The sequence below is a fragment of the Actinocatenispora rupis genome, from assembly GCF_016861975.1.
GTDB classification, from domain to species: Bacteria; Actinomycetota; Actinomycetes; order Mycobacteriales; family Micromonosporaceae; genus Actinocatenispora; species Actinocatenispora rupis.
This window is the reverse complement of record NZ_BOMB01000009.1, coordinates 57,303-101,418: the sequence shown is the minus strand read 5'-3', so window position 1 is coordinate 101,418 and position 44,116 is coordinate 57,303. Positions and strand designations below refer to the sequence as shown.

The following is a 44,116-nucleotide window of genomic DNA, read 5'->3' as shown; positions in this document are numbered from 1 at the left end:
AACGGAGCGAACATGTCCGACAGATTCGTCCACCTCGGCTCGTACACGCCGGACTCCAGCGCGCCGGGGCGCGGCGCCGGGGTCACGGCGTACCGGCAGGATCCGGGGTCGGGGGCGCTCACCCCGGTCGGCGACGTGACGCCCGTCAGCGGGCCGTCCTTCCTCGCGTGGCACCCCACCGGCCGCTTCCTGTACGCGGTGACCGAGCGGCAGGACGGCTCCGTCAACGGGTACGCGGTGGACGGCGCGGCGCTGCGCCCGCTCGGCTCGCGGCCGACCGGCGGCAGCGACCCCTGCCACCTGTCCGTCGACCCGACCGGCCGGTACCTGGTGACCGCGAACTACGGCAGCGGTTCGGTGTCGGTGCACCCGATCGCCACCGACGGGTCGCTCGGCGAGCGGGTGGATCTGGTGCAGCGCAAGGGATCCGGCCCGGTGACCGACCGCCAGGAGGGGCCGCACGCGCACCAGGCGCGCTTCGACCCCGCCGGACGGTACGTGCTCGTCAACGACCTCGGCACGGACACGGTCACCGCGTACCGGCTGGAGGGCGGGAAGCTGGTGGAGTCCGCGCGCACCGCGCTGCCGGCCGGGACCGGGCCGCGGCACCTGGCCTTCGGTGCCGGCGACCGGGTGTACCTGGCGGGCGAGCTGGACTCCAGCGTCACCGCGCTGGAGTACGACGCGGGGTCGGGCGCGCTGACGGCCGTCGGTTCGGTCCGGTCCACCGGGTACGACGGGGTCAGCTTTCCCAGCGAGATCGCCGCCTCCGCCGACGGCCGGTACGTTTACGTCGCGAACCGCGGCCCGAACACGGTCTGCGTACTCGCGGCCGAACCGGCCGGCGTACGGCTGGTCGCGGAGGTCGGCACCGGCGGCGACTGGCCGCGGCACCTGCTGCTGCTCGGCGACTTCCTCTACGTGGCCAACCAGAACTCCGACACCGTCGGCATCTTCCGCGTCGACGGCGACACCGGCGTACCGGAGCCGGCCGGCAGCCTGGCCGTACCGAGTCCGGCGTGTCTGATCGCCAGCCTGTCGTGACCGCGGGCCGGTAGATTCGGCCGGTGGACTCGCTGCAGATCGGCGCGCTCGGCGCCGCGCGCATCACCCCGCAGGCGCTGATCAGACCGGCCCGTTCGGTACCGGAGGCGGCCGTGGTGGCGGTCGCCGCCCGGGACCGGGCGCGGGCGGACGCGTTCGCGACCCGGCACGGCGTGCCCGTCGTACACGCCGACTATGCGGCGCTGGTGGACGATCCGGCGCTCGACGCGGTGTACGTGCCGCTGCCGAACTCGCTGCACGCCGAGTGGACGGTCCGCGCGATCGAGGCCGGCAAGCACGTGCTGTGCGAGAAGCCGTTCACGGCCAACGCCGAGGAGGCGCAACGGGTCGCCGACGCGGCGGCGGCCAGCGACCGGGTGGTGATGGAGGCGTTCCACTACCGGTACCACCCGGTCGTGGACCGCGCGCTCGACCTGCTCGCCGCCGGCACGATCGGCACCGTACGGCGGGTCGAGGCGCGCATGTGCTTCCCGCTGCCGCGCCGCGGCGACATCCGGTTCCGCGCCGACCTGGCCGGCGGCGCCACCATGGACGCCGGCTGCTACGCCCTGCACTGCCTGCGTACGCTCGGGCCCGGTGAACCGACCGTCGTCGCCGCCCGCGCCCGGCTCCGCGCCAGCGACGTGGACCGCGCGATGACCGCGCTGCTGCGGTACCCGAACGGCGCGACCGGCCGGATGACCTGCTCGCTCTGGTCGTCCGACGTGCTCGGGGTGTCCTGCGTGGTGCACGGCGACGCGGGCCGGCTGCGCATCACCAACTACGTCGCCCCCCAGTACTGGCACCGGCTCAGCGTGCGGACCGCGACGCGGCGCTGGCACGAGCGGGTCGCCGGCGAGGCGTCGTACACCCACCAGCTGCGCGCGTTCACCACCGCCGCGCTGCACGGCGGCCCGGTCCTCACGCCCGCCTCCGACGCGGTACGGACCATGCGCCTCATCGACGACGTGTACCGGCACGCCGGCCTGCACCCGCGCTGAGCGAGCCGGGCCGGCGGTCAGCGGAGGTACGCGCGCATCGCGGTGTCGAGCGAGCGGGCGATGCGCTGCCGGAACGCGGCGGACGACAGGTCCTTCGCGTCGCCGGCGTTGCGCATGTTCCCGCACTCCAGGAGGACCTTCGGCACCGTGGACAGGTTCAGCCCGGCCATGTCGGACCGGGGGTCGATGCCCTCGGTGCCGATGTAGTTGGCGGGCGGCATCCCCGTGCCCGACTCGTACGCGTCGCGCACGGCGAGCGCGAGCCGGCGCGAGCGGGCGAGGACGGCGCTGCCGCCGCTCATCCGTACCGGCTGCATGACGTGGAAGCCGTGGCCGGACAGCAGGTTGCCGTCGGCGTGTACGGAGATCGCGGCGTCGGCGTGCGCCCGGTTGCCGACCGCGGCCCGGACGTCGACGCACGGGCCGACGCTGTGGTCGTCCTTGCGGGTCAGGACGACGCGCGCGCCGTCGGCCCGGAGCAGCGCGGTCAGCCGCTTCGTCACGTCCCAGGTGAACGCCGCCTCGTGGTAGCCGGCGTTCGTCTCGGTACCGGTCGTGTCGCACGGCTTGCGGAACCCGCCGGCGTCGACGAGCTGGTCGATCACCGAGGTGTGCCCGAAGTTGCCGTCGTTGTGCCCGGCGTCGAGCACGATCACCTTGCCCTGCAAGGGTTTCCGCCGCCCGGTCGGGGAGGACGACCCCGCCGACGAGGGCGGTGCGGCGCTCGGCGACGGTGCCGCCGACCCCGCCGTACGGGAGGGTGTCGGGGAGGCCGAGTCCGCCCGCGACCCGCTGGCCGTGGCGCGCGGTCCGCACCCGGCCAGCGTCAGTACGGCGGCCAGTAGCGCCACCCACGTCCACCTACGCATCCGCCGTACCGTACCGGATGGACGGTCGGTCATCGTGGATACACGGTGCGTGGGCCGATCACGTCGGCGCCGAGCCGGCGTACCCGGTCGCGGAGTTCGCGGTCGGCCGTCACGACCAGGCACGGCGGGGACGGCATCGCGGACAGCTCGTCGGCGACCAGGTCGACGATCGCGTCGTCCCCGGACCGCGGCGCAGCCAGCACCGTCACCCCCTCCACCCCCGGTACGCCACGCGCCGCGCCCTCCACCACCAGCACGATCCGTACCGGCCCGGTCGCCCAGTCCGGCGTGCCGCCACCCGGCGGCAACCCGTCCACCAGCGGTACGAGCGCGTCGCGCAGCCGGGTCGCCGCGCCCGCCCGGTCCCGCCACCAGCCGTCGGGCACCGAGCCGACCACGTTCGCCGCGTCCACCACGACCAGCGGGCTCTCCGTCACCCGGCCAGCCTCGCACAGCCCCGCCCGGAGGTACCCCGGTGCCGCGCCGCGGTCCGGGACGCGGTGAGATCGGAGCATGAACGGCAACGCGATCCCGCTCGGCCCCACCCTGGCCGCGGTACTCGTGGCGCTGGCCCTGCTGGCCGCGACGGTCGCCGCGCTCGGCCGGCTCGGCGTCGGCCGCCGCGTCCTGACCGCCTCGGTACGCGCCGCGCTCCAGCTCACCGCCGTCTCCCTGGTGATCGCCGCGGTACTCCGGTCGCTCGCGCTGACCGCCCTGTTCGTCGCCCTGATGTACTCGGTCGCCTCGGTGACCTCGGCGCGCCGCATCACCCGGTCCCGTACCGGGCTGTGGGCGGCCGTACCGATCGCGGCGGGGCTGGTGCCGGCGCTCGCGCTGATCCTCGGCTCCGGCCTGGTACCGCTGACCGGCATCGCGATCGTGCCGATCGCCGGCATCCTCATCGGCGGCGCGATGACCGCCACCTCGCTGTCCGGCCGCCGCGCCCTCGACGAACTCGCCACCCGGCACGGCGAGTACGAGGCGGCGCTGGCGCTGGGGTTCTCCCGCCGCGCCGCCGTACTGGAGGTGTGCCGGCCGTCGGCGGCGCAGGCACTCGTACCGGCGCTGGACCAGACCCGTACGGTCGGGCTCGTGACGCTGCCCGGCGCGTTCGTCGGCGTACTCCTCGGTGGTGCCTCACCGCTCGCCGCCGGCGCCGCCCAGCTCCTGGTCCTGATCGCCCTGCTCGCCGTCGAGTCCGTCGCCGTACTCGTCGCGGTCGAGCTGGTGGCCGCCGGCCGGCTCACCAGACGCGCCGACGGCCGGTGAGCCTCGCCCACCGGCCGTCGGGTCGTTGCATCAGTGACTGTGCGCCACGGGTGCCTCGGAGTGCATCCGGCCGCTCAACATCGGCGACCCGACCTTCAGCACGGTACGACCCGCCGTGCCGTTGAGGACCCCCGCGAACGACGTGTACCAGGCGACGGCAGCGGTCACCACGCCCACGTACCCGCCGATCTTGGTGATCGTGGCATTGCTGCTGAAGGCACCGATGAACAGCAGTACCTCGGTGGCTTGCAGGGTCAGGAAGACCCCGAACACCGCCTCGTTCACCTGCGTGCTCGCCACCAGCATGTACACGTTGAAGATCGCGAACGCCAGCAGGATCCAGCCCAGGTCGTTGTTGAGCTGCGCGGGCGTCGCATGCGGCGCGGCGAGCAGAACGTACAGCCCGAGGCCGATCCAGAACCCGCCGTACGAGCTGAACGCGGTCGCCCCGAACACGTTGCGCCGACGGAACTCCCACATCCCGGCCAGCAACTGGGCCAGGCCGCCGTACGCGAACGCGTAGCCCAGCCATGCGTCCGTGCCGTGGGTCCAGCCGGCGTTCTTCGCCGACAACAGGAAGGTGGTCAGCGCGAACGCGGCCAGCCCGAGCGGGGCGGGATCCGCGACGGAATGGGTCGGCGCTGTTGCGCCGGCGGAGTCCTTCTCGACGTCTGTCATGACGGCTCCCCTCGACGAGCGGAGTTGGGTGGGAACACCCCTCCTCGGCGATCGTAACGCCACGTGTGAGGGTCATCACCACTCCGCGAGCCCTTAATTTCCGGTACTCCGGGTTTGGTGACGAAACGACCGATACGGACAGCCGAACGGCCGCCGCCCGGTCACCCGGACGACGGCCGTCAGACGTCGAAACGGTTACTTCAGGGCCGAACCCTGCACCCACTTGTCCCAGCTCAGGTTCCAGTCGCCGTACCCACGGTCGACGGTCACCTTGTCCGGCGTGCCACTCATGATCACCACGTCGCCCGGCCGCAGGTTGTCGTACGCCCACTTGGCGTCCTGGTCGCTCAGGTTGAAGCAGCCGTGCGAGTCGTTCTGCTTGCCGTGCAGCCCCACGTTCCACGGGGCGGCGTGCAGGTAGATGCCGTCACCGGTCAGCCGGGTGCCCCAGTTGACGTACACGTCGTACGCCTGGGGGTTGTTCTTCGCGATGCCCCAGGACGACGAGGTCATGTGCACCCGCTTCTCCTGGTCCATGACGACCATCGTGCCGCTCGGCGTCCACAGCGAGACGTTGTTGCCGTACTTGTCCTGGATGTAGCCGCCCTTGCCGCCGCTGAACGGCATGTCGCGGATCTGCTTGCCGTCCTTGTAGACCTTCATGTGCAGCGACTTGTTGTCGGCGATCGCGACGATCGAGCTGCCGATCGTGAACGACGCGGCCCGGTCCTCCTGGCCCCACAGCCCCTTGCCCATGTTCACGCCGTACACGTCGGCGGAGACGGTGACCTTCGTGCCGGGCGTCCAGTACTTGCCGGCGTCGGTCTTCGGCCGCCAGTGCACGTCCTGCGCGCTGATCCAGTGCCAGGACCCCTCGACCGACGGGCTCGTGGTGACCTTCAGCGACTTCTCCGCCGCGGCCTTGTCCGGGATCGGCTCGTCGAAGTGCACCATCACGGGCTCACCCACGCCGTACGTCTTGCCGTTGGCGTTCTGGATGTACGGCAGGGTGTAGTTGCCCGGCGTGACCGTACTGAACGAGCTGGCGGCGTTGACCTTCTTGCCGTCCGGGTTCGCCGCGGTCGCCGCCACCTTGTACGTCTTGCCGTAGCCCAGCTTCTCGGCCGACGTCCACGTCGTCTTGTCGCTCGACAGGGTGCCCTTGACCTCCTTGCCGGCGGCGTTCGTCAGGGCGACCGACGAGAGCGTGCCGTGCGCGGCGGTGACCACCACGTGGTCGCCGGGCGAGACCTTCTTCGTCCCGGTGGCCGGGGTGATGGACAGCGTGGCGGCCGGCACCGGCTTGCCGCCACCGCCCCCGTCACTGCCGCTGCCGCTCTTGCCGGCGGCCTTGTCGGAACCGCCGTTGCAGCCGGCCAGCAGCATCGCGGTGACGCCGGTGGCGAGCACGACGACCGCCAGCCGACCACGACCGCGCCACGGACGACGTGGCATGGAAGCCTCCCCTGTATCCGACCGGCGGGGGGTGCCGGTCGCCTCAACCAGAGTGTCCGTCCGCCGGCGGGACCGCAGGCGGTACAGACCTGACAATCCCCGCCCGCCCGGCGTCCGCGATGGGTGGTTCGCGGTGGATGTCGGGAAAGCGGGGTTGCGTGGGCGGCCCGTCCCCCGGGGCCTCCCGGTGTATCAACGCATCGGCGCGGCCCGAGGGTTGCAGCCGCGATCCACATCGTAACGACGAAGTGCCACGGGTGGCATCTCCCGGGAACCCCGTTGAGAGCCGCGGCACGCACCGATGTGCGGCTGACTCCCCTATTCGTGCCAACGCCTTCCCGGGCAGTTCCCGGATTCGTGCCACCTGGCTGTCGCGGCGCTCCGTGACGGCCTCCGCCCCGGTGGAATCTCTTCCATCGGGTCGAGGCGCGAGCAGCGTAACGGCCCGGGCCAAGGCGGACAGGAGCGCGGACCACGCGCCAGGCACGGGAGGCGGGAGACGGTGGCCCTTCCACTGAGCGAGGAGTACGTGACGACCCGGGTGCAGTCCGACGACCGGGCCGGCTCGGCGGACCTGGTGCGTACGTACCTGAACGCGATCGGGCGGGTGCGGCTGCTGACCGCCGCCGACGAGGTCACCCTGGCCCGGCGGGTCGAGGCGGGGCTGTACGCCGCGGAGATCCTCGCCGGCCGGTGCACCGAGGGCGCCACCGCCGAGGCGTACGCCGCGGATCCGGACGCGCTGCGGGCCACGCTGGTCCGCGTGGTGACCGAGGGCGACGCGGCCCGCAACCGGCTGCTGGAGGCCAACCTGCGGCTGGTCGTCTCCATCGCCAAGCGGTACACGAACCGCGGGATCCCGTTCCTGGACCTGATCCAGGAGGGCAACCTGGGTCTGATCCGCGCGGTCGAGAAGTTCGACTACGCCAAGGGGTACAAGTTCTCCACGTACGCGACGTGGTGGATCCGGCAGGCGGTGACCCGCGCGATGGCCGAGCAGTCCCGGACGATCCGGCTGCCCGTGCACATGGTCGAGCAGGTCAACAAGATGGTCCGGGCCCGGCGCGAGCTGGCGATGCAGCTCGGTCGCGAGCCGGGGCACGTCGAGATCGCCGAGGCGCTGGGCGTACCGCCGACCGAGGTGCTGGAGCTGATCAGCTACGACCGGGATCCGGTGAGCCTGGACCAGGGTGTCGGTGAGGACGGCGAGAGTTCGCTGGGCGACTTCGTCCGGCCGCAGGAGGGCGACGACGACAACGTCTCGTACGGCTTCCTCAAGCACGCGCTGGAGGGTGTGCTGTCCACGCTGACCGAGCGGGAGCAGGCCGTCATCCGCCTGCGGTACGGGCTGGACGACGACCGGCAGCGGACGCTCGACGAGGTCGGCCGCGAGTTCGGGCTCTCGCGCGAGCGGATCCGGCAGATCGAGAAGATGACGCTGCTGAAGCTGCGCCGCCCGGACAACGTGAGCCGGCTGCGCGACTACGTGGGCTGAGCCGGTAGGCCCGGGGGCGGGCGGTCGGCGACGTACGAGGGGCACCGCCGCGGTGGGTCGCGGCGGTGCCCGCTGCCGTCGGGGACGCGGATTCCGTTGGTGGCGCGGCGTTCTGGCGGCGCCGCGTTTTGGTGGCGCGGCGTTCTGGTGGCGCGGCGTTCTGGTGGCGCGGCGTTCTGGTGGCGCCCGGACGCGGGGTCAGGGGCGGGACGGGCGCAGGGCGCGGTCGAGGAAGTCCAGCTCCACCAGCGGCAGGTGCGCGGTCGCCGTACCGGACATGTGGGTGACGCCGGTGAGCGGCAGTACGGCGTGCGGGCGGCCGGCGGCGAGCAGCGCGCCGGACAGCCGCAGCGTGTGCGCGACCACCACGTTGTCGTCGACCATGCCGTGCACCAGCAGCAGCGGCCGGGTCAGCTTCGGCGCGTCCGGGATCAGCGAGCTCCGCCGGTACGCCTCGGGATCCTCGGCCGGGTCGCCGAGGTAGCGCTCCTGCCAGTGCGTGTCGTACAGGAGGGGGTCGGTGACGGGGGCGCCGGCGACGGCGACGTGGAAGACGTCCGGGCGGCGCAGGACGGCGGCGGCCGACAGGTAGCCGCCGTACGACCAGCCGCGGATGCCGACCCGGCCGAGGTCCAGCTCCGGGTACTCGGCGGCCGCGGCGTGCAGCGCGTCGACCTGGTCGGCCAGCGCGTACGTGAGCTTGTCGCCGCGGATCGAGTGTTCCCAGCGGGGCCCGCGCCCCGGCGTACCGCGGCCGTCGGCGACGAGCACCGCGTACCCCTGCTCGGCGAACCACTGGGACAGCAGGTACGGGGCGGTGGCGTGCACGGCGACCTGACCGTGCGGCCCGCCGTACGGGTCGAGCAGGACGGGGAGCGGGCCGCCCGACGCGCGGTCGTACCAGGAGGGGAGCAGGACGGCGGTGCGCAGCTCCCGCTCGCCGAGGGAGTGGATCCGCACCCGGGGTGTCAGGGACGGAACGGCGGCGGTCGAGGCGATCGCGGTGTCGGTGCCGGCGACCGTGACCCGGACCCCCTGGTACGCCAGCGACCGGGAGAGCAGGACGGTGGTGCCACCGCCGACCGCCGCCGCGTGTACGCCGGGCCCGGTGGACACCCGGACCGCGCCGGTGTCCGGCCGCCAGCGCCACACGTGCTGTTCGGTGGGTTCGTCGCTGGCGAGGAACACGACCGCGTCGCCGTCCACCGCGGTCACCTCGCGCAGTTGCAGGCCGGGCGGGGTGACCGGCTCGCCGGCCACGACCAGCCGCCGGGTGTCGGTCGCGGCGTCGTCGGTCGACCACACCAGCTCGCCGGACGCGGTCGTCGCGGGCAGCCCGGGGACCAGCTCCCACCACGCGTCGTCGTGGTCGGCGTGCACCGTGCTCGTGGCGCCGGTCGCGGTGTCGACCGCCAGCACCCGTACGTCGCGCTGGGAACGGTTCTGCACCAGCAGCAGGAGCGCCGAGTCCGACCAGTGCACCTCCGCCAGGTACTCGTACCCGCGGTCCCACACCACCTCGGTACGGGAACCGTCGGCCACGTCGTACAGCCAGAGGGTGGTGACGGCGTTGGGGGTGCCGGCGGCGGGGTAGCGGACGGCACGCGGCTCGGCGGTCGGATCGGCCGGATCCGCCAGGTACCACCGGGTGACGGGGGACTCGTCGACCCGGGCGACGAGCAGCCGGGTGCCGTCCGGCGACCACCAGTGGCCGCGGTGCCGGTGCATCGACTCGCCCGCCACGTGGTCGGGCAGTCCGTACGTCACGGCGTCGTCCTCGGCCACCGCCAGGGCGCGGTCGTGCCCGCCGTCCACGTCGACGAGCCGGACCGCGCGGTCCGCCACGTACGCCACGGTGCGGCCGGCCGGGTCGAGCCGCGGGTCGAGGACGGATCCGGTGGCGGGCAAGGAAACCGGCGCACCGTCCGCGACCGTCCACAGTCGACCGTCCACGGTGAACACGACGCGCCGCGCATCGGCGTCCGTGGCGTACGAGACGATGCCGGCGGCGGACTCGCGGGTCCGTTCCCGCAGCGCGCGTTCGGCCGCGGACAGCTCGCCGCCGGACAGCGCGCCGCCGTCCGCGACGAGCGTCTCCACGCCCGTCGCCACGTCCAGCCGCCACAGCGACGTCGTCCGGTCGGTACCGCCGGCCGCGCGCAGGAACAGCACCCGGGTGCCGTCCGGCGCGACCGTGACGTTCCTCGGCTGCCCGTACCGGAACCGGCCGGTCGCGGCGTACTCGGGCAGGAAGTCCGGCAGTGCGGCCGCCGGCCGCGGCGCGTCGTCAGTCATGGGTTCACCCTGCCAGGGATCACCGCCCGGTCAACGTGTGCCACGGCACGTGCACCACGACCCGTTCGCGGAGCTGTTCGTTGACGAGCCACAGCGCGCCGGTGTCCGGCCAGTACGCGAGGTTCTGGGTGTTGACGGGCGCCTCGGTGAGGCTCGACGTGGAGACGCCGCCGACGCCGCCGTGCAGGCAGCTCGGATGGTCGCCGGCCTGCCCCGCGAACTCCGGGCAGGTGCCCGCGATGACGAAGTACCCGCCGTACGCGGTGGCGCCCTGCATCGCCCAGACGGGCGAGGAGAACGCCTCGGTGGCGTGCACGTCGCCGACGCCGTCGGTGGCGAGCAGCCCGGTGGAGGCGTCGACCGGCCACCGTACGACGCGGCCGCCGGACTGGCCGGCCACGTACTCGACGGACACCAGCGAACCGTCCGAGTGGTCGAGCGCGACGCTGGAGAAGCACGGCTTCACACCGGTCTGCACGGCGCAGCCGCCGCCGGCGTACCAGTAGGAGCCGACCATCGGCAGCGCCCACGCGTGGTAACGCGCGTGGTACCTGCCGTCGGTGCCGAGGCCGACGGTGGCGGAGCTGGCGTCCATGGCCCAGAAGTGGTTCAGGTCGAAGACCCGGATCACCGTGCTGGACACCAGGAACAGCCGGTGCCCGCTCCACACCAGGCCGTCGCCGTGGCTGGCGACCGCGGCGAAGTCGTCGTCCGACGTGGGCTCCACGAGCAGCGCGTGCCGGTACGTGCCGTTCGAGGTGTCCACGAACGACACCCGCACGTACTTGTTCGCGTCCACGTCGGTGCCGTTGGGCGGGGTGCCGTAGTGCCAGTCGACGGCGACGACGCGGCGACCGCCGACGCCGGGCGCGGTCGAGTCGTCGGATCCGGTGAGCCCCTGCGGGATCCACGTGTTGTCGGTGTCGTCGGCGCCGGACTGCCAGCAGAAGCCGGCCGGGCTCAGCGACGCGTTCAGGTACGTGTCGTGGCAGAGCGCGCGGGTCGGGTAGTTGACGCTCGCGAGTACGTCGGTGAGCGGGTGCGCGGCGAGTTGCGGGTGGCCGGACTCCAGGTGCGCCACCCGGTCGCCGTACGTGGCGAAGGTGGTGCCCTGGACGAGTTGGAAGCCGGACGCGTCGATCCGGGGAAACGCCGCGGCGGCCGACGCGGGACCGGGTACGGCGAGCGAGAGTGCGGTGACGAGCAGGACCAGGGAGAGCACACGCGAACCGGGCATCGACCCACCTCCTGGGACAGGAAGGATATTGTCGATGCCCGGCGAAAATCAGTCAATCAGGGCCGCAACAGATCCCGCACGTACCGGAGCTGCTCGGCGCGCTGGAAGCCCGCGCCACCCTCGTGCTCGTTGTACGCCCACACCCGGATGTCCTTCTCCCCCGCGTAGTGGTTGTACGCCGCGTACACCGTCGACGGCGGGCAGATCGGGTCCATCAGGCCCACCGAGAACAGCGCCGGCGCCGTCGCGTGCGCCGCGAAGTTCACGCCGTCGAAGTACGCCAGCGACGCGAACACCTGCTCCACCTCGTCCCGGTGGGTCCGGCAGTACTGCGTGATCTCGTGGTACGGGTTCTCGTCCGTGATCTCCGTGGCGCGCCGGTACTGGCACAGGAACGGCACGTCCGGCATGACCCCGTACAGGTCGTCGGCGAGGCCGGACACCGCGAGCGTGATGCCGCCGCCCTGGCTGCCACCCGTCACGATCACCCGGGCCGGGTCGACCCGCGGATGCTCGCGCGCCACGTCGACCGCGCGTACCGCGTCGGTGAAGACCCGGCGGTAGTAGTAGTGCTCCGGGTCGGTGATGCCGCGGGTCATGAAGCCCGGCGTGTTCGGCAGGCCGGTCGCGTCCGGATCGGGCGTGGCGCCGACGGTCGAGCCGTTCGAGCCCTGGCCGCGGGTGTCCATCACCAGGTGCGCGTACCCGGCGGCGGACCACGCCAGCCACTCGTGCGGCAGCCCCCGCCCGCCGTTGTACCCGATGTACTCGACGACGCACGGCAACGGGCCCTCGGTGTGCCTCGGCAGCAGGAACCAGCCACGCACCGGCTGCCCGTCGAACCCGGAGAACGTCACGTCGAACACGTCGACCGTGGCGAGGGCCGCGTCGTACGGCTCGAAGACGGCCGGGGTGGCCTTCGCGCGGGCCTGCTTCAGCGTGCCGCTCCAGAACTCGGCGAAGTCCGCCGGCTCGGTCCGCTCCGGCCGGTACTCCCGGAGCCTGTCCAGTGGCCAGTCGACCAGCATGTGCCACAACCTTTCGGTGCCGGGGACGGACGTCATCCCCCTGTGGAGAGGCGGGCCCGCCGCCGCACCGCGCTGTGCACCGGGCGTGTCCCGCGCGGGGTCGCCGATCGGCCGGCCCACGCGGATGTCACTAAATCAGAGCCCGTCGCCGTCGTGCCAGTGCCGCTGCCACCGCCAGTCGATCGGCTCGTCCGCGCGCTGGTACCGAATGTCGGTGGACAGCCGCATCCGGCCCGCGGTGTCCACGTTGTCCAGCGACGCGTGGATGACGTGCGCCGAGTGCACCACCATGTCGCCCGCCGCGTAGTCCGCCACCAACCACCTCCCCCGGTACTCGTCGGCCAGCGCCGGCAGGTCGGCGGTGATGCCCGCGGCCGGCCGGCGCCCGCCACGCCGCAGGGTGAACGGCGCGGACAGCGTGCCGGCCGCCTCCTCGGCGAGTACCCGGAGGTGGCTGCGTTCCAGGTACACGAGGCCGCCGAGGGACACCGGGCAGTCGCCGAGCGGGATCCACGAGCTGAGCACCCGGTCCGTGCCCTCCCGCAGGTACACGAGGTCGTAGTGGGCCTGGGTGGTCGTGCCGACGCCGCGCTCGCCGGGGCGGGTGTGCCGCAGGATCTTCCGCCGGTGCAGGAACGTCTCCCCGCCGAGGAACCACGCGTACCAGTCCCGGACCGCCGGCTGCGTGCAGAACCGTTGGTACGCCAGGCTCGGCACCACGTACCGGAAGAGTCGGTGGCGCAGCGCCGCCGCGTCGACCGGCCCGTCCGCGGCCGTACCGTCGGAGCCCGGGACGACGAGCCCGGTGCCGGCGAGCGCGTCGAAGTACCAGCGGCGGAAGGCCCGGACGTCGTCGGCGTCGAGCGCGCCCGGCAGGTACAGGTGGCCCTCGGCGCGCAGCCGCGCCCACAGCGCGTCCCGGTCGTGCCGTTCGCGGTCGGGTACGGGGGCCAGCTCGCCGAGCCGGTCCGGCGCGGCGGACAGCACGTACCCGTTCGAGGTCAGCATGCCTCCAGCGTCGGCACCCGGCCGGGTGGCCGCCATGGACTCCACGCCCCGGTACTGGGACGATCGGCAGCCGTGGAGGGGTGGGCGCGCTACCTGACGCCCGGGCCGGCGCACCGGCGGCTCGGGCTGGTGTGCCTGGGCGCGGGTGCGCAGCGCGGCACCGGGCCGCCCTGCCGGGACCGCGTCCTCAGCTGCCACGCCGCCGTACTGCTCGCCGCCGGTCGCGGCGAACTGGTCCAGGACGCCCGGCACGCGCTCGTCGCACCGGTCGTCTTCTGGCTCCGCCCCGGCGTACGGCACAGCTACCGGCCGGACGCCGGCGGCTGGTCGGAGTACTGGCTGCTGTTCGAGGGACCGGCGGCCGGGGCGTACGAGGAGCTGGGGTGGCTGCCGGCGGAACCGGTGACGCCGCTGCCCGACCCGGCCCCGGTACGGCGCGCGTTCGGTCGCCTCGCCGAGGCGGTACGCGCCGACGAGCCGGACGTGCCGGCCGCCGCCGCGGTCCACGACCTGCTGGTCACCGTGCGCCGCTCCACCGGTGCCACCCGCTCCCCGGTACTGGCCGCGCTGCGCCGGGACGCCACCCGCCGCTGGCCGGTCGCCGAACACGCCCGCCGGCTCGGGCTGTCCGAGACGGCGCTGCGCCGGGCGGTCCGCGCCGCGGCCGGCACCGGGCCCGGCGAGTACCTGCTGGGGGTGCGGTTGACGCTGGCGAAGGAGCTGCTCGCCGGCACCGACCGGACGGTCGCCGCGGTGGCCCGGCACGTCGGCTACGACGACCCCGGGTACTTCACCCGGCTGTTCACGCGTCGGGTGGGCGTGGCGCCCAGCGCGTTCCGGGAACAGCAGCAGCGCTGAGCGCGGGGGTTCCCCGCCACGCGGATCACCTCGCGGCGCGGAGTCCGTTGCCGCGCGGGATCCGTTGCCGCGCGGGGTCCGTTGCGGCGCGGGATCCGTTGGGGCGCGGGCGTTCCGGACTGGCCGCTGGCCGTCCGGCGGGGCATTCGGGAAGTACGTCGCACGGGGGAAATGACGGGAAAGCCGGTCTAGACCTCGACCTGAGGTCTAGCGTCGGGACGTACGCGGGGGCCGGAGCCCCCATCTACCCCTCCGGTGCGGTTCGCGCCGGACGAACTCCCGGGGAGGCCACGTGTCCCGGACCCTTCGCGCCCTCGTACCGCTGCTCGCCGCCGGTGTCGCGGCGACCGCGCTGTCCACGCCCGCCCTCGCCGGGCCGGTCGCCGCAACGGATCCCGGTGTCAGCCGGTCCACCGAAGACGTCGCGCACTGGAAGGCCGCGCACGACACCGACCCGCACGTACCGCTGAGCGCGGCGGCGCGCGCCGACCTCGACCGGCGTACCGAGGCGGCGCGGCGGCACCTCGCCGCCCGGCCCGAGGCCACGTCCCGCACGCTGACCGGTACCCAGCAGGCGCAACGCACCTCGTACTGGTGCGGGCCGGCGGCGGTCAGCGGCGCGCTCGCGGTACGGCACGTGTCGCTGAGCCAGACCGGTACGGCGAACCTGCTGCGCACCACCACCGACGGCACCGACTGGTCCGGCACCAACGCCAACGTGCCGAAGCAGTACCAGACCGGGTACCCGGTGGCGGACGTGCTGACGTACAAGCTGCACTCGGCCGGCGCGACGTACCACCCGGTCGGGCTGTCGTACGACCCGACGGCGAAGGAGAAGTCGGCGTACCGGACGCGGTTGGTGACCGACATCGACAACGGCTGGGACATGGTCGGCGACGCGTGGGAGGCGCCCGGCGGGCCGCACCTGGTCGGGCACCCCGGCAACCAGGAGATCTTCCACTGGTTCACGATCCGCGGGTACTCGTCGTCCGGCGCGTACACGCAGTACCAGGACTCGGTGCACGGCGCGTCCAGCATCTCCTGGTCGTCCGGCGTGCCCGCGTACTCGACGATGTCGTCCGACACGATCACGACGATCAACGGTGGCCGTGGGTACGTCTGGTAGGCGTGCCGGCGTGACCGCGCTGGCGGCGGCGCTGCTGCTCGCCGCCGGCTGCGGTCCCGTCGTCGGCCGCCAGCAGAGCGAAGGACGGCAGACACCCGAGGTCTCACCCTCGCGTACGCCGTCGCCGAGCGCGTCCGCGGCACCGTCCGCGACCGCCACGCCGGGAGTACCGGGGCCGGACTTCTGCGCCGTGTCCCTGCCGGCCGCGTGGCGGCAGCACCTCACCGCCGGCCGCATCCCGGTACGCCCCGGCGAGTCGCTGACCGTGCACGCGGTCGGCGACGACGGCAGTACGGCGGTCGCCGACTCCCGGCTCGGCGACACCCGCACAGTACTGTTCCTGCGCGGTGGCAGCCGGCAGGACGTGCTGCGGATGGCCGGCCAGGACCAGCTGTACGGCGCCGGCTTCGACGGCCGGTACCTGGTCTTCTCGGTCAGCCACGACCCCGCCGACCTCGCCGCCTGGACCCTGTACGCCTGGGACTCCACGACCGCCGCCCCGCCCCGGATGCTGGCCCGCAACGCGGTCGACGACGCCGGCCACCCGGCACCCGGCCCGATGCTGTACCCGGTGATCTCGGACGGTGTCGCCGCCTGGACCGCCGGCCGCCCCGACGGCACCACCGAACTGCACCGGTACACCCTGCTCACCGGCGACGACCAGGTCGTACGCGCCGGGCATCCTGGCACGCCGTTCCTCTTCGGCGGTGACCTGGTGTGGCCGGAGTCGCCGAAGCCGGACGCGCTGACCGCGCTGCACGCCGTGGCCATGGAGACCGGTACGCCGGCCGCGCTGCCCGGCGCGCTCGCCGCCGTCCGCGGTCCCGCCTTCATCGCCGGTACCGGCGACGCCGCCGCCTGGGTCGACGCCGACGTGCACAGCCTGTGGGTGTGGCGCCCGACCTGGCCCCGGCCGGTCCGCGCGCTGCGGGTCGCCGAGGGCCGCAACCTCCAGTGGGTACGCGTCGCCGGCGACCTCGTCACCTGGGACGACGGCACGGCGCAGTTCGGCGCCGACCTGCGCACCGGCTCGTACGCGCAGCTCACCCCGCGCTACGGGTACACGGTGGCGGACGGTGACGCGCTGGCCGTCGGGTACGCACCGGCGTCGAAGACCGACGACGGCGCCCCGCCGACCCTCGTACGGGTCAGCGACCTGCCCCCGCTCCCCGGCTGCGCCTGACCACCGTCAGCCACCGAGCCGCCCCGGAACCCACCCGTATGATCGGATGAATTTCGCGGTGGGAGGGCGACGATGACGACGTTCGCACAGCAGGGACGGTTGCGCTTCGGCGTCAACTACACGCCGTCCAAGCACTGGTTCCACTCCTGGTACGCGATGGACCTCGACGCCACCCGCCGCGACCTGGCGCAGATCGCCGCGCTCGGCGTCGACCACATCCGCGCGTTCTGCCTGTGGCCGGTGTTCCAGCCGAACGCCACGTTCGTCAACCCGCGCGCCGTCGACGACCTGCGCGCCCTCGTCGACGCCGCCGCCGACGCCGGCCTCGACGTCACCGTCGACGCCATCCAGGGCCACCTCTCCAGCTTCGACTTCTACCCGTCCTGGACGCTGACCTGGCACGAATCGAACCTGTTCACCGACCCCCGGGTACGCGCCGCCAAGGTCCGGTACCTGCGCGCGCTCGGCGCCGCCCTCGCCGACCGCCCCAACGTCGTCGGCTACCAGCTCGGCAACGAACTCAACAACCTCGTCCAGCACAACCCCGCCAGCCCCGGCCAGATCGACGAGTACCTCGACGAACTGCTCGCCGCCGCCACCGAGGCGCTCCCCGACCGGCTCGTCACGCACTCCGCGTACGACGCCGCCTTCTACACCGACGGGCACCCCTTCACCCCGCAGCAGTCCGCCCGCAAGGGTGGGATGACCACCATCCACCCCTGGGTCTTCTCGTACGACTGCGCCCGCCGGTACGGCCCGCTCTCCGTCGCCGCCACCCACCTCGGCGAATACCTCGTCGAACTCGCCAAGGCGTACGCCACCGACCCGCACCGGCCCGTCTGGGTACAGGAAGCCGGCGCCCCACAACCCCACGTACCCGCCGGCGACGCCGCCGCGTTCACCGAAGCCACCATCCGCAACATCGCCACCTGCACCGACGTACCCGCCGTCACCTGGTGGTGCTCGCACGACGTCGACCGCAGCCTCGCCGACTTCCCCGAACTCGAATACACCCTCGGCCTCATCGACACCGACGGCACCACCAAACCCGCCGGCCAGGCGTACGCCGACCTGATCCGCGAGTACCGGGCCGAGCCGCCCACACCCGCCCCACGCACCACCGCCCTCGTGTACGACGGCGACCTCGACACCCGCTCCGCCACCGCCCCCGGCGGCACCTTCTTCGACGCCTGGATGGCCCACGCCGCCGCCGGCCACCGCCTCGCCATCGTCCACACCGACGACACCCACCGCCCCGACCACCTCGCCGCCCGCGGCATCACCACCCTCACCACCCCCTGACCCCCATGCGCTACCATCGACCCCGCACGCGGACGTAGCGCAGCTGGTAGCGCATCACCTTGCCAAGGTGAGGGTCGCGGGTTCGAATCCCGTCGTCCGCTCGGGGTTGCAGGGGTCATGTCCGCGGAAAGCGCGGACATGACCCCTTCGCCATTTCTTCCGGGGGCGCGGCCCCCGGACCCCGCGCCGGAGGGGCTTCGCCCCCCCCCCCCCCCCCCCCCCCCCCCCGGCACCCCCGCACCACCCGGCACGTCACGGTGTCCTGTGCTGGGCGCGGAGGCGCCAACATCACGCCGGCGAACATCGGGTGGGGCAACGGGCATCACCGGGGGCGGTGGTGACCGGGGCTGGGCAGGAGGTCGCCTACTTCTCGGGGTAGCAGCACGCCGGTGGATCGAGCCAAATCCGGTTGGCGCGCAGCGACTTGGGTCGGTGTCGAGAGGCGAACGCGAAAGCATCGGCCTACTTCAGGGGTTTCCAAAGGAGGCTCCGCCCCCTGTGGCAGGAGAGAGCGCGAGAGAGGACGGAGTCTTCTCTCGCACCCCCATGCCTCGGCAGGGGCGATCAGCACCGGGGAAGGACCATCACGGGGGCGGCGCACACGCGCAGCACCCGTACCCCCCGCGCAGGGCAAAACCGGGAGTGCCGAGCACGTAACGGATCGGCGCTCCGAAGCAGGTAACGACGCAAAGCGCGCCGGCGCAGGAAAGCGCGTCCCATCCACCGCACGTGGCGTACCGGTGGGGGGTACCAGACTCGCGTCGGTAGGGCACGATGGTCGGAACCATGAACCGGCGGAACGGACTAAACAGACACAGCGGGCGCGTCCTCCATGCGAGGCACGTCCGCTTGGCCTGGGGCCGGCAACTCCTGCTGGCGTTGGCGCTCGCACTCGCCGTACCGGTGCCGTCCGCCGTGGTCGCCCTGTTCACGCCGGGCGCCGCGCAGGCCGCCCTGCCGATGACCGCCACCGAACGCGAATGGCTGCACGCCCGCGTCGACGGCCGCACCCTCCCCGACCCGCGTACGGCGTCGCCGGCCGAGGTCGCCGCGTTCTTCGCGGGCCTGCCGGTGACCGAGTCCGCCCGCCTCGTCGAGCGGTTCCCGGCCGTGGTCGGCAACCTCGACGGCGTCCCCATCGCCCTCCGGTACGCGGCGAACGACCGCACCATGCGTACGTCGGAGGCCCGGTTCTCGGCGTGGGCGGGCGAGGGCCGGCAGATGCTCGCGTTCGACCTGCGGTCCGGCGGCCGGCTCGCCGAGGTGTTCGGCGACCTGGCCAGCGCGGACCGGGTCGCCGTGGTCGTCCCCGGCGTCGGCACCACCGCCTACAACTTCGACCGCGCCGGGCCGGCCCACCCGTACCGGCCGGTGCGGGTCGCCGGGCAGGAGCTGTACGAGCAGATGCGCGCCGAGTCGCCGCAGGAGCACGTGGCGGTCGTCGCGTGGCTGGGCTACCGGCCACCGCCCGACCTGGGGCGCGGTGCGGCGCGGGAGGAGCTGGCCCGGGCGGGCGCGACGGCGCTGGACCGCTTCGTCGCCGGCCTGACCGCGGTACGCCCCGGCGTCCGGGTCGCCGTCGTCGGCCACAGCTACGGCAGCGTCGTGGCGGGCCTGTCGGCGCACGGCCTGCCGTCGGCGGTGACCGACGTCGCCGTGGTCGGCAGTCCGGGCATGGGCGCCGACACGGTCCGCGGCCTGCGTACGTGGGCGCGGGTGTGGGCGGGTTGCGCGCCGGGCGACTGGATCCAGGACGTACCGGACGTGCAGGTGTTGGGTGTCGGTCACGGGACGGCGCCGGTGGATCCGGAGTTCGGGGCGCGGGTGTTCTCGACCGCCGGCGTGCACGCCCACGACGAGTACTTCCGGCCGGGCACCACGTCGCTGCGGAACCTTGCGGCGATCGCGCTCGGCCGCCCGGATTCCGTTGCGCTGACCAGGTGAATTCCCGGGTTACGGCTGCGTGAACGGGCCCCGCGACAACACCATGTAGTTACACAGATACTCTTCGGATTTACCTGCCGCGCGTGCGCAACCTTCGCACGTACCCGGCAGGGATCCGGCGCGCCCGTCCGGCGCGCTCGGCACTCACCGCACCAAGGGGGTCCTGGCATGGTCACGCACTTCGGCGCCTCCGCTCCGACCGTACCGACGGGGCACGTCGCACCGGCGTTGACACCCACTCCGACCGACTCCGCGCTCGCCGAGGCGTTCGCGCCGCTGGTCGAGTCGGACGCCGGTCGCTGGCCGGTGGTCGAGGACCCGGACCGCTGGCGGAGCTTCGTCATGCAGGTCATCGACCAGCACCACCGGGTCACCGTGCCCGGTGTGGGCGCGGAACAGTGCTCCTGCGGCCGTCCGTTCATGTTGTGCCCGATCGGGCCGCTCGCGCACCAGCTGCTCGGCTGACCCCACCCCCTCGTACGCCCGGCGCAGGCATCCGCCTCGCCGGGCGTTGTCGTACCCGGAGACCGGAACCCGACTACTATTCGGTCGGTAGTCGACCACGAAGAGTAGAGGCTTCGGGACTGTCGCCGGTGGGCTAGGTTTCGCATCGGACGTCGCCCACCGCACCGGGAGGAGCACGATGCAGGTCTGGCCTGGGACCGCCTATCCGCTGGGCGCCAGCTACGACGGGGTCGGCACCAACTTCGCCCTGTTCTCCGAGGTCGCCGACGCCGTCGAGGTGTGCCTGTTCGAAGGCGACGGCAGCGAGACCCGGGTACGCCTGCCGGAGAGCGACGGGTTCGTCTGGCACGGGTACCTGCCCGGCGTGTCGCCCGGCCAGCGGTACGGGTTCCGCGTGCACGGGCCGTACGACCCGAAGAAGGGGCTGCGCTGCAACGCGAACAAGCTGCTCCTCGACCCGTACGCGAAGGCCGTCGAGGGCGAGATCGACTGGGACGAGTCGCTGTTCGCGTACCGGATGGGCGACCCGAACTCGCGGTCGGACGCCGACTCGGCGCCGCACATGCCGAAGTCCGTCGTCGTCAACCCGTACTTCGACTGGGCGGACGACCGGGCGCCGCGCCGGCCGTACCACGAGACGGTGATCTACGAGGCGCACGTGCGCGGCATGACGATGCGCCACCCGGACGTGCCGGAGGAGCTGCGCGGGACGTACGCGGGGCTGGGGCATCCGGCGGTGATCGAGCACCTGACGAAGCTCGGCGTCACGGCCATCGAGCTGATGCCGGTGCACCAGTTCGTGCACGACGACGCGCTGGTACGGCGCGGCCTGCGCAACTACTGGGGCTACAACACGATCAGCTTCCTCGCCCCGCACAACGGGTACGCGTCGCGTGGCGCGCGCGGGCAGCAGGTCAGCGAGTTCAAGGCGATGGTACGGGAGCTGCACGTCGCGGGCATCGAGGTGATCCTCGACGTGGTGTACAACCACACCGCCGAGGGCAACCAGATGGGCCCGACGCTGTGCTTCCGCGGCATCGACAACCCCGCGTACTACCGGCTCCTCGACGACCGCCCCGAGTACTACATGGACTACACGGGCACCGGGAACAGCCTCAACGTGCGCAGCCCGCAGTCACTGCAGCTCATCATGGACTCCCTGCGGTACTGGGTGACCGAGATGCACGTGGACGGGTTCCGGTTCGACCTGGCGGCCACGCTCGCCCGGGAGTTCTACGACGTGGACCGGCTGTCCACGTTCTTCGAGGTGGTGCAGCAGGACCCGGTGGTGAGCCAGGTCAAGCTGATCGCCGAACCGTGGGACGTCGGCCCCGGCGGGTACCAGGTGGGCAACTTCCCTCCACTGTGGACGGAGTGGAACGGCCGGTACCGGGACACGCTGCGGGACTTCTGGCGCGGCGAGCCGGGCACGCTCGGCGAGTTCGCGTCGCGCATCTCCGGCTCCTCCGACCTGTACCAGGACGACGGGCGGCGGCCGGTCGCCAGCATCAACTTCGTCACCTGCCACGACGGGTTCACGCTGCACGACCTGGTGTCGTACAACGACAAACACAACGAGGCGAACGGCGAGAACAACCGCGACGGCGAGAGCCACAACCGGTCCTGGAACTGCGGCACCGAGGGCGAGACCGACGACGAGACGGTACTCGCGCTGCGCGCCCGGCAGCGGCGCAACTTCCTCGCCACGCTGATGCTGTCGCAGGGCACACCGATGCTCGGGCACGGCGACGAGCTCGGGCGCACCCAGCACGGCAACAACAACGCGTACTGCCAGGACTCGGAACTGTCCTGGGTGGACTGGCAGAGCGCCGACCGTCCGCTGATCGCTTTCACCGCAAGGCTTTCCGCGTTGCGCGCCGAGCACCCGATCTTCCGCCGCCGGCGGTTCTTCGACGGCCGGCCGGTGCGCCGCGCCGCCGGCCAGCCCGTACCGGACGTGGAGTGGTTCACGCCGGACGCGCGGGAGATGACCGAGGACGACTGGGAGTCCGGGCTGGGGCGGGCGGTCGCGCTGTTCCTCAACGGCGACGGCATCCGGGAGCGCGGCCCGCGCGGGGAGAAGATCACCGACGACTCGTTCATCCTGTGCTTCAACTCGTACTGGGAGCCGGTGACGTTCACGACGCCGGCCAGCGAGTACGGGGAGAAGTGGCGGGTGCTGCTGGACACCGCGGAACCGACCGGGGACGGCTGGGACGAGGACCAGGTCGCCGAGGCGGGCGGCCGGATCCGGGTCGAGGAGCGGTCGCTGGTCGTGCTCATCCGGGCGGTGTGAGGTGACGCCGCGCGCGACGTACCGGGTGCAGGTGCGGCCGGACTTCGACTTCGACGCGACCGCCGGACTCGCCGACTACCTCGCCGCGCTCGGCGTCTCCCACCTGTACTCGGCGCCCGAGTTGCAGGCCACGCCCGGCTCGGCGCACGGGTACGACGTGGTGGACCACTCGCACCCGAACGACGAGCTGGGCGGCGAGGACGGCCGGCGCCGGCTGGTGTCGGCGCTGCGCGCGCACGGGCTCGGGCTTGTCGTGGACATCGTGCCGAACCACATGGGCGTCGCCGTACCGGCGGTCAACCGGGCCTGGTGGGACGTGCTGCGGCTGGGCCGGCGCTCGGCGTACGCGGACTGGTTCGACGTGGACTGGGAGCACGGCGGCGGCCGGCTGGTGCTGCCGGTCCTGGGCGACGAGGACGAGCCCGAACTGTCCATAGTGGACAACGAGCTGCGGTACCACGAGCACCGGTTCCCGATCGCGCCCGGCACCGCGTCCGGTACGCCCGCCGAGGTGCACGACCGGCAGCACTACCGGCTCGTGTCCTGGCGCCGCTCCGGCGAGCTGAACTACCGGCGCTTCTTCGCCGTGTCCGACCTCGCCGGGCTGCGGGTCGAGGACCCGTCGGTCCGCGACGCCACCCACGCCGAGATACTCCGCTGGTACGCCGCGGGCGACGTGGACGGCATCCGCGTCGACCACCCGGACGGGCTCCGCGACCCTGGGTCGTACCTGGCGTGGCTGGCCGGCGCGGCACCGGGCGCCTGGCTCGTGGTCGAGAAGATCCTGGCCCGCGGCGAGGCGCTGCCCGACTGGCCCGTCGCCGGCACGACCGGGTACGACGCGCTCGCCGAGGTCACCGGGCTGTTCGTGGATCCGGCCGGCGAGGCGGCACTGACCACTGTGGACGGACCGTTCGCCGCGCTGGCGTACGAGGGCAAGCGGGACGTGGCGACGGGCATGCTGTCCGCCGAACTCGACCGGCTCGTACGGCTGGTGCCGACGGACGACCCCGGCCCGGTACGCGACGCGCTCGCCGAGCTGGTCGCCTGCTTCCCCACGTACCGGTCGTACCTGCCGGGCGGGGTGGACGACCTGCGCGCGGCGGCGGCCGAGGCGGGGCGGCGCCGGCCGGACCTCGCCGGTACCGTCGACAAGCTGGTGCCCCGACTGTCCACAGTAGACGACGAGCTGGCGGCACGGTTCCAGCAGGTGTCCGGCGCGGTGATGGCCAAGGGCGTCGAGGACACCGCGTTCTACCGGTGGACCAGGTTCCTCGTGGGCAACGAGGTCGGCTGCCACCCGGACCCGGTGGCGGTCACCCCCGAGGAGTTCCACGCCGCGTGCCGGCGCCGGCAGCAGCGGCACCCCGCCGGCATGACCACGCTGTCCACCCACGACACCAAGCGGAGCGAGGACGTCCGCGCCCGGCTCGCCGTCCTCGCCGAACTCCCGGACGAGTGGGCCGCCGTCCGCGACCGGCTCACCGCCGAGGCGCCGCTCGCCGACGACGCCGTCGCGCACCTGCTGTGGCAGACCGTCGTCGGCGCCTGGCCCATCGACGCCACCCGACTGCACGCCGTACTCACCAAGTCGGCGCGCGAGGCGCGGACCGCGACCTCGTGGGACGCCCCCGACCGGGGCTTCGAGGACGCGATGCGGGCCGTCGTCGACCGGATCCACGCCGACGCCCGGCTGACCGGCACCGTCGCCGGTTTCGCCGCCCGCATCACCCCGTACGGCTGGGCCAACTCGCTGTCCGCCAAGCTGGTACAGCTCACCATGCCCGGCGTACCGGACGTGTACCAGGGCTGCGAACTCTGGGACAACTCGCTCGTCGACCCGGACAACCGTCGCCCCGTCGACTTCGACCTGCGCCGCGACCTGCTCGCCCGGCTCGACTCCGGCTGGCTGCCGCCGGTCGACGCGAGCGGCGCCGCGAAGCTGCTCGTCACCTCCCGCGCGCTGCGGCTGCGCCGGGACCGCCCCGACGCCTTCACGTCGTACTCGGCGCGCACGGCGACGGGGGACGCGGCCGAGCACGCCGTCGCGTACGACCGGGGTGGGGCGATCACGGTCGCGACCCGGCTGCCGCTCGGGCTGGCGCGCCGCGGCGGCTGGGGCCGTACGACGCTGGACCTGCCGTCCGGGCAGTGGACCGACGCGCTGACCGGCCGGGCGTGGACCGGCACCGTACGGCTGACGCACCTGCTCGCCGCGTACCCGGTCGCGCTGCTCACCCGCGACTGACCGCCGCACACCCCGCCCGGACCGGAACTCCCGGCCCGGGCGGTGTCGTGCGGCCACGCAATCGTACGAACGGCTGACGTCCGTTCGTGTCACCGCATCTGGACAGGAACGGGTCGAGGAGGGCAGAGTGTCGCTGCCCACTCACCGAGCGTCAGACGGCGGCGCTCCGGTCGATACCTTCCCGGAGGGTACCCGTGCGTCGTGTCCTCGCCGTCCTGCTCGTCCTCGGCCTCGTGCTGACACCCGGCCCCGCACCCGCGGCCGACCGCGCCACCGCCACACCACGGTCCACGTCCGGCACGCTCGTGTCCGACGTACCGGCCGGTGGCACGCCGAACATCCACGACGGCGCGGTCCTCGCCGTCCGGCAACTCGGGGACACCGTCCTCGCCGGCGGTACGTTCGGCACCGTCAGCAGCGCCGGCAGTACGGCCACGCTGGACCGCCCGTACCTGCTGGCGTTCGACCGGCGTACCGGGGTCGTCGCCGCCGGCTTCCACCCCGCGCTCGACGGCAAGGTCGACGCGATCGAGCCCGGACCGACCGGCACCGTGTACGTCGGCGGCCAGTTCCGGACCGTGGATGGCTTGGCACGCAAGGGAATCGCGCAGCTGAGGCTGTCCGACGGCGCGCTGGTCCGGACGTTCGCGCCGCCGAACCTCGGCGGGATCGTCACCACCATCGCCACCGCGCACGGGCACCTGCTGATCGGCGGTACGTTCCACGGCGGCGGCCGGTCCGGGCTCGCCAGCCTCGACCCGACTACCGGCGCGCTCGACGACTACCTCACCGTGCCGCTGGCGGGCCACCACAACGGCGGCACCGGCGCCGTCGGTACGCAGGCGTGGGCGTTGACGCCGGACGCCGGGACGCTCGTCGTGATCGGCAACTTCCGCACCGCGGCTGGCCTGACGCACGACCAGATCGTACGGATCACGTTGGCGGACAACGGATCCCGCGTCGACGGCACGTTCGCCACGAGCGCGTTCGGCGCGACCTGCAACGCCGGTGCCTTCGACTCCTGGGTACGCGACGTGGCGATGTCACCCGACGGCAGGTACTTCGTCGTCGTGGCGACCGGTGGCCCCGGCGGCACCGCGCTGTGCGACTCGGCGTCCCGCTGGGAGACCGCCGCCGTCGGCGCCGACGTACAGCCGACCTGGGTGGACCACTCCGGCGGCGACACGTTCCTGTCCACCGCCGTCACCGACACCGCCGTGTACGTCGGCGGCCACTTCCGGTGGCTCGACAACACCGCCGGCCGCGACTCCGCCGGCCCCGGGGCCGTCGGCCGCGCCAGCATCGCGGCACTCGACCCCACCAACGGCCTGCCGTACGCGTGGAATCCGGGCCGGAACCCGCGCGGCGTCGGCGTCTCCGCGCTCCGCGTCACCGGCGACTGCCTGTGGGTCGGCTCCGACACGAACTGGCTCGGCAACGTCCGCTACCGCCGCGAACGCATCGGCTGCTACCCCACCGGGGGCGCCGCGCCGGTCGCCACCGACGCGCCCACCCTCCCCGGCACCGTGTACCTGGCCGGCACCGGCGGCGCGGATTCCCTTGCGGCGCGCGGATACGACGGGAACTCCGGCGTCGGCGCCACCACCACGGTGCGCACCGGAGGGAACTGGCAGCACCTGCGCGGCGGGTTCGTCGCGGGCGGCCGGCTCTACACCGTCGCCGACGACGGCACGCTGACCCGCCGCCCGTTCAGCGCCGGCATCCCGGGCACCCCACAGGTCCTCGACCCCTACCACGACGCGTACTGGGACACGGTGTCGACCGGCAGCGGGCAGACGTACCGCGGGTCGCCGTCACCGTTCCTCACCGAGCTGCGCACCGTCACCGCGCTCACCTACCGCGCCGGCCGCCTCTACTACACGCTCGCCGGCTCCGGCGCGCTCTACTGGCGCTGGTTCGCCCCGGACAGCGGCACCATCGGCACCGACCGCTTCACGATCGCCGGCTCGTACGCCGGGGTGCGCGGCATGTTCACCGCCGGCGCCGCCTGGTACACCGTCGACGCCGCCGGCACGCTCAGCCGCCACGCGGTGGTGAACGGTACGCCGGCGCCGGCGGGAGTACAGGTGTCCGGGCCGTTGCTGGACGGCAACGACTGGCGGGCGGCCGCCCTGTTCGTCGGCCCCTGAGTCCCCTGTGCCGCAACCGAAGCGGCCGTGCCACTCGCGCGGCGGGCCAGTGCACGCGTCACTCGTGCTTGCGGCGTACCGACTCGGTGCCGGTCAGGACGATCTCGGGGCCGTCGGCGCCCGCCGCCCACTCGCCGCACGGCCCGCCACCCTCCGCGACGCCCAGCTCCAGCGGCGTACCGTCCATCCGCAGCGCGGGGTGGTAGTACTCGGCGACGCGTTCCGCCTCGCCCTGCACGTAGTGGCCGATGAGGGCGCGGCGGAACCGGTCGGCGCTGGTGTTCGGGAAGCTGCCGTGCACCAGCGACCCGTTGAAGAACAGCACGTCACCGGCGGCCATCGGGACGGGCACCGCGTCCTGCCCCGCCAGCGGTACGGTCACGTCGGTGAAGCTGACCGCGGTGTCCGCCGCCGTGGTGCAGAGCATCGGCCAGCGGTGGCTGCCGGGGACGACCATCATGCAGCCGTTCTCCTCGTCGGCGGCGTCGAGCGCGAGCCAGGCGGCCATGCAGGTGCCGGGTTCGGCCCGCAGGTAGAAGTTGTCCTGGTGGAGCGCCTGGCCACGGGAACCGGCGGGCTTGAAGTACACCATCGACTGGACGGCGTACGGTTCGGCGCCGAGCAGGCCGACGAGCGCGTCCCGGAGCCGTACGTCGAGCAGCCAGCGCAGCGTCGTCCCGTCCCAGCGGTGCATCTGCGCCATCCGCGGGTACCGTCGGAGCGGGTCGCGCGCGCCCGCGTCGACGCCGACCAGATCGTGCCGGTCGCGGTGCCGGCGCCGGATCGTCATGACGTGCTCGCGCAGCGCGTCCACCTCGTCGGTGGGGAACAGCCCGCGCGCCACGTGGTACCCGACCTCGCTGAATGATCCGCTCATCGCCGGTACTCCCTGCCTCGCCGCCCGTACCCTACGATCGTGTCCGCCCCAACGGCTCGGGGCCAGGGAGGATCCACGCGAGGAGTTGGACTTTTGACGCATCCGTACTCGGCCCTGCTGGACTGGCCGCCACCGCGGCTGCGCGCCGTCTCGCCCCCGACGTACTGGCGGTGCGAGCCGGCGTGGTCGTGGGACTCGCCGCCGCTCGGCGAGTACCTGCTGTGGTGCGTGCTGGACGGCGTCGGCACGGTGCGCCTCGGCGACCGGCGGATCCCGCTCACCGCGGGCAGTTGCGCGGTGTTCGCGCCCGGGGACACGCCGCGGGCCCGGCACGATCCGCGGCGCCGGCTGCTCGTGTTCGGCCAGCACTTCGACGCGTACGACGCGGCCGGCGCGCGGATCGCCGCGGACCGGATCGTCCCGCCGCACAACGGATCCGGCACGCCAGACCGTACGCTGCTGACCGCGCTGGCCCGGCGCGCCGAGACCGCGCACCGCCAACCCGGCCGGTACGCCGAGCGGCAGGTCCTGCTCTGCCTCGAACAGCTCCTCTGTCTACTGTGGACAGACGGCGGACGGCCGGCGCCCGGGCCGGTCGACGCGGCGCTCGACGAGATCGCCCGGGAGGTACGCCAGGACCCCGGACGGCGCTGGACCATACCGGAACTGGCGGCGCGCGCGGCGCTGTCCCGCGCCCAGTTCACCCGGCGGTTCCGGGCACACACCGGCCTGCCGCCCGCGCGGTACCTGATCCAGGCCCGGATCGACCGCGCGCAGGAACTGCTCACCCAGACCACGATGTCCGCGGCCCGGATCGCGCACGCCCTCGGCTACCCGGACGCCGCCTACTTCACCCGCCAGTACCGGCAGGTGACCGGGGTGCCGCCGAGCCGGACCCGGGCCGGCGGCACACCGCGGTGACACGTCAGTCGGGCAGCGTGTCGCCCTGCACGGCCTCGACGTCGAGATCGATCCGCACCGTACTGCCGACGAGCAGCACGCCGGTGGCGAGCCGGGTCGCGAACGGTACCGCGAAGTCCTCGCGGCGCAGCTGACCGCGCGCCTGGAACCCGCAGCGCACCGTACCGAACGGATCCGTGTCCGTGCCGAGGTACCGCAGGTCCAGGTCGACCGGCCGGACCTCGCCGCGCAGCGCCAACTCACCGCGCAGCGTCCACTTGTCCGGCCCCGTCGCCGTCAACCCGACCCCCCGGTACTCGATGGTCGGGAAACGCTCCACGTCGAGGAAGTCCGGCGACCGCAGGTGGTCGTCGCGCATCTTGCTGGCCGTGTCGACGCTCTCGGCCTGCAACGTGACCCGCACCGTCGACGACTCGACCGGCGAGCCGATCACGATGGTGCCGCCGAACGCGGTGAACCGGCCGCGCACCGCGGAGATGCCGGCGTGCCGCGCCGACACGTGCACCATCGTGTGCACCGGGTCGATCGTCCACACGCCCGGCGCCGGCAGCTGCGTCTCCGTCGCGATCCGGTCCAGTCGTACGGCGCCGAGATCGGTGGCGCGCCCGGCGGACAGCACCACCGCCGTCGCCGACGGGCTGAACCCCGGGGCGGTGAAGATCGCGGTGTACATGCCGGGCGCGGGGCTCTCCAACCGGGCGACACCGTGGTCGTCGGCCACCGCGATCCCGGCCTGCTGACCGGTCAGGTCGGTGAGCGTGAAGATCGCGCCGGCGACCGGCCAACCGTCACCCGACTCGATGGTTACCGACACGCTCATCGCCTGTGCTCCTCGTCCGCAGTTCCGTTGTCCAGCAACGCATCCGGCGCCGACACCGGCACCAGCGCGGAGCCCGGCGGCAGGTCCGCGTGACCGAGTCGCACCTCGTACTCCCCGGCGGTGTCGCCGAGGTCCAGCGACCCGGTCACCTCCGGGTACCCACTTGCCGCCACCGTGTACCGGCCGGCGGCGAGATCGGCGAACTCGTACCGCCCGTCGGGGCCGGTGCCGGTGGTGGCGACCACCGCGCCGGACGCGTCGAGCAACCGTACCCGGACGTCGGCGAGGGGACGACCGTCGACCCGGTGCCGGGCCACGCCACGCAGCCCGAGCCGGCGCGGCGGGAACGCAACGTTCTGCCGGACCACCCCGGTCGGCGGTACGTCGACGAGCATCGCGACCGGCTCCTGCCCCGGCGCGGTCGCCGTCACCGTGTACAGCCCCGGCGTCAGGTCGTCGACCGTGTACCCGCCCTGCACGTTGGTGCGCTGCGCCGAGACGACCGCACCGTTCGTGTTGGTGAGGATGACCGTCGCGCCGGCGATCGACGAACCGTCCGCGTCGCACACCGCGCCCATCAGGCCCGCGGCGCTGGTCAGCTTGATGTCGCAGGTGGTGACCGGCCCGTTGACGGTGACCGTGGACGCGTGCGGCTCGTGGTTGACGCCGCGCGCGATCAGCACGTACCCGCCCTCGGCCGGGATGGCCAGCTCGTACGTGCCGTCCGCGCCGGTACGCGAGCTGCCGGCCTGCCCGCCCGTCACGTTGATGACCGTCAGTACGGCGTCGGCGAGCAGCGTGCCGTCGTCACCGCGCACCGTGCCCCGCAGTACCGGCTGGGCGATCTGGCGCGACGCGGCGGCCAGCTCCCGCACCCCGACCGTCGGCCAGGTACGCGCGGGCGGCCGGGCCGCGCCACCGTTCGACCCGGCCGGCGGTACCGGACGGGCCGGCGTGAACAGTTGCTCGCCACCCGGTGCCGGCGGGCGCGCCGGCGTGAACAGCTCCTCCGGCGGCGTCGGCGAACTCACCGGGAACCCGCGCGGCGGCGGATCCGCGGCGGCCGGCCGCGCCGGGGTGAACAGCTCGCCCGGCGGTACCGGCGAACTGACCGGAAAGCCACGCGTCTGATCCGGCCGGGCCGGGTGCCCGGGCAGCGGGTCGGCGGGCATCGCGGCCGGCGGACGCGCCGGATCGGTGTCGCCGCGCGGCTTCCGCAGCACGAGCACGATCACCAGAACCAGCAGGACCGCCAGCAGGGCGACAACCAGCGACCACCAGACAAACGCTGATTGCACGATTCACCATCCAGCATCACGAGAGGTTGGTACGTGAAGCCTTTCTCCCCCGATGACGCGCATGTTACGAAGAGTCGGAGAAGGAGGAATTGCACGGCCATCCTTCACCATGAACGGCGGATAACTTACCCCACCCGGCTAATTCCGCAGAACAAACACATTCGGATACCGGACGGTCACGGAATCGGAGGGGCGGCAATTACGCGATGCGCATCGCGTGACGCTTGTCCGTGTACATCCGTTGGTCGGCACAGCGCATCAGCGCCTCGGCGTTCACCGCCGGATCGACCGCCACGGCCACCCCGATGCTCGCCGGCGCCCGCAGCTGCGTCCCGCCCACCTCGTACGGCTCGCGCAGGGTGCTGCGGATCCGGTCCACGATGTGCGCCGCGTGGATGGTGTTGAGCACCGTGCACACCACCACGAACTCGTCCCCGTGCAGCCGCGCGGCCAGGTCACCGGTGCGGGTCACCGCGTCCAGCCGGGCCGCGGCCCGGGCCAGGATCTCGTCACCGACCTGGTGCCCGTACGTGTCGTTGATGCGCTTGAAACCGTTCAGGTCCAGGTAGATGACGGCGACACTGCGGGCCCGGTCGCCGCGCAGGTGCCGCAGCGAACTCGACAGGTACGCCAGCGCGGCGGCCTCGTTCGCCAGCCCGGTCAGCCCGTCGTGCGTCGCCCGGTAGGCCAGCTCGCGCTGGATGCCGGCCTGCGCCGTCACGTCCCAGGCGATCATCTGCCCGTAGTGCCCGCCGGCCAGGGCGATCAGCTCGGTACGCACCTCGATCGTGCGGTGCCGCCCGGTCGGCAGCGCCAGCCCGTACTGCCCGTTGAGCCGGCCGTCGCAGTATCCGGTGCCGGCCGGCTGCACCTCGGTGAGCAGGTCGCGCATCCGGGCGCCGACCAGGCTCGCCCGGGACAGTCCGGTGAGCGCCACCATGCCGAGGTTGACGTAGTCGATGATGCCGGTCCGCAGCGCGTACAGCGCGATGGCGTGCGGCGACGATTCGACGAGCGCGTCGAACAGCCGCGCCGGCGCGACGGGCATCGGAGCCGCGTCGGCGTTCTCGCCGGGTACCAGCAGGGACATGCGCAACCGCCCGGTGGGTGGGTTGTGGCTACCTGGGCAAAGTGTAGGAGATGTCCCCGCCGCGGTGAAGATCATCCCGCCCTGTTATGAGGATTCCGTGAGGGTTTCCTCCACGTGTCGGACAGTGACCGTGCCGCGGCGGCGACCGGTGCGGTCAGCCGAGCAGTTCGATGATCCGCCCGACGTACGTCGTGTCGCCGACGTTGGTGAGCATGTGCACCGCACCGGCCGGTCGGTACACGACGTGCCCGGCCGGTTCCGGAGCGTCGATGGTCTGGCCGTCGATCGTCTGGATCAGGTTGCTCGCGCTCTGCACCGCGACCACCACGTACGGGTGCTCGTGCTTGTGCAGCCGCTGCGTCTGCCCCGGGTCGAGGCGCACCTGCCACACGCGCACCCGGTCGTTCTCGAACATGACGCGCTGCCCGACCGGACCCAGCTCGACGTCGGCGGTGTCGCTCACGTGCTTCCTTCCTCGGTACCCAACAGAAGATCGTGCAGCCGCGCGCGGTACTCGGCGACCTCGGTGGTGTGCGCGTCGCGCCCCAGCGAACGCGGCCGCGGCAGGTCGACCGGGACGATCTCGCGGATCCGGCCCGGCCGGGCGGCCAGCACCACGACCCGGTCGGCCAACATGACCGCCTCGTCGATCGAGTGCGTGACCAGCACGGTCGTGGTGCCCTCGGCGAGATGTACGCGCTGCAGCTCCGCGGTCAGCTCCTCGCGGGTCAGCGCGTCGAGCGCGGAGAACGGCTCGTCCATCAGCAGTACGGCCGGGGACGTGACGAGCGACCGGCACAGCGACACCCGCTGCTGCATCCCGCCGGACAGCTCGTGCGGCAACCGTTTCGCCGCGTCGGCCAGGCCGACCGTGGCGAGCAGCTCGTGCGCGCGCGCCGCGTACGCCCGCTTGGGGCGACCGAACATCTCGGCGGGCAGCAGCACGTTGTCCAGCACGGTGCGCCAGGGCAGCAGCGCCGGCCGCTGGAACATCACGGACACCCGGCGGCTCGGCCGGCGGACCGGCTCGTCCGCCAGGTACACGGCGCCGGAGGTGGGCGGGATCAGGCCGGCGAGCAGCCGCAGCAGCGTCGACTTCCCGCAGCCGGAACGGCCGATGACCGCGACGAACTCGCCCGCGCCGATGTCCAGGGTGATGTCGTCGAGCGCGAGCACCGTGCCGCCGCGGCCGGTGAAGGCACGCGAGGCCGACTCGACACCCAGCACGGGAGACCCCTGTCCACGGATTCACACCCACTGCCCCACTCCGGTAGGCGGAACGGGGCGACGACCTGTTTTCTAGCATGCCGGTACGTACGCCGGAGAAGTGCGCCCTACCACCTGCTTCAGGGAGCGGTACTCTTTTGCGGCTATTGGTCACTCATCCCCAGCGGCCCGGCACCACGAACCGCGATCCATTGGTCACCAAATGGTGACCGGACCGGCACGTACGGCTGCGAGGACCTGTCAGCGGAAAGGAAACCGCGATCCAATGGGAATGACACGCCGCGCGGTACTCGGCGGTTCGGCGGCGCTCGCCGCCGGAGCCCTCACCGCGGGTTGCGACAGCGGCAGCGGTGCGAAGTCGGACGGATCGAAGCAGAAGGTGAGCTATCTCACCTCGTTCGGTGCGCTCGGCCGCGAGGGGTACGCCTACGTCGCGCTCGCCAAGGGGTACTTCGACCAGGCCGGGCTCGACGTGACCATCAAGCCCGGCACCGGCACCGGCAACAACCTGAAGCTGATCGCCGCCGGCAAGGTCGACTTCTCCCCCTGCGACTTCACCGGCACGCTGATCCAGATCTCCAAGGAGAAGCTGCCGGTCACCGCCGTCGCGGCGATCCACGAGCGGTCCATGTCGGCCATCATGGCGCTGGCCGGCGACGGCATCGCCGACCCGAAGGACCTGGAGGGCAGGACCGTCGCCGACGGTGCCGGCTCGACCAACCAGACGATGTTCCCGGTGTACGCGAAGCTCGCCGGCATCGACCCCAAGAAGGTCAAGTGGGTCAACTTCCCGCCGCCGCAGCTCGCGTCCGTCCTCGCGGCGAAGAAGGTGGACGCGATCGGCCAGTTCGTCGTCGGCCAGCCGCTGGTGGAGCAGGCCGCGAAGGGCAAGAAGGCCGTCGTCCTGCCGTACTCGACGTATCTGCGTGACCTGTACAGCAACACCGTGTTCACCTCGGAGAAGCTGGCCAAGGAGAAGCCCGACCTGGTGAAGAAGTTCACCGGCGCGCTGCTCAAGGGCCTGGAGTACTCGGTGACGCACCCGGACGAGGCGGCGCAGATCTTCGTCAAGTACCAACCGACGCAGAACGTCAAGGAGTCGGCGGCCGAGCTGCGGCTGATGGCGCCGTACGTGAAGTCCGCCGGCGGCGCGCCGTACGGTGCGCTCGACGACAAGCGGGTCGCCCGGTCGATCGCGATCCTGCAGGGGGCCGGCGCGATCGCACCGGGCCTCACTCCCGAGAAGGTGGCGTCGTTCAGCCTTGCACCCTGACACCGAGACCGTCGCCCGCGTCCGTACTCCGGCGCGGGCGGCGCGCCGACCGCTGCCACCCTGGCTGACCCTCGTCGCGCCACCGTTCGCCGGCGCGCTCGGCGTCCTGCTGCTGTGGTGGCTGGTGACCCGGCTCGGGCACGTCCGCGAGTTCCTGCTGCCCGGCCCGGGCGCCGTGGTCGAGGCGTTCTGGACGCTGCACGGCTACCTGCTGTCGCAGACCCTGACCACGCTGCTGGAGGTGGTCGAGGGATTCGCGCTGTCGGTCGTCGTGGGTGTCGCGATCGGGGTCGGGATCGCGGCGTGGCGCGCGATCGAGCGCACCATCTACCCGCTGCTGCTCGGCATCAACGCCGTACCGAAGCTCGCCGTGGCGCCGCTTCTGGTGGTGTGGTTGGGATTCGGCCAGGTCTCCAAGGTCGTCATGGTGTTCCTGGTGTGCTTCTTCCCGATCGTCATCTCGACCGCGACCGGCCTGCTGTCCACCCCACCGGAACTCGTCGAGCTGGCCCGGTCGCTGTCCGCCGGCGGCGTCCGTACGTTCGTGAAGATCCGGTTCCCGGCCGCGCTGCGGGAGATCTTCGTCGGGCTGAAGGTGGCCATCTCGCTGGCCGTCATCGGCGCCGTGATCGGCGAGTTCGCGGGCGCGGACGTCGGGCTGGGCTTCGTCATCCAGCAGGCCGGCGCCAACGCCAACACCGCGCTGGCGTTCGCCGCGATGACGCTGCTGGGCATCCTCAGCATCGTCCTCTTCTACCTGCTGGTCGGCGTCGAGCGCCTGCTCGCCCCCTGGACCCGCCGCACCTGACAGCAAATCCCTTGGTACACAAGGGATTCGGGCCCGGTTTCGTGAACCGTCTCCCCGTGGAGACGTGAGCGAGCCGAGCCCGATCCGTTCGCTCGCAAGCCGAGACGCGGCGCCGTGTGCGTCGGCACTCAGGCCGAGGATCGGCGCCGTGAGCGGACGGATCGGGCACGCAGCGCCCCTGACCAACGAGGCCCGGCGCCCCTATCCCGCGAGGTGCCAGCGGGAGTTGGCGGCCTGGAGTACGTCGAGGCTCTGCGGGGTGAGCCCGGAATGGTTGTCGGGCGTGAAGCGAACGGGCCCGGAGAGCGCGTCGAGCTGGGTGGTCTCGATGGCGGCGCGCAGCTTCGCCGGATCCGTACCGCCGTCGTTGACCGCGGCGGCGATGATCTGAAGCGCGTCGGCGGCGAACCCGCTCGTGGCGCGGTATCCGCCGTACGCGCTGGTGTAGTCGTCGAACCACTGCTTCTGTGCCGCCTTCTCGGGGGTGGAGGCGACCTGGTCGTCCATCGCGAGGATCGGCGGGAAGTCGAGGTAGCAGCCGTCGAGCTTGGCGTCCCGCAGGAACAGCCGGTCGGCGGCCATCGCCGACAGCGCCACCGTCTTCCGGTACTTCTCCGCGCGCAGTCCGGCGACGAGTTGCGGCGCGCGGTCGGGGCCGGCGACGACGACGACCGCGTCGGGTTCCCGTACGGTGCCGTCGGACTGCTGGATGTTCTGGTACAGCAGCTTCTGCGTGATGCTGTCGACGCTGCCGGAGGCGGCCACCGGGTCGGCGAGGTCCAGCTTGCGGGACGCGGCGGCGCGGCCGAGCGCGGCGGCCGTGGCCTGACCGTACGGGCCGAGGTCGGTGACGACGGCGACGTGCTTGGCGTGCCGGGAGACGAGCAGGTCGACGAGGGTGGTGGCGTCGTCCGCCGGGTTGGGCGCGAGCTTGAACAGCGGCGAGCCGGCGCCGGCCGTACCGTCGGGGAGGTCCGCGGCGGCGAGGGAGATGACGGGCAGCTGGCCGGCGGCGACGAGCGGCGCGGTCCGGGTCAGGCAGGCGTCGCAGGGCCCGGTGACGGCGGCGGTGGTGTCGGAGTCGCGTTGGAACGCCTTGATGTTCTCGGCGCTGGTGCCGGCGTCGGACCGGTTGTCCCGGATGGTGAGCACCAGTTTGCCGTTGGTGATGGCGCCCTGCTCGTTCAGCTCCTTGACGCGGAGTTGGAGCGCGTCGCGCAGCACGGCGCCCGCGTCCGAGTCGGGGCCGCTGAGCGACAGGTCGGCGCCGATCACGACGCGCCGCTGCGCCGGGGCGGCCATCGAGAGGCTTCCACAGCCGGCCGCGGACAGCAGCACGGCGACCGCCGCGGCGGCCCCCACCAACCTGCGCTTCACAGCCACTCCGCAAAGTAGACGGACAGCGACCGGCGCACCACGTCGCGTAGATCAACGACCGGGATGCGCCTCGCCTTTCCTTGGTACGCAAGGGGATCCGGCACGAAAGTCGGCCGGTGGCGGGCCGGACGGGGTGGCCGTTTCGGCACCGCCTCGGCGTATCCTAGGCCCTTATCCGATGCAACGGAAAAACGCTGCTATGTTCTACCTCGCGCCAACCCGCCGCAGAGCCCTAGATTTCCGTCAGTACCGCACGGCCATGGGAGCACCCAGGTGAGCTCGCAGAGTGCAGCCCCAGCAGGCGGGCGCGTCAGGGCGGGACGTCGACCAGTCGGACGGCCGGTCACCTGGCTGCGCAACGCACCGATCAGGCGCAAGCTCGCGTTGATCATCGTAATCCCTCTGGCGACCGTGTTGGCACTCGCCGGGTTGCGGTTGACCGGCAACATCCGCGAGGCGTCCACCGCCACCGACCTGCGTAACCTGATCGCGCTGTCGCAGGCCGCGTCCGCGGTCACCGACGACCTCGCGCACGAGTCCGTGGCCGCGACCCGACACGTACTGTCCACTTCGGACAACGGGGCGACGTTCAAGCAGCAGGTGGCGGTCAGCGACGAGGCCATCATGCGCTACCACGAGCTGCACCACGCGCTCGGCGACGTGCCGTCCGACATCCGCACCGACCTGCACAGCGTGGACAGCTACCTGGGCACCCTGCGCGGACTGCGGGCCGCGGTGCGCGACCGCAGCTCCGCCGGTACCGCGGTCGCGCTGCGGTACGAGGTGATCGTCGAGGCGCTGAACGCGTACCGGTCGGGGGTCGCCGCGCACGCCGGCTCGTCCGACGCGGGGAACGCGATCCGGGCCGGCGCCCTGTTCAGCGAGGCCAAGGCCAACCTGTCGTACGAGCAGACGCTGGCGTACGCGGGGCTCGCGACCGGGCAGTTCGGGCCGGACGAGCGGGAGACGTTCGTGGCGGCGCTGCACGCGCAGGAGCAGAGCCTGCTGAGCTTCATGCGTACCGCCACGCCGGGGCAGCGCGAGCTGGTCACGTCCACGGTCGCCGGCGACGCCGTGCACCTGGCGGACCGGATCGTCACCCAGCTGTCCCGCGCGGACGCCACCACCGGCGACGTGAACGCCGACGACGTGCTGCACTCGCTCGGCGCGATGGCGGACCTGATGCGCTGGGTGGAACGGCAACTCGACGCGGGCGTCGCCGCGGACATCACGTCGTACCGGAACCAGGTCGTCGACGAGGTCACCGTCGAGAGCCTCGCCGTACTGCTGGCCATCGTGCTCGCCCTGCTGGTGACCGTACTGCTGGCGCGGATGATGTCGCGGTCGCTGCGCCGGCTCGGCCGGGCCGCGGACACCGTGGCGCGCCGCGACCTGCCCGACGCGGTGGCGAAGCTGTCCGCCGTCGGCAACGTCCGGTCCGACACCCTGCCGGCACTCGTCGAGGGCTCGTACGACCCGATCCGGGTGCACGGCACGGACGAGGTCGGGCAGGTCGCGACGAGCTTCAACGGCGTGCACCGGGAGGCTCTGCGGATCGCGCTGGAGCAGGCGATCCTGCGGATGAACGTGTCCGCCACGTTCGTCAGCCTCGCCCGCCGCAGCCAGAAGCTGGTCGACAAGATGATCGCCCGGCTCGACCTGGTGGAGCGCGACGAGGAGCACCCGGAGCGGTTGCGCGACCTGTTCGAGCTGGACCACCTGGCCACCCGGATGCGCCGCAACGACGAGAACCTGCTGATCCTCGCCGACGCCGACGCGGGCAGCGCCCGGCTGGAGGACGCCGGTCTGGCCGACGTCCTCGCCGCCGCGCAGTCCGAGATCGCGCGGTACGAACGGATCCAGATCGGCCCGCTGAACATCGGCGGCGGCGAGGACGAGGCGGTCTCGATCGCCGCGGCCGCGGTGAACGACGTGGTCCGGCTGTTCGCCGAGCTGCTGGAGAACGCGGCGGCGTTCTCCCCGCCGAGCCACCGGGTGATGGTCACCGCCCGCCGGGTCGCCGACCAGGTACTCGTCGAGATCGAGGACCACGGCATCGGCATGACCCAGCAGCGCCGCGACGAGCTGAACGCGCAGCTCACCGCCGACACCGAGCGTTCGCTGGCCTCGGTCCGGATGATGGGCTTCGCGGTCGTCAGCAAGCTCGCCGCCCGCCACCGCATCCGGGTGCACCTGGGTGCCGGTACAGAGGGCGGCACGATCGTGCACGTCATGCTGCCGCCCGCGCTGATCGCCGTCAGCATTCCGGCGTTGCAGCGGCCGGAGCCCGGGTTCGCCGGCTGGTCGGACCGCGACCCGCCGGTACCGGTGAGTCCGGTGCCCGGGCCGGTGTCGGGACGGCACGCCGATCCGCGGGCCGACGGGTTCGACGACCAGCGGCCCGGCCGGCACGGCGACCCGCTTGCCGTACCGGTGGCGCCGGCGTCGAACGGCCACTCGAACGGGCAGTTGCCCCGCCGCGGCGACACCCCGCGGCTCGGTCCGGTACCGCCGCCCGCGCCCGCCCTGACCGAGGCGGAAACCACGCAGCTGCCGGTGATCGCGTCCGACGGCTCGGACTGGTTCATGTCGTCGACGGTGAAGCTGCCGGACGGCGGGCGCGCCGAGGAGCCCCGGCGGCGTCCGGCGCCGCGGCCGACGCCGCCGCGGGTACCGGACCCGGCCCGTACGGGCGAACCGGCGCGTCCGGCCACGCCGCGGGCCGAGCCGGCACGTGCGGCACGGGTCGAGCCGGCCAGCCCGCATCCCGGTTGGCAGGCCGCCGAACGCGCGGGCCGGCCGACCGTCGACGCGCGCACGACCGGCGGGCTGCCGAAGCGGGATCCGATGGCCAACCTGGTACCGGGAGGGTTCGAGCCACGGCCGACGGAGATCCCGCGGAGCGCGAACGGGGTGCGCAGCTTCCTGACGGAGTTCCAGCGTGGGGTGGCCAGCGGGCGGGACCACCGCCCGGAGCCGGACCGCCCTCCCGAACCGGATCCGGCGTCGTTCACGTCCAGCCACCCGAACCGTCGTACTGGGGAGTCCTGACCCGATGATTGCCCGACCGGATACGAGCGACCTGAGCTGGTTGCTCGCCCAGTTCGCCGACGACGCGGGAGTCGCGCACGCGATCGCCGTGTCGTCGGACGGGTTGCTGCTCGCGGCGTCCGGCGACCTGCCGGAGGACCGGGCCGAGCAGCTGGCCGCGATCGCGGCCGGCACGGCCAGCCTCGCGGAGGGCGGCGCCCGGCTGCTCAACGGTGGCCGCGTGGTGCAGACCGTCATCGAGATGTCGGTGGGTCTGCTGTTCCTGATGACGATCGGGGACGGATCCTGCCTCGCCGTACTGGCCCCCCGGGGCTGCGACGTCGGCAAGATCGGGTACGAGATGACGCTGCTCGTGGACCGGGTCGGTGCCGTACTGGTGCCGGAGACCCGGCAGACGAGCGGCTGAACCGAGGAGTCCGAGGTGTCCAGTCCAGACGCTCCACGGCAGGATCCGCGGGGGCACCTGGTCCGGCCGTACGCGATGACCGCCGGCCGGACCGAGGCGCAACGCGAGCTCGCCCTTGAGTCGCTGGTGCGTGCCACCCGGAGAGGCGTCCGCGCCGCGCCGGGGGTGGGTCGCGACCGGCGGCTCATCCTCGACCTGTGCGCGGACGGGTACCAGTCCCTCGCGGAAGTCGCGGCGCAACTCGGCCGCCCGCTCGGCGTGACGAGGGTCCTGCTCATCGAGATGGCCGAGCTGGGCCTGGTTGACATCGAAGAATCAGCGCACATGACGGGCGACGAGGTCAGCGTCGCCCTGTTGGAAAGGGTCTTGAGTGGGCTCCATAAGTTGTGACGACACGCTCCTGCCGGCACGGCCCGGCGGCGGCGTGACCGCCGTGAAGATCGCGGTCCTCGCGGAGTCCGACCACGCGCTGCGTGGTCTGCTGGAACCGCTCAGCGACCGCCCCATCATGACCGTCCGGGTGGAGCGGCACCTCGACACGCCCTTCGACGAGCCGGTGCCCGTCCGGTTCGCCCGCCTCGATCTCGACCAGAACCTCCTGCTGTACCTGTTCGGCGTGACGCGGTCGGCGCCCCGTGCGGTGGTCGACGAGTTGCTGTCGGGTGCGGTCGGGGTGGTGTTCGCCGGGGCGTCCCGCCCGGAGGGCATCGACCTGCGCGGGCTGCCGGCGGTACAGGCGCCGACGCACGGGCGGGTGTGCTCGCTGGGCGCGGTGGACCGCGGGGTCGGGGTGGGTCGGGCGAAGTACCCGTTCACGAGTCTGGTGCAGCAGGCGATCTCGCGCCGGCGCAACCCGTACCCGTGCACGCCGTACTTTCCGCGTCGGCTGCGCTGAAGTTCTTGCCCGGAGTTAACTCGGGCATATAGGTCCGTACCCCTTAATACGGTTATATGCTGGCCGGTTACCCCTGTCGATCAAGGAGGCCAGCATGACCGCCCGTACCGCGCTGACCGTCGCGTTCACCGCCGCGCTCGCCGCGGCCGGACTGGGCGCGGCGCCGGCCACGGCAGCGCCCGCACCCACTCCGGCGCTCGCGGCGACCTGCTCCCAGTCGTACCTGCCGTTGCCGGATCCGACCTGCACGCCCGGCGTCACCAACCCGGACGTCACCCAGGCGACCATCGACCAGACGATCTGCGTCTCCGGCTGGACGTCCACCATCCGGCCGCCCACCTCGTACACGAATCCGTTGAAGGAACAGGGAATCAAGGACTACGGGTACACCGACACGTCGATGTCGGACTACGAGGAGGACCACTTCCTGCCGCTCGAACTCGGCGGCGCGCCCAAGGACCCGAAGAACCTGTGGCCCGAGCCGCACAACGGCGACCAGAACTCGTACTCCAAGGACAGCGTGGAGAACGCCGTGAAGAAGGCGGTGTGCAGCGGCAAGGTGACGCTCGACGCCGCGCAGCAGGCCATGCTGACCGACTGGACCACCGCCGAGTCGAAGCTCGGCATCTGACCCCGCGGTACGGTCGGCGCATGGAGGCCGACTGGGACGAGCGACGCCGGCGCGCGGTCGAGGTGCACGCCGAGGCCCTGCGCCGGCGTACCGCGGACGAGCAGGAGCGGGCGGCGCGGCTGGTCGCCGACTTCGCCCGTACCGCGACCGAGCGCGGCCTGCCCGCCGAACCCCTGCTGGCACGCGGATTCGGCGGCCGGGCCCGCTACCGCACCGGACTGCGCGGCTGGTACCTGAAGCCGGACCGGTCGCTCGCGGTCGGCACCGACGGCGAGTTCTACATCCTGTCCGTACCGGACAGCCTGGTGGCGCGGGTGCGCGGGGCGCGGCTGCTCCCGGCGCACCCGGGGCTGACGATCGGCGAGGGCGCCCGGGACGGCGAGTCGCTGCCGCTGGCCGACCTGCTGGCCCTGCGCCTGTCCCAGGGCTGACCCGCAACTCCACGCCACCACGCCCGCCACGACACGCCGCCCCGACACGACAGCGCGACGCGCGCTGCACCGGCACCGGCTCGCGCGGCACGGCGCCGCACATACCACGTCACGGCCGGAGTCGGATCCGTTGGTACGCAAGGGGAAGACGCGTGGCCCGGCCCGATGCTTGAGGTCATCGGGCCGGGCCACGTCGCGCCGACTGGGTGGGGGAGTCGGCGCCTCAGGGTGTCCCGGACATGCCGAGGAACTGCTGCTCCTCACGGTCGTACCGGTCGGTCAGGCCCGTGCCGTACCGGTGCCACCAGGTGTCCGTGTGCCCACCCTGATGGGTGGTGGTATTGCCGTAGATCGCCTTGTCGTAGGCGATCCGCGCGTCGTGGAACTGCGACTGGAAGTCCTGCGGGCTCATCTGCTGGACGGTCTGGATCGTCTGCTGGGTCAGGTGTCCGGTCTTGTGGATGTCGCCGGTGACCATCGAGTTGAGGATGGCCTGTACGCCGCCGGCGCCGCGCATGTGCGCGCCGGACACGATCGCCGCCTGGACGCCCGGGTCGGTGAAGTTGAGCGCGCCGGCCGCCCGGGCGTGGTCGGACAGCAGCCGGCTGACGACGGCGGTCTCCTCCGGGCTGCCCTGCCCGTACCGGTTGCGCGCGGCGAGGATCTGGTCGTAGCCGTTGTGTTCGCTCTGCCGGAAGCCGTACAGCTCGCGGATGCCGCCCTGCTCGCCGCTGGCGCCCTCGGACCGCATGATGGACCGCACCACCCGCGGGTCGAGCTGCCCCGGCTGCTGCGCGGTGGCGGTCTGCGCGGCCGGCTGCCCGCCGTACCCCTGGGCGACGGCGGCGTCGGCGCTGGCGTAGTCGTCGCTGGCCTTGGTGACGTGGCCGTTGATGCCGTCGAGCAGTTTCGCGGCGCTGCGCAGGCAGGACACGAGTTGGCTCTGCCACGTCGCGCTGGCGCCGGCGACGGGGCTGCCGACCCCGGCGTACGCGAGCCCGTCGAGTACGGCGGACTCCAGGGAGCCGATCACGTCGGTCATCTGCCCGGTCAGGCCGGAGACGGTGGCGGTGACCGCGCGTACCGCGGTGGGGTTGATCTGGAAACTGTCGGCCGTCACCACCCGCTCCTCTCGCTCGCCGGTCTGCGTCACAGTCTCGACGACGACCCGGGCCGGGCGTACGGCACAACTACCCCGTTCCGTGTGGGCAGTCTGACCCGTGCCCCGCACCGGCACGGGACCGCGCCGGACCTACCGAGGGCCCGGATCCGTTGGTACGGAAGGCGGTCAGGTGTCGCGGGTGGCGCTGGGCAGCCAGGCGACGACGAGCGGGGCGAGGGCGGCGACCCCGACCGCGACCGTACGCAGGGCGCCGTCCAGCGCGCCGGTGAACGCGGCGCGTACCGGGGCGGGGTCGGGCGCGGTGGCGATGGCGGCGGCGACGTTGTCCCGGACGCCGGCCGGCAGCCGGGCGGTGAGCAGGCTGCCGGTGACGGCGACGCCGACGGCGCTGCCGAGTTCGCGGGTGAGCCCGGACAGGCCCGATCCGGTACCGGCGGCGCCGGCGGGCAGCGCGGCGACGAGTTCGTGCGACAGGACGGGGGTGGCGAGTCCGCAGCCGGCGGCGGTGAGCAGGGCGCCGGCGGCGTACCGCGGGTAGCCGGTGTGGGTGTCCACTGTGGACAGAAGGAGCAGGCCGGCGACCATGGTGGCGAAGCCGGCCGCGACGGCGGTACGCGGGCCGTACCGGTGCGCCAGCGCCGCGCCGGCCCGGGGCGCCGCGAGCAGCGCCGCCGCCATCGGCAGCAGCCGTACGCCGGCACCGAACGGCCCGAAACCCTCGACGTACTGGAGGAACTGTCCGTTGACGGAGAACACGGCGAACATGCCGACGAAGGTGAGCGCCGTACCGGCGGCGCCGGCGCGGACCGCGGGCCGGGCGAACAGCCGCGGGTCGAGCACCGGCCGGCGGCGCAGCCCGTGGCGTACCCAGGCGGCGGTCAGCAGCGCGGCGAGCACCCCGCCGCCGACCACCGGTACGCCGAGCCAGCCGTGCCGC

The 44,116-nt window shown here is 72.7% G+C and carries 39 protein-coding genes and 1 tRNA gene (1 of these 40 running past the window's edge); 23 read left to right on the top strand and 17 right to left on the bottom strand.

Annotated features, from left to right (window positions below; translation table 11 throughout):
* Window positions 1-12 precede the first annotated feature (12 nt).
* Window positions 13-1,044 carry a lactonase family protein gene (locus Aru02nite_RS08170; RefSeq protein WP_203656253.1) on the top strand — a complete coding sequence of 344 codons (1,032 nt, stop codon included), beginning with the start codon at window positions 13-15 and terminating at the stop codon, window positions 1,042-1,044.
* Between the two features lie 23 nt (window positions 1,045-1,067).
* Window positions 1,068-2,045: a Gfo/Idh/MocA family protein gene (locus Aru02nite_RS08165; RefSeq protein ID WP_203656251.1), complete on the top strand. Its 978-nt coding sequence runs from the start codon at window positions 1,068-1,070 to the stop codon at window positions 2,043-2,045.
* 17 nt (window positions 2,046-2,062) lie between these two features.
* Here the strand turns inward: Aru02nite_RS08165 and Aru02nite_RS08160 are convergent, their stop codons facing one another.
* Together Aru02nite_RS08160 and Aru02nite_RS08155 are read right to left on the bottom strand one after the other, a co-directional pair.
* A complete protein-coding gene (locus tag Aru02nite_RS08160; protein ID WP_203656249.1) occupies window positions 2,063-2,914 on the bottom strand; it encodes an N-acetylmuramoyl-L-alanine amidase in 852 nt (283 codons plus the stop codon).
* A 29-nt stretch (window positions 2,915-2,943) separates the two neighbouring features.
* Complete coding sequence (locus tag Aru02nite_RS08155) at window positions 2,944-3,351, bottom strand: PIN domain-containing protein (protein WP_203656247.1); 408 nt, start codon at window positions 3,349-3,351, stop codon at window positions 2,944-2,946.
* Window positions 3,352-3,427: 76 nt separating this feature from the next.
* Between Aru02nite_RS08155 and Aru02nite_RS08150 the strand changes: the two genes are divergently transcribed.
* On the top strand, window positions 3,428-4,183 hold the full coding sequence (locus Aru02nite_RS08150; protein WP_203656245.1) for an ABC transporter permease: 756 nt from the start codon (window positions 3,428-3,430) through the stop codon (window positions 4,181-4,183).
* Between the two features lie 30 nt (window positions 4,184-4,213).
* Here the strand turns inward: Aru02nite_RS08150 and Aru02nite_RS08145 are convergent, their stop codons facing one another.
* Both Aru02nite_RS08145 and Aru02nite_RS08140 read right to left on the bottom strand, forming a co-directional pair.
* Complete coding sequence (locus Aru02nite_RS08145; RefSeq protein ID WP_203656244.1) at window positions 4,214-4,861, bottom strand: acetate uptake transporter; 648 nt, start codon at window positions 4,859-4,861, stop codon at window positions 4,214-4,216.
* Between the two features lie 195 nt (window positions 4,862-5,056).
* Window positions 5,057-6,316: a L,D-transpeptidase gene (locus Aru02nite_RS08140; protein ID WP_203656243.1), complete on the bottom strand. Its 1,260-nt coding sequence runs from the start codon at window positions 6,314-6,316 to the stop codon at window positions 5,057-5,059.
* Window positions 6,317-6,818: 502 nt separating this feature from the next.
* On the opposite strand from Aru02nite_RS08140, the gene Aru02nite_RS08135 reads away from it, so the two are divergent.
* Window positions 6,819-7,811, top strand: a complete 993-nt coding sequence (locus Aru02nite_RS08135; RefSeq protein ID WP_239076515.1) for a sigma-70 family RNA polymerase sigma factor — start codon at window positions 6,819-6,821, stop codon at window positions 7,809-7,811.
* Window positions 7,812-8,009: 198 nt separating this feature from the next.
* Here Aru02nite_RS08135 and Aru02nite_RS08130 read toward each other — a convergent pair whose 3' ends face one another.
* From Aru02nite_RS08130 to Aru02nite_RS08115, 4 genes are all read right to left on the bottom strand, one after another.
* Entirely contained in the window at window positions 8,010-10,106 is a 2,097-nt protein-coding gene (locus Aru02nite_RS08130; RefSeq protein WP_203656238.1) for a S9 family peptidase, read from the bottom strand.
* Between the two features lie 19 nt (window positions 10,107-10,125).
* Window positions 10,126-11,343, bottom strand: a complete 1,218-nt coding sequence (locus tag Aru02nite_RS08125) for a hypothetical protein (RefSeq protein ID WP_203656237.1) — start codon at window positions 11,341-11,343, stop codon at window positions 10,126-10,128.
* A 56-nt stretch (window positions 11,344-11,399) separates the two neighbouring features.
* Entirely contained in the window at window positions 11,400-12,371 is a 972-nt protein-coding gene (locus Aru02nite_RS08120; RefSeq protein WP_203656236.1) for an acetylxylan esterase, read from the bottom strand.
* Window positions 12,372-12,506: 135 nt separating this feature from the next.
* Window positions 12,507-13,379 carry a phytanoyl-CoA dioxygenase family protein gene (locus Aru02nite_RS08115; protein ID WP_203656235.1) on the bottom strand — a complete coding sequence of 291 codons (873 nt, stop codon included), beginning with the start codon at window positions 13,377-13,379 and terminating at the stop codon, window positions 12,507-12,509.
* Window positions 13,380-13,451: 72 nt separating this feature from the next.
* Between Aru02nite_RS08115 and Aru02nite_RS08110 the strand changes: the two genes are divergently transcribed.
* The 10 genes from Aru02nite_RS08110 (at window position 13,452) to Aru02nite_RS08065 (ending at window position 26,951) form a co-directional block, all read left to right on the top strand.
* Complete coding sequence (locus Aru02nite_RS08110) at window positions 13,452-14,237, top strand: helix-turn-helix transcriptional regulator (protein ID WP_203656229.1); 786 nt, start codon at window positions 13,452-13,454, stop codon at window positions 14,235-14,237.
* Between the two features lie 292 nt (window positions 14,238-14,529).
* Window positions 14,530-15,363, top strand: a complete 834-nt coding sequence (locus Aru02nite_RS08105) for a C39 family peptidase (RefSeq protein WP_203656227.1) — start codon at window positions 14,530-14,532, stop codon at window positions 15,361-15,363.
* A gap of 10 nt (window positions 15,364-15,373) precedes the next feature.
* Window positions 15,374-16,546 (top strand): hypothetical protein, encoded by a 1,173-nt coding sequence (locus tag Aru02nite_RS08100; protein ID WP_203656225.1) that lies wholly within the window; start codon window positions 15,374-15,376, stop codon window positions 16,544-16,546.
* 72 nt (window positions 16,547-16,618) lie between these two features.
* Window positions 16,619-17,848 (top strand): glycoside hydrolase 5 family protein, encoded by a 1,230-nt coding sequence (locus Aru02nite_RS08095; RefSeq protein WP_203656223.1) that lies wholly within the window; start codon window positions 16,619-16,621, stop codon window positions 17,846-17,848.
* Window positions 17,849-17,876: 28 nt separating this feature from the next.
* Window positions 17,877-17,949: transfer RNA gene (locus tag Aru02nite_RS08090), tRNA-Gly, on the top strand.
* 748 nt (window positions 17,950-18,697) lie between these two features.
* A complete protein-coding gene (locus tag Aru02nite_RS08085; protein WP_203656221.1) occupies window positions 18,698-19,792 on the top strand; it encodes an alpha/beta hydrolase in 1,095 nt (364 codons plus the stop codon).
* A gap of 168 nt (window positions 19,793-19,960) precedes the next feature.
* Window positions 19,961-20,257 (top strand): hypothetical protein, encoded by a 297-nt coding sequence (locus Aru02nite_RS08080; protein ID WP_203656219.1) that lies wholly within the window; start codon window positions 19,961-19,963, stop codon window positions 20,255-20,257.
* A 178-nt stretch (window positions 20,258-20,435) separates the two neighbouring features.
* Window positions 20,436-22,553 (top strand): glycogen debranching protein GlgX, encoded by a 2,118-nt coding sequence (gene glgX, locus Aru02nite_RS08075; protein ID WP_203656211.1) that lies wholly within the window; start codon window positions 20,436-20,438, stop codon window positions 22,551-22,553.
* A 1-nt stretch (window position 22,554) separates the two neighbouring features.
* On the top strand, window positions 22,555-24,801 hold the full coding sequence (treY, locus tag Aru02nite_RS08070; RefSeq protein WP_203656210.1) for a malto-oligosyltrehalose synthase: 2,247 nt from the start codon (window positions 22,555-22,557) through the stop codon (window positions 24,799-24,801).
* A 194-nt stretch (window positions 24,802-24,995) separates the two neighbouring features.
* Entirely contained in the window at window positions 24,996-26,951 is a 1,956-nt protein-coding gene (locus Aru02nite_RS08065) for a hypothetical protein (protein ID WP_239076514.1), read from the top strand.
* A gap of 58 nt (window positions 26,952-27,009) precedes the next feature.
* Here Aru02nite_RS08065 and Aru02nite_RS08060 read toward each other — a convergent pair whose 3' ends face one another.
* Complete coding sequence (locus tag Aru02nite_RS08060) at window positions 27,010-27,828, bottom strand: phytanoyl-CoA dioxygenase family protein (RefSeq protein WP_203656209.1); 819 nt, start codon at window positions 27,826-27,828, stop codon at window positions 27,010-27,012.
* Between the two features lie 93 nt (window positions 27,829-27,921).
* Here Aru02nite_RS08060 and Aru02nite_RS08055 point away from each other — a divergent pair, with 93 nt between their 5' ends.
* Window positions 27,922-28,749: a helix-turn-helix domain-containing protein gene (locus Aru02nite_RS08055; RefSeq protein ID WP_203656208.1), complete on the top strand. Its 828-nt coding sequence runs from the start codon at window positions 27,922-27,924 to the stop codon at window positions 28,747-28,749.
* 4 nt (window positions 28,750-28,753) lie between these two features.
* Here the strand turns inward: Aru02nite_RS08055 and Aru02nite_RS08050 are convergent, their stop codons facing one another.
* The 5 genes from Aru02nite_RS08050 to Aru02nite_RS08030 form a co-directional block, all read right to left on the bottom strand.
* Window positions 28,754-29,569 (bottom strand): YceI family protein, encoded by an 816-nt coding sequence (locus Aru02nite_RS08050; protein ID WP_203656207.1) that lies wholly within the window; start codon window positions 29,567-29,569, stop codon window positions 28,754-28,756.
* Window positions 29,566-30,867, bottom strand: a complete 1,302-nt coding sequence (locus Aru02nite_RS08045) for an MSCRAMM family protein (RefSeq protein ID WP_203656206.1) — start codon at window positions 30,865-30,867, stop codon at window positions 29,566-29,568. The genes Aru02nite_RS08050 and Aru02nite_RS08045 overlap by 4 nt, the downstream gene beginning before the upstream one ends.
* A gap of 199 nt (window positions 30,868-31,066) precedes the next feature.
* Window positions 31,067-31,957, bottom strand: a complete 891-nt coding sequence (locus tag Aru02nite_RS08040) for a sensor domain-containing diguanylate cyclase (RefSeq protein ID WP_203656205.1) — start codon at window positions 31,955-31,957, stop codon at window positions 31,067-31,069.
* Window positions 31,958-32,111: 154 nt separating this feature from the next.
* Window positions 32,112-32,372, bottom strand: a complete 261-nt coding sequence (locus tag Aru02nite_RS08035) for a cupin domain-containing protein (RefSeq protein ID WP_203656260.1) — start codon at window positions 32,370-32,372, stop codon at window positions 32,112-32,114.
* Window positions 32,373-32,416: 44 nt separating this feature from the next.
* The gene (locus tag Aru02nite_RS08030) at window positions 32,417-33,184 is read right to left on the bottom strand and encodes an ABC transporter ATP-binding protein (protein WP_203656203.1); all 768 of its coding nucleotides are present in this window, start codon (window positions 33,182-33,184) and stop codon (window positions 32,417-32,419) included.
* A 271-nt stretch (window positions 33,185-33,455) separates the two neighbouring features.
* Between Aru02nite_RS08030 and Aru02nite_RS08025 the strand changes: the two genes are divergently transcribed.
* Both Aru02nite_RS08025 and Aru02nite_RS08020 read left to right on the top strand, forming a co-directional pair.
* Complete coding sequence (locus Aru02nite_RS08025; protein WP_203656259.1) at window positions 33,456-34,457, top strand: ABC transporter substrate-binding protein; 1,002 nt, start codon at window positions 33,456-33,458, stop codon at window positions 34,455-34,457.
* Window positions 34,447-35,265, top strand: a complete 819-nt coding sequence (locus Aru02nite_RS08020; protein ID WP_239076511.1) for an ABC transporter permease — start codon at window positions 34,447-34,449, stop codon at window positions 35,263-35,265. The genes Aru02nite_RS08025 and Aru02nite_RS08020 overlap by 11 nt, the downstream gene beginning before the upstream one ends.
* A 201-nt stretch (window positions 35,266-35,466) precedes the next feature.
* On the opposite strand, the gene Aru02nite_RS08015 is transcribed toward Aru02nite_RS08020, so the two are convergent.
* A complete protein-coding gene (locus Aru02nite_RS08015; RefSeq protein ID WP_203656201.1) occupies window positions 35,467-36,642 on the bottom strand; it encodes an ABC transporter substrate-binding protein in 1,176 nt (391 codons plus the stop codon).
* 411 nt (window positions 36,643-37,053) lie between these two features.
* Here Aru02nite_RS08015 and Aru02nite_RS08010 point away from each other — a divergent pair, with 411 nt between their 5' ends.
* The 6 genes from Aru02nite_RS08010 to Aru02nite_RS07985 all read left to right on the top strand — a co-directional run bounded on the left by Aru02nite_RS08010 (window position 37,054) and on the right by Aru02nite_RS07985 (window position 42,056).
* Window positions 37,054-39,693 (top strand): sensor histidine kinase, encoded by a 2,640-nt coding sequence (locus tag Aru02nite_RS08010; RefSeq protein WP_203656199.1) that lies wholly within the window; start codon window positions 37,054-37,056, stop codon window positions 39,691-39,693.
* 4 nt (window positions 39,694-39,697) lie between these two features.
* The gene (locus Aru02nite_RS08005) at window positions 39,698-40,099 is read left to right on the top strand and encodes a roadblock/LC7 domain-containing protein (protein ID WP_203656198.1); all 402 of its coding nucleotides are present in this window, start codon (window positions 39,698-39,700) and stop codon (window positions 40,097-40,099) included.
* A 15-nt stretch (window positions 40,100-40,114) separates the two neighbouring features.
* Window positions 40,115-40,489 carry a DUF742 domain-containing protein gene (locus tag Aru02nite_RS08000; RefSeq protein ID WP_239076509.1) on the top strand — a complete coding sequence of 125 codons (375 nt, stop codon included), beginning with the start codon at window positions 40,115-40,117 and terminating at the stop codon, window positions 40,487-40,489.
* A gap of 43 nt (window positions 40,490-40,532) precedes the next feature.
* On the top strand, window positions 40,533-40,994 hold the full coding sequence (locus Aru02nite_RS07995; RefSeq protein WP_203656195.1) for a hypothetical protein: 462 nt from the start codon (window positions 40,533-40,535) through the stop codon (window positions 40,992-40,994).
* 94 nt (window positions 40,995-41,088) lie between these two features.
* Window positions 41,089-41,625, top strand: a complete 537-nt coding sequence (locus Aru02nite_RS07990) for a hypothetical protein (protein WP_203656193.1) — start codon at window positions 41,089-41,091, stop codon at window positions 41,623-41,625.
* Window positions 41,626-41,645: 20 nt separating this feature from the next.
* Window positions 41,646-42,056, top strand: a complete 411-nt coding sequence (locus Aru02nite_RS07985; protein WP_203656191.1) for a hypothetical protein — start codon at window positions 41,646-41,648, stop codon at window positions 42,054-42,056.
* Window positions 42,057-42,279: 223 nt separating this feature from the next.
* On the opposite strand, the gene Aru02nite_RS07980 is transcribed toward Aru02nite_RS07985, so the two are convergent.
* Window positions 42,280-43,176, bottom strand: coding sequence for a WXG100 family type VII secretion target (locus Aru02nite_RS07980; RefSeq protein WP_203656189.1), 897 nt, complete (start codon window positions 43,174-43,176; stop codon window positions 42,280-42,282).
* Between the two features lie 168 nt (window positions 43,177-43,344).
* A protein-coding gene (locus tag Aru02nite_RS07975; RefSeq protein WP_203656187.1) for an MFS transporter crosses the window boundary here: on the bottom strand, window positions 43,345-44,116 show its 3' portion. The gene runs 626 nt beyond the window's last position; only the last 772 of its 1,398 coding nucleotides appear in the window; its start codon lies off the right edge, out of view; the stop codon is at window positions 43,345-43,347.

What these genes read in the sequence shown, in the direction of transcription:
- Aru02nite_RS08170 (WP_203656253.1), top strand. Translation starts at nt 13, where the DNA reads ATGTCCGACAGATTCGTCCACCTCGGCTCGTACACGCCGGACTCCAGC.
- Aru02nite_RS08160 (WP_203656249.1), bottom strand. Translation starts at nt 2,914, where the DNA reads ATGCGTAGGTGGACGTGGGTGGCGCTACTGGCCGCCGTACTGACGCTG.
- Aru02nite_RS08150 (WP_203656245.1), top strand. Translation starts at nt 3,428, where the DNA reads ATGAACGGCAACGCGATCCCGCTCGGCCCCACCCTGGCCGCGGTACTC.
- Aru02nite_RS08145 (WP_203656244.1), bottom strand. Translation starts at nt 4,861, where the DNA reads ATGACAGACGTCGAGAAGGACTCCGCCGGCGCAACAGCGCCGACCCAT.
- Aru02nite_RS08140 (WP_203656243.1), bottom strand. Translation starts at nt 6,316, where the DNA reads ATGCCACGTCGTCCGTGGCGCGGTCGTGGTCGGCTGGCGGTCGTCGTG.
- Aru02nite_RS08130 (WP_203656238.1), bottom strand. Translation starts at nt 10,106, where the DNA reads ATGACTGACGACGCGCCGCGGCCGGCGGCCGCACTGCCGGACTTCCTG.
- Aru02nite_RS08125 (WP_203656237.1), bottom strand. Translation starts at nt 11,343, where the DNA reads ATGCCCGGTTCGCGTGTGCTCTCCCTGGTCCTGCTCGTCACCGCACTC.
- Aru02nite_RS08120 (WP_203656236.1), bottom strand. Translation starts at nt 12,371, where the DNA reads ATGCTGGTCGACTGGCCACTGGACAGGCTCCGGGAGTACCGGCCGGAG.
- Aru02nite_RS08115 (WP_203656235.1), bottom strand. Translation starts at nt 13,379, where the DNA reads ATGCTGACCTCGAACGGGTACGTGCTGTCCGCCGCGCCGGACCGGCTC.
- Aru02nite_RS08095 (WP_203656223.1), top strand. Translation starts at nt 16,619, where the DNA reads ATGACGACGTTCGCACAGCAGGGACGGTTGCGCTTCGGCGTCAACTAC.
- Aru02nite_RS08080 (WP_203656219.1), top strand. Translation starts at nt 19,961, where the DNA reads ATGGTCACGCACTTCGGCGCCTCCGCTCCGACCGTACCGACGGGGCAC.
- glgX (WP_203656211.1), top strand. Translation starts at nt 20,436, where the DNA reads ATGCAGGTCTGGCCTGGGACCGCCTATCCGCTGGGCGCCAGCTACGAC.
- Aru02nite_RS08060 (WP_203656209.1), bottom strand. Translation starts at nt 27,828, where the DNA reads ATGAGCGGATCATTCAGCGAGGTCGGGTACCACGTGGCGCGCGGGCTG.
- Aru02nite_RS08050 (WP_203656207.1), bottom strand. Translation starts at nt 29,569, where the DNA reads ATGAGCGTGTCGGTAACCATCGAGTCGGGTGACGGTTGGCCGGTCGCC.
- Aru02nite_RS08040 (WP_203656205.1), bottom strand. Translation starts at nt 31,957, where the DNA reads ATGTCCCTGCTGGTACCCGGCGAGAACGCCGACGCGGCTCCGATGCCC.
- Aru02nite_RS08035 (WP_203656260.1), bottom strand. Translation starts at nt 32,372, where the DNA reads ATGTTCGAGAACGACCGGGTGCGCGTGTGGCAGGTGCGCCTCGACCCG.
- Aru02nite_RS08025 (WP_203656259.1), top strand. Translation starts at nt 33,456, where the DNA reads ATGACACGCCGCGCGGTACTCGGCGGTTCGGCGGCGCTCGCCGCCGGA.
- Aru02nite_RS08005 (WP_203656198.1), top strand. Translation starts at nt 39,698, where the DNA reads ATGATTGCCCGACCGGATACGAGCGACCTGAGCTGGTTGCTCGCCCAG.
- Aru02nite_RS07990 (WP_203656193.1), top strand. Translation starts at nt 41,089, where the DNA reads ATGACCGCCCGTACCGCGCTGACCGTCGCGTTCACCGCCGCGCTCGCC.
- Aru02nite_RS07985 (WP_203656191.1), top strand. Translation starts at nt 41,646, where the DNA reads ATGGAGGCCGACTGGGACGAGCGACGCCGGCGCGCGGTCGAGGTGCAC.